32 protein-coding genes, 1 tRNA gene and 3 pseudogenes (1 of these 36 cut by a window edge) are annotated in these 42,405 nt (G+C 51.9%); 16 read left to right on the top strand and 20 right to left on the bottom strand.

Annotated features, from left to right (window positions below; genetic code table 11):
• Nucleotides 1-141: 141 nt before the first annotated feature.
• The 9 genes and pseudogenes from ACTHSQ_RS07690 to ACTHSQ_RS07650 all read right to left on the bottom strand — a co-directional run bounded on the left by ACTHSQ_RS07690 (nt 142) and on the right by ACTHSQ_RS07650 (nt 10,646).
• Complete coding sequence (locus tag ACTHSQ_RS07690; RefSeq protein WP_440375947.1) at nt 142-1,923, bottom strand: assimilatory sulfite reductase (NADPH) flavoprotein subunit; 1,782 nt, start codon at nt 1,921-1,923, stop codon at nt 142-144.
• Nucleotides 1,924-2,236: 313 nt separating this feature from the next.
• The gene (locus ACTHSQ_RS07685) at nt 2,237-3,565 is read right to left on the bottom strand and encodes a sulfate adenylyltransferase subunit 1 (protein ID WP_440371554.1); all 1,329 of its coding nucleotides are present in this window, start codon (nt 3,563-3,565) and stop codon (nt 2,237-2,239) included.
• Between the two features lie 300 nt (nt 3,566-3,865).
• Complete coding sequence (gene cysD, locus ACTHSQ_RS07680; RefSeq protein WP_440371560.1) at nt 3,866-4,831, bottom strand: sulfate adenylyltransferase subunit CysD; 966 nt, start codon at nt 4,829-4,831, stop codon at nt 3,866-3,868.
• 98 nt (nt 4,832-4,929) lie between these two features.
• Nucleotides 4,930-5,709 carry a phosphoadenylyl-sulfate reductase gene (locus ACTHSQ_RS07675; protein WP_440371553.1) on the bottom strand — a complete coding sequence of 260 codons (780 nt, stop codon included), beginning with the start codon at nt 5,707-5,709 and terminating at the stop codon, nt 4,930-4,932.
• A gap of 11 nt (nt 5,710-5,720) precedes the next feature.
• Nucleotides 5,721-7,166, bottom strand: coding sequence for a siroheme synthase CysG (gene cysG, locus ACTHSQ_RS07670; RefSeq protein ID WP_070631855.1), 1,446 nt, complete (start codon nt 7,164-7,166; stop codon nt 5,721-5,723).
• A gap of 583 nt (nt 7,167-7,749) precedes the next feature.
• Nucleotides 7,750-8,151, bottom strand: a pseudogene (locus tag ACTHSQ_RS07665) (transposase); the annotation flags it as partial.
• Nucleotides 8,152-8,256: 105 nt separating this feature from the next.
• Nucleotides 8,257-8,862: pseudogene (locus ACTHSQ_RS07660) on the bottom strand (transposase); the annotation flags it as partial.
• Between the two features lie 86 nt (nt 8,863-8,948).
• Nucleotides 8,949-10,445, bottom strand: a complete 1,497-nt coding sequence (gene serS / locus ACTHSQ_RS07655; protein WP_440371552.1) for a serine--tRNA ligase — start codon at nt 10,443-10,445, stop codon at nt 8,949-8,951.
• A gap of 125 nt (nt 10,446-10,570) precedes the next feature.
• Nucleotides 10,571-10,646 (bottom strand) — tRNA-Glu (locus ACTHSQ_RS07650).
• 133 nt (nt 10,647-10,779) lie between these two features.
• Between ACTHSQ_RS07650 and ACTHSQ_RS07645 the strand changes: the two genes are divergently transcribed.
• The 4 genes from ACTHSQ_RS07645 (at nt 10,780) to dcd (ending at nt 13,686) form a co-directional block, all read left to right on the top strand.
• Nucleotides 10,780-11,679, top strand: a complete 900-nt coding sequence (locus ACTHSQ_RS07645) for a recombination-associated protein RdgC (RefSeq protein WP_440371551.1) — start codon at nt 10,780-10,782, stop codon at nt 11,677-11,679.
• A gap of 78 nt (nt 11,680-11,757) precedes the next feature.
• A complete protein-coding gene (locus ACTHSQ_RS07640) occupies nt 11,758-12,540 on the top strand; it encodes an ADP-ribosylglycohydrolase family protein (protein WP_440371559.1) in 783 nt (260 codons plus the stop codon).
• 22 nt (nt 12,541-12,562) lie between these two features.
• On the top strand, nt 12,563-12,994 hold the full coding sequence (locus ACTHSQ_RS07635) for a hypothetical protein (protein WP_440371550.1): 432 nt from the start codon (nt 12,563-12,565) through the stop codon (nt 12,992-12,994).
• 125 nt (nt 12,995-13,119) lie between these two features.
• Nucleotides 13,120-13,686, top strand: coding sequence for a dCTP deaminase (gene dcd, locus ACTHSQ_RS07630; RefSeq protein ID WP_003680541.1), 567 nt, complete (start codon nt 13,120-13,122; stop codon nt 13,684-13,686).
• Nucleotides 13,687-13,741: 55 nt separating this feature from the next.
• On the opposite strand, the gene ppsR is transcribed toward dcd, so the two are convergent.
• A complete protein-coding gene (gene ppsR, locus ACTHSQ_RS07625) occupies nt 13,742-14,563 on the bottom strand; it encodes a posphoenolpyruvate synthetase regulatory kinase/phosphorylase PpsR (protein ID WP_004520520.1) in 822 nt (273 codons plus the stop codon).
• Nucleotides 14,564-14,980: 417 nt separating this feature from the next.
• Between ppsR and ppsA the strand changes: the two genes are divergently transcribed.
• The 5 genes from ppsA to ACTHSQ_RS07600 all read left to right on the top strand — a co-directional run bounded on the left by ppsA (nt 14,981) and on the right by ACTHSQ_RS07600 (nt 20,466).
• Complete coding sequence (gene ppsA / locus ACTHSQ_RS07620; RefSeq protein WP_440371549.1) at nt 14,981-17,365, top strand: phosphoenolpyruvate synthase; 2,385 nt, start codon at nt 14,981-14,983, stop codon at nt 17,363-17,365.
• A 270-nt stretch (nt 17,366-17,635) separates the two neighbouring features.
• Nucleotides 17,636-18,340 (top strand): peptidoglycan DD-metalloendopeptidase family protein, encoded by a 705-nt coding sequence (locus ACTHSQ_RS07615; protein WP_440371548.1) that lies wholly within the window; start codon nt 17,636-17,638, stop codon nt 18,338-18,340.
• A gap of 172 nt (nt 18,341-18,512) precedes the next feature.
• Nucleotides 18,513-18,995 carry a hypothetical protein gene (locus ACTHSQ_RS07610; RefSeq protein WP_250592157.1) on the top strand — a complete coding sequence of 161 codons (483 nt, stop codon included), beginning with the start codon at nt 18,513-18,515 and terminating at the stop codon, nt 18,993-18,995.
• 205 nt (nt 18,996-19,200) lie between these two features.
• Nucleotides 19,201-20,160: a DnaJ C-terminal domain-containing protein gene (locus ACTHSQ_RS07605; protein WP_440371547.1), complete on the top strand. Its 960-nt coding sequence runs from the start codon at nt 19,201-19,203 to the stop codon at nt 20,158-20,160.
• Between the two features lie 15 nt (nt 20,161-20,175).
• Complete coding sequence (locus ACTHSQ_RS07600) at nt 20,176-20,466, top strand: chaperone modulator CbpM (RefSeq protein WP_003685006.1); 291 nt, start codon at nt 20,176-20,178, stop codon at nt 20,464-20,466.
• 118 nt (nt 20,467-20,584) lie between these two features.
• On the opposite strand, the gene ACTHSQ_RS07595 is transcribed toward ACTHSQ_RS07600, so the two are convergent.
• Together ACTHSQ_RS07595 and ACTHSQ_RS07590 are read right to left on the bottom strand one after the other, a co-directional pair.
• On the bottom strand, nt 20,585-20,779 hold the full coding sequence (locus ACTHSQ_RS07595) for a YbdD/YjiX family protein (RefSeq protein WP_036493904.1): 195 nt from the start codon (nt 20,777-20,779) through the stop codon (nt 20,585-20,587).
• On the bottom strand, nt 20,769-22,850 hold the full coding sequence (locus ACTHSQ_RS07590) for a carbon starvation CstA family protein (RefSeq protein WP_440371546.1): 2,082 nt from the start codon (nt 22,848-22,850) through the stop codon (nt 20,769-20,771). The genes ACTHSQ_RS07595 and ACTHSQ_RS07590 overlap by 11 nt, the downstream gene beginning before the upstream one ends.
• A gap of 330 nt (nt 22,851-23,180) precedes the next feature.
• On the opposite strand from ACTHSQ_RS07590, the gene ACTHSQ_RS07585 reads away from it, so the two are divergent.
• Nucleotides 23,181-23,924, top strand: a complete 744-nt coding sequence (locus ACTHSQ_RS07585; protein ID WP_036493902.1) for a pseudouridine synthase — start codon at nt 23,181-23,183, stop codon at nt 23,922-23,924.
• A gap of 59 nt (nt 23,925-23,983) precedes the next feature.
• Here ACTHSQ_RS07585 and alr read toward each other — a convergent pair whose 3' ends face one another.
• Entirely contained in the window at nt 23,984-25,042 is a 1,059-nt protein-coding gene (gene alr / locus ACTHSQ_RS07580) for an alanine racemase (RefSeq protein ID WP_049329139.1), read from the bottom strand.
• A 216-nt stretch (nt 25,043-25,258) separates the two neighbouring features.
• Between alr and ACTHSQ_RS07575 the strand changes: the two genes are divergently transcribed.
• The gene (locus ACTHSQ_RS07575; protein WP_079453694.1) at nt 25,259-25,720 is read left to right on the top strand and encodes a winged helix-turn-helix transcriptional regulator; all 462 of its coding nucleotides are present in this window, start codon (nt 25,259-25,261) and stop codon (nt 25,718-25,720) included.
• A gap of 575 nt (nt 25,721-26,295) precedes the next feature.
• Nucleotides 26,296-27,633 carry a GTPase/DUF3482 domain-containing protein gene (locus tag ACTHSQ_RS07570; protein ID WP_440371545.1) on the top strand — a complete coding sequence of 446 codons (1,338 nt, stop codon included), beginning with the start codon at nt 26,296-26,298 and terminating at the stop codon, nt 27,631-27,633.
• 74 nt (nt 27,634-27,707) lie between these two features.
• Here the strand turns inward: ACTHSQ_RS07570 and ACTHSQ_RS07565 are convergent, their stop codons facing one another.
• The 3 genes from ACTHSQ_RS07565 to ACTHSQ_RS07555 are packed head-to-tail and all read right to left on the bottom strand — an operon-like array spanning nt 27,708 to nt 33,663.
• Nucleotides 27,708-29,114 carry an efflux transporter outer membrane subunit gene (locus ACTHSQ_RS07565; RefSeq protein WP_440371544.1) on the bottom strand — a complete coding sequence of 469 codons (1,407 nt, stop codon included), beginning with the start codon at nt 29,112-29,114 and terminating at the stop codon, nt 27,708-27,710.
• 56 nt (nt 29,115-29,170) lie between these two features.
• Nucleotides 29,171-32,383, bottom strand: a complete 3,213-nt coding sequence (locus tag ACTHSQ_RS07560; protein ID WP_440371543.1) for an efflux RND transporter permease subunit — start codon at nt 32,381-32,383, stop codon at nt 29,171-29,173.
• Between the two features lie 11 nt (nt 32,384-32,394).
• A complete protein-coding gene (locus tag ACTHSQ_RS07555; RefSeq protein WP_070813793.1) occupies nt 32,395-33,663 on the bottom strand; it encodes an efflux RND transporter periplasmic adaptor subunit in 1,269 nt (422 codons plus the stop codon).
• Nucleotides 33,664-33,889: 226 nt separating this feature from the next.
• On the opposite strand from ACTHSQ_RS07555, the gene mtrR reads away from it, so the two are divergent.
• On the top strand, nt 33,890-34,525 hold the full coding sequence (gene mtrR, locus ACTHSQ_RS07550; RefSeq protein WP_070462000.1) for a multidrug efflux system transcriptional repressor MtrR: 636 nt from the start codon (nt 33,890-33,892) through the stop codon (nt 34,523-34,525).
• Between the two features lie 65 nt (nt 34,526-34,590).
• Here mtrR and ettA read toward each other — a convergent pair whose 3' ends face one another.
• The gene (gene ettA, locus ACTHSQ_RS07545; RefSeq protein ID WP_070711984.1) at nt 34,591-36,267 is read right to left on the bottom strand and encodes an energy-dependent translational throttle protein EttA; all 1,677 of its coding nucleotides are present in this window, start codon (nt 36,265-36,267) and stop codon (nt 34,591-34,593) included.
• Nucleotides 36,268-36,608: 341 nt separating this feature from the next.
• Here ettA and ACTHSQ_RS07540 point away from each other — a divergent pair, with 341 nt between their 5' ends.
• The 3 genes from ACTHSQ_RS07540 to pgmB all read left to right on the top strand — a co-directional run bounded on the left by ACTHSQ_RS07540 (nt 36,609) and on the right by pgmB (nt 40,972).
• Nucleotides 36,609-37,961 (top strand): SLC45 family MFS transporter, encoded by a 1,353-nt coding sequence (locus ACTHSQ_RS07540; protein ID WP_440371542.1) that lies wholly within the window; start codon nt 36,609-36,611, stop codon nt 37,959-37,961.
• A 74-nt stretch (nt 37,962-38,035) separates the two neighbouring features.
• On the top strand, nt 38,036-40,294 hold the full coding sequence (locus ACTHSQ_RS07535; RefSeq protein WP_440371541.1) for a glycoside hydrolase family 65 protein: 2,259 nt from the start codon (nt 38,036-38,038) through the stop codon (nt 40,292-40,294).
• Between the two features lie 12 nt (nt 40,295-40,306).
• The gene (pgmB, locus tag ACTHSQ_RS07530) at nt 40,307-40,972 is read left to right on the top strand and encodes a beta-phosphoglucomutase (RefSeq protein WP_440371540.1); all 666 of its coding nucleotides are present in this window, start codon (nt 40,307-40,309) and stop codon (nt 40,970-40,972) included.
• 147 nt (nt 40,973-41,119) lie between these two features.
• On the opposite strand, the gene ACTHSQ_RS07525 is transcribed toward pgmB, so the two are convergent.
• The 3 genes and pseudogenes from ACTHSQ_RS07525 to murI form a co-directional block, all read right to left on the bottom strand.
• A complete protein-coding gene (locus ACTHSQ_RS07525) occupies nt 41,120-41,965 on the bottom strand; it encodes a hypothetical protein (RefSeq protein ID WP_440371539.1) in 846 nt (281 codons plus the stop codon).
• Nucleotides 41,966-42,003: 38 nt separating this feature from the next.
• Nucleotides 42,004-42,195: pseudogene (locus tag ACTHSQ_RS07520) on the bottom strand (UvrB/UvrC motif-containing protein); the annotation flags it as partial.
• Between the two features lie 11 nt (nt 42,196-42,206).
• Nucleotides 42,207-42,405, bottom strand: the 3' end of a protein-coding gene (gene murI, locus ACTHSQ_RS07515) for a glutamate racemase (RefSeq protein WP_049331752.1). Its footprint extends 611 nt past the window's final position; only the last 199 of its 810 coding nucleotides appear in the window; its start codon lies beyond the right edge, outside the window; its stop codon occupies nt 42,207-42,209.

Genomic DNA, 42,405 nt, shown 5'->3' with positions numbered 1-42,405 from the left:
GAGTTTGGCGCGGGGGTCGGGGGTGGTCATGGTTGGGTTCCTTTGGGTTTGGGTTGTTTTGGGGCTGTCTGAAAGGCGGTTTTCCATTTTCAGGTAGCCTTTTTTTGCCTGGCGGGGCTACCTGAAAAACAGCCGCTGTTTTCAATATACGTCGCGCTGGTAGCGGCCTTTCTGGCGCAGGTTGTCGAGGTATTCGTCTGCGTCGTCGGCGCTCAGGCCGCCTTGTTCGGCGATGGTGTCGAGCAGGGCCTGCTCTACGTCTTTGGCCATGCGCGAGGCGTCGCCGCACACGTAGATGTGCGCGCCCTGCTGCAGCCATTGCCACAGTTCGGCGGCTTCTTCGCGGATTTTGTGCTGCACGTAGATTTTCTCTTCCTGATCGCGCGACCAGGCGAAGTCGTATTTGTTGAGCAGGCCGTCTTTCGCCCAGCCCTGCCATTCGGTTTGGTAGAGGAAATCTTGGGTGAAGTGCTGGTTGCCGAAAATCAGCCAGTTTTTGCCACTGTCGCCGTTGGCGGCGCGCTGCTGCATGAAGGCGCGGAAGGGGGCGACGCCGGTGCCCGCGCCGATCATGATCACGGGCGTGTCGGGGTTTTCAGGTAGCCTGAAGCGGGGGTTTTCCTCCACGAACACGCGCACGCTGCCTTCTTCTTCCAAACGTTCACCCAGAAAGTCGGAGGCGGCGCCGGTACGCGAGATGCCGTTGTGTTCGTAGCGCAGCACGCCCACGGTGAGGTGCACTTCCTCGCCCACTTCTTCGGGCGCGGAGGAGATGGAGTAGAGGCGCGGGGTGAGCGGGCGCAGCAGGCCGGCGAGCTGCTCGGCGGTGAGCGTGGCGGGGTATTGCGACACGATACCGGCAATCGGGTTGGCGTCGGCGTAGGCGGAAGCGTCGGCGGCGGCCTGCTTCAGCTCGGGATTGCCGGAGATTTCGGCGTAGCCCTGCACGAACTGCGGGGTGTTCAGGCCGATTTCCCAATCGTGCAGCAGGGCTTCGCGCACGGTTTTGCCCTGCCCGCCCGCATTCACCGGCTCGTCGCCCTTGAGCGAGACGGCGGCGAGGATTTCGTCCACGACGGCGGGGTCGTTTTCAAACCATACGCCCAGCGCGTCGCCCGCGCGGTATTGCAGGCCGGAGCCGGAGAGGTCGATTTCGATGTGGCGCACGTCTTTTTCCGAATCGCGGCCGGTGATTTTCTGGCGGGCGAGCAGGGTGGCGGGGAAGGGGTTGGCTTTGTTGTAGGCAGATGCGGGCGCGGCGGGGGCGGGGCTGCCCGAAGCGTTGCCCGTACCGGTTGCAGCTGCGGCGGGCGCGGCGGCCAGACTGCCCACCAGCGGCACGATTTTGTCCAGCCAGGCGGCGGCTTCGGCCTGGTATTCCAAGTCACAGTCCTGCCGCTCCAGCAGACGTTCGCCGCCGAGTTTGGCTAACAGTTCGTCGAAACTTTTGCCCGCGCCGCAGAACATGGGGTAGCTGGAGTCGCCCAGCCCGAGCACGGCGAATTTGAGGCCGGAAAGTTGGGGGGCTTTTTTGCCGCTGAGCAGTTTGTAGAGGCTGAGCGCTTCTTCGGGCGGTTCGCCCTCGCCCTGGGTGGAGGTAACGAGCAGCACGAGTTGTTCGCCGGCGATATTTTTGGGCTTGTAGTCGGCGGCGGCGGCATGGACGGCGTTCACGCCGGCGGCGGCGAGCCTTTGCTGCAGCTCTGCGGCCACTTTGCGGGCGTTGCCGGTTTGCGAGGCGGAAATCACGGCCACGCGCAGGGGTTCGGCGGCGGGCGCGGGGGCTGCGGCGGCAGGCGCACCGATGCCGGGCTGCACGGCCTGCCCGCCGGCCTGCGACCAGCAGTAGCCGGAGAGCCAGGCCAGCTGCAGGGGGTTGAGCGCGGCGATTTGGGCGGCGAGTTCGGGGGGAAGCGGGTTCATGGCGGGTTCCTTGGGATGGTTTGTTATGGGCTGGGGCTACCTGAAAATTAAGGGGCGGATTGTTGGGTTACGGCTTGTAGCCTAACCCGACCTACTCTTGCTGCGGGCTACCTGAAATTTGGCCGTCAGGTTTTCAGGTAGCCTTCTCTCACGGGAAAAGGCGGCGGTTTCAAACGGCCTTTGTTTGTTCTGTTCGGCATTTATATCCGATCTGCAGGCTACCTGAACGTTGGTCGTCGGGTTTTCAGGTAGCCTTTGGGGTTTACGCAGGCTTTGCGGCATGCCGCCCTCTCCCACGGGAGAAGGGGCGGTTTCAGGTAGCCTGTTCTGCCTGCTGCGTTTCGCCCGCTGTTTCTCCGTCGGCCAGTATCATGCCGGCGGCGGCGGTGTGGTTAGTGGCTTCGTCTATCAGGATGAAGGCGCCGGTGGCGGGGTTGGCGGCATAAGGGGTGCAGACGACGGGTTGTGCCAGCGTGAGTTCGACTTCGCCCAGGTCGTTCATTTCCAGCGTGTTGCGCCCGGCGGAGTGGCTGAGGGTGTGCACGTCCCACACGCGGCGTACGGCGGCGATTTTGGCGGGCACGGTGCGGGTGGTGTGTTTGAGCAGGTAGCGGCGGGCGGGGTTGAGCGGGCGACTGTCGAACCAGCACAGGGTGGCGGCAAGGCGGCGCTGCGGCGCGAGGGGGCTGGCGGAGGAAAGGATGGTGTCGCCGCGCGAAATGTCGATGTCGTCGGCGAGGAGGAGGGTGGCGGGTTCGCCTGCGGTTGCCTGGTCCACGCTGCCTTTGAGGCCGATGATGCCGCGCACGCTGCTTTCGAGCCCGGCGGGTTCGACGCGGACTTTGTCGCCCACGCGCACGCTGCCGGCTTCGATGCGGCCTTGGTAGCCGCGGAAGTCGTCCTGTTTGCTGCCGTCGGCGCGCTGTACGAGCTGTACGGGGAAGTGGAAGTCTTGCGGCGCTTCGGGCACGCCTTCGCCTGCGGGCAGGCTTTCCAGCACTTGCAGCAGCGAGCCGCCTTGGTACCACGGGGTGTGGGCGCTTTCGTGCACGATGTTGTCGCCGTTGAGGGCGGAGATGGGGATGAAGCGGGTTTCAGGCAGGCCGAGGGTGTCGGCCAGTTCGCGGTAGGCGGCGGCGACGGCGTTGAATTTTTCTTGGCTGAAGCCGAGCAAGTCCATTTTGTTGACGGCCACGATGATGTGCGGGCAGCGCAGGTGGCGCAGGATGGCGGAGTGGCGCTTGGTTTGCGGCAGCAGTTGCAGCGGCTGTTGGGAAAAATCGAGCTGGGCGGCGTCGATGAGCAATACGGCGGCGTGGGCGGTGGAGGCGCCGGTTACCATGTTGCGGGTGTATTGTTCGTGGCCGGGGGTGTCGGCGATGATAAATTTGCGGCGGGCGGTGGCAAAGTAACGGTAGGCCACGTCGATGGTGATGCCTTGTTCGCGTTCGGCTTCAAGGCCGTCGGTGAGGGCGGAGAAATCGATCGCGCCTTGGCTGCGGCTGCTTTCGAGGCGGCGTACCTGGTCGCCGAGCAGGGCTTTGCTGTCGTAGAGCAGGCGGCCGATGAGGGTGGATTTGCCGTCGTCCACGCTGCCGGCCGTGATGAAGCGCAGGGGGGCTTGGCGGTGGGGGCTGGTCATGATGTCGGGCTTCCTTTGGGTGGGTTGTTGGGGTTTCAGACGGCCTGGGCGGCGGGTCTGCGCTGTTTCGGGCGCGGCTGCCTCCGTCTGCATGAGGCGGGCGAAGTGCTTTCAGGCCGCCGCTGCCGTTTTGCGGGTGCGGGCGTTCGCGTTCCAAATCCGCTTTGGCGTTGTGTCGGCCTGCGCCTGCGGCTGGCCCGGTCTGCTTTTGCCGTTTGTCTGTTGGCGGGCTGCGGCCTGCCTTGCGGCTTTTGGGGCTACCTGAAAAACGGTACAGGGCTTTTTCAGGTAGCCTTCGGGCTAGAAATAGCCTTGTTTCTTGCGCTGCTCCATGGCGGCTTCGCTCACTTGGTCGTCCATGCGGGTGGCGCTGCGTTCCGAGATGTCGGCCAGGGCGGTTTCGGCGATGATTTCGGCGGGGGTGGCGGCGCTGCTGGCCACGGGGCAGGTGCAGGAGATGTCGCCCACGGTGCGGAAGCGTACGGACAATTCTTCTATCTGTTCGCCTTCGCGCGGCGGGGTAAGTTCGGTTACGGGCACTAAGAGGCCGTTGCGGCACACCACTTGGCGGCGGTGGGCGTAGTAGATCGGCGGCAGGGCGAGCTTTTCGCGTTCGATGTATTGCCAGATGTCGAGTTCGGTCCAGTTGGATATGGGGAACACGCGCAGGTTTTCGCCGGGGTGCAGGCGGGCGTTGTAGAGCGACCAGAGTTCGGGGCGCTGGTCTTTGGGGTTCCATTGGCCGAATTCGTCGCGGAAGGAGAAGATGCGCTCTTTGGCGCGGGCTTTTTCTTCGTCGCGCCGTGCGCCGCCCATCAGTGCGCCGAAGCCGTGCTCTTCGATGGTTTCGAGCAGAGTGACGGCCTGGGCAGCGTTACGGGAGTCGGTTTCGCGCCGCAGCACCACCGTGCCTTTGGCGATGGAGTCTTCCACGCTGCCCACGATGAGCCGCGCGCCGGATTCCCGGGCGGTTTGGTCACGGAAGGCGATGACTTCGGGGTAGTTGTGGCCGGTGTCGATATGCACCAGCGGGAAGGGCAGCGGGATGCTCCGCCCGGGCACGGCGAAGGCTTTGCGGGCGAGGGCGAGCAGGACGACGGAGTCTTTGCCGCCGGAAAACAGGATGGCGGGGTTGCGGCATTCGGCCAGCACTTCACGGATGATGTGGACGGATTCGGCTTCGAGCCAGTCGAGGTGGTCGTTTTGCAGGGTGGCGCTCATGGCGGGCTTTCTGTGTCGGGTTGGTTGTTCGGGTTGCGGTTTCAGGTAGCCCGTGGCGGGCTGGGGCTACCTGAAAATATCGGGCTTGCGGCGGGCTGAAGAGTCCCTTACGTTTTTTCAGGTAGCCTTTTGGGTTGCGGCGGCTATTTGTGCAGGCCGCATTCTTTGCTGTCGCGGCTTTCCCACCACCAGCGGCCGGAGCGGATGTCTTCGCCTTCCTTCACGGGCATGGTGCAGGGTTCGCAGCCGATGCTGGGGTGGCCTTGGCGGTAGAGTTCGTTGAATGGCAGGCGCTGCTGCAGGGTGTAGGCCCACACTTCCTGTTCGCTCCAGTCGAAAATCGGGTTGTATTTGGCGATGCCGCGCGCGTTGTCGTGTTCGGCCAGGGTAAGTTCGCTGCGGGTTACCGACTGCCCGCGGCGCTGGCCGGTGAGCCAGGCATCGGCATCAGCCAGGGCGCGGTTGAGCGGCTCGACTTTGCGGATGTGGCAGCAGCGCTTGCGCAACTCCACGCTGTCGTAGAAGGCGTTCAGGCCGTGGGTTTGCACGTATTCTTCCACCGCTTTTTCTTCGGGGTAGTAGAGACGGAAGTCGAGCGCGGGGTAGCGGCGGCGCACTTCGTCGGCCAAATCGAGGGTTTCGGCGTTGAGGCGGCCGGTTTGCAGCATGAACACTTCCACGCGCAGGCCTTGCTGCGCCAGCAGGTCGGTAATCAGCATGTCTTCCACCGCCAAACTGCTGGCCAGCTTCACGCGACTGTGGCGGCGGTAGATTTCCAATAGGCGGTGGCGCAGCGCGGCGGTTTTTTCAGGTAGCCTTTGGTACACGGCGGAAATGGGGCGGGGAATCTGCCACAGCTTGGGGCGGAAGGATACGGCGGAAGCGGTTTCTTCGCGGACAACCGGGATTTCTTGAATATTCACGGTATTCCCCCTCACGCCGCCTGTCCGGCCGCTGCGGCGGGCTGCTGCACATACCGGCCGCCCTGTTCGTCTTGCCGGCCGGGCTGGGCGCCGAACCAGGCCAAATCCTGCCGCAGCGCCACGGTTTCGCCGATCACCAGCAGGGCGGGCTGGGCGGCTTGCGCGGCCAATTCGGGCAGCTCGGCCAGGCTGCCGGAAAACACCTGCTGATGCGGCAGCGTGCCGCAGCTGATGACGGCGGCGGGCGTGGAGGCGGCGCGGCCGTGCGCAATCAGCTCGCGCGAAAGTTCGGCGGCCTTAATCGTGCCCATATACACCACCAGCGTTTGCCGGTTCTGCGCCAGAGCAGGCCAGTCGGGCGCTTCGGCGTCGATTTTGCGGTGGCCGGTGATGAACATCGCGCCGTGCGCGTGGTCGCGGTGGGTGAGCGGGATGCCGGCGTAGGCGGCCGCGCCCAGTGCGGCGGTGATGCCGGGCACCACTTCAAACGGAATGCCCGCTTCGCGCAAGGCTTCCAATTCCTCGCCGCCGCGCCCGAACACGAACGGGTCGCCGCCCTTGAGCCGCACCACGCGTTTGCCCGCACGGGCATGGCGCACCAGCAGGAGGTTGGTTTCCTCCTGCGGCACGCTGCCGCCGCCGGCGCGCTTGCCCACGCAGATTTTGTCGGCATCGCGCCGCACCAAATCCAGCACCGCATCCGACACCAGCGCGTCGTACAGCACCACGTCGGCTTCCTGAATGCGCTGCAGGCCTTTGAGCGTGAGCAGCCCGGCATCGCCCGGCCCCGCGCCCACCAGCGCCACTTCGCCGCTTTGCGGCTGCTCCCCGGCCAAATGCCGCCACACCAGCTGCCCGGCCTCGCGGCTGCGGCGGCTTTCCGCCAAACGCCGGAAGGCGGCGGAAGCAAACAGCCTTTCCCAGAAGCGGCGGCGCTGCGTCGTGCTGCCGAGCCGCGCCTTCACGCGGCCGCGCCATTGCCCGGCAATCTGCGCCATTACGCCCAAACCCTGCGGTAGCAGGGCTTCCAGCCTCTCGCGCAGCAGCCGCGCCAGCACCGGTGCCTTGCCGCCGCTGGAAATGGCGATTTGGATGGGGTTGCGGTCGATAATCGAGGGGAAGATGAAGTTGCAGCGGGCGGGGTCGTCCACCGTGTTCACCAGCTGGCGGCGGCTCTGCGCGGCTTGGAACACCCGCTCGTTCAAATCGGAATCGTCGGTGGCGGCCACGGCGAGGAAGGCCGTGTCGAGCAATTCGGGCGAGAACGCGCGCGCCGCCCACTCCACCCTGCCCGCGCCGTGCAGCGCGGCCACTTTCGGGTGCAGCCTATCCGCCGCAATGCGGACAACCGCGCCGCAGCGCAGCAGCAGGCGGATTTTGCGCAAAGCCACATGACCCGCGCCTACCACCAGCACGGGGCGGCCTTTCAAATCAGCAAACAGGGGGAAGTAGTCCATTTCCGTTCTCACTCTAAAACCGTGCGCCTATCATAGGCGAAGCGGCGGGGGGAACGGAAAGACTGATTTCGCCATTAGATAGAAGAAAAAATTATATGCGCGGCAACTTATTGTTGCTAAACATTTATTCTAAGCGCGTATCTTGAACGCCGGCCGAGGCCGCCCGCCCGGTTTCGGGTTTGCGCCCGCAAAACAGGCGGGGATAGCCGTGCGGGCAACAGACTTCCTGCAAAACGGGAAATGCCGGAAGGGCAGGCTGCGGTTTGCCGCCGCGCAGGCAGGGTAAGGATGCCCGGGTTGCCGGAATCCAAATGTTTCAGCCGACCCGCCCGCCTCTTGCGACCGGTTTGGGTTTCCGCCGGGCTTTTTGCTTTCAACCCCGGTTTGGATTTTCGCAAGAAGCCCGATATACGGAACCGTTTCAAACGCCGGGCGCGGGACGGGAAATTGCGCCAAGAGACCTTTGCAAAAATCCCCCTCCACCCAACAGCCGAAGCCCAAACCCAAGCTTCCGGCTGTTTTTTGTTCCCAATTTCCCTTTTTTCTCCCCGGATACCGGATTATCAGGCATCCGGGCCGCCTTTTAGGCTGCAACAGGCACACTTAGCCTGTTAGCCGCTTTCAACAGGTTTAAACACATCGCCTTAAGATGGCTTTGCGCACTCACTTTAATCAGCCCGAAATAGGCTGCCCGGGCGTAGCGGAATTTACGGTGCAGCGTACCGAAGCTTTGTTCGACCACATAACGGGTCTTCGACAAATATCGGTTACGTTTGGTTTGCGCTTCCGTCAGCGGACGGTTGCGGCAGGCTTTGCGCATAATGCCGTCCAGCAACTGGTGTTCTTTCAGATGTTGTCGGTTTTCCTTGCTGTCGTAGCCTTTGTCGGCATAGACGGTCGTACCTTCGGCTATCCCTTCCAGCAAAGGTGACAGATGGTTGCACTCATGGGTATTGGCGGGGGTGATGTGCAATTTCTCGATATATAGTGGATTAAATTTAAACCAGTACGGCGTTGCCTCGCCTTGCCGTACTAATTGTACTGTCTACGGCTTCGTCGCCTTGTCCTGATTTAAATTTAATCCACTATAGCCTTCTTCATCGGTACGGGTATGTTGTTTGTAACCGAGTTTGTAGAGGCCGTTTTTCTTTGTCCAACGGGCATCTTTGTCCTTACTCGGTGTGGTTTGGCCGCTGACTTGTCCTTCCTCGTCGACTTCTATGGCCTGACGCTGTTTGCTGCCGGCAGTCTGAATAATGGTGGCATCAATGACGGCGGCGGATGCTTTCTCTACTTTTAGGTTTTTTTCGGTCAGTTGGCGGTTGATCAGTTCCAACAGTTCGGACAGGGTGTCGTCTTGCGCCAGCCAGTTGCGGTAGCGGCATAAGGTGCTGTAATCGGGGATGCTCAGTTCGTCGAAACGGCAAAACAGGTTGAAGTCGATGCGGGTGATGAGGCTGTGTTCGAGTTCGGGATCGGAGAGGCTGTGCCATTGTCCGAGCAGGACGGCTTTGAACATGGACAGCAGGGGATAGGCGGGACGGCCGCGGTGGTCTCTAAGGTAATGGGTTCTTTGACGATTCAGGTATTGTTCGATCGGCTGCCAATCAATCACTTGATCCAACTTCAATAGTGGGAAACGGTTGATGTGTTTGGCGATCATGGCTTGGGCGGTTTGTTGGAAGAAAGTGGTCATGGAAAATCCCCTAAATGTCTTGGTGGGAATTTAGGGGATTTTGGGGAATTTTGCAAAGGTCTCGGCCTTTTTCTTTTAAACAGCGATTATTTTATTTCCAATTTGGTCACGCCGCCCATATAAGGTTGCAACGCAGCAGGAACATTAATGCTGCCGTCGGCGTTTTGATGGTTTTCCAAAACCGCCACCAAAGTACGGCCGACAGCCAAGCCTGAGCCGTTCAAAGTATGCACCAAACGGTTTTTACCGTTTTCATCTTTGAAACGCGCTTTCATGCGACGAGCTTGGAAATCTTCGCAGTTGGAGCAGCTGGAAATTTCGCGGTAAGTATTTTGCGCAGGAACCCAAACTTCCAAGTCGTAGGTTTTGGTTGCGCCGAAACCCATATCCCCGGTACACAAAGTGATCACGCGGTATGGCAGTTCCAACGCTTTCAAAATATTTTCAGCGTGTCCAACCATTTCTTCCAGCGCTTCGTATGATTTTTCCGGATGAACGATTTGCACCATTTCCACTTTGTCGAATTGGTGTTGGCGAATCAGGCCGCGTACGTCTTTACCGTATGCACCTGCTTCGGAACGGAAACATGGGGAATGCGCAGTCAATTTCAACGGCAAATCGCTGCCGGCCACGATGCTGTCGGCAACAGTATTGGTCAGCGTCACTTCGGCGGTCGGAATCAGATATTGCGTTTTTTTGCTCTCATCGCCGCCGCGAGTAACGTGGAACAAATCTTCTGCAAATTTAGGCAGTTGGCCCGTGCCTTGCAGGGTGGTGTCGTCCACGATGTAGGGCGTGTAATGCTCGGTATAGCCGTGTTTCAGCGTGTGCGTATCGAGCATGAATTGCGCCAGCGCGCGGTGCAGGCGGGCGATTTGACCTTTCATGACGGTAAAGCGCGCGCCGGAGAGTTTCGCGCCGCCTTCGAAATCCAAGCCCAAAGGTTCGCCCAAATCGACATGGTCTTTGATTTCAAAGTCAAATTCGCGCGGTGTGCCGACTTTGCGGACTTCGACGTTTTCGGTTTCGTCTTTGCCGACGGGCACGCTCTCGTGCGGCAGGTTGGGAATGCTCAACAACCATGCGTCCAATTCTTTCTGAACGGCATCCAAATCGGCGGCGGCTTGCTCCAAATCGGTTTTTGATAAATTAACAATTGTTGTCCCATCTTTCACAAGAGCATCGATAACGCCATCCTGCTGCACAATATATTCTGGCTCATCACTGTTAAGTGCTTTGACAATTGCACTTGTTCCTGCACCGATCCCAGCACCTAGTAATGCGGCTTGAAATTTTGAACCTTCCTTTGCTGTTACTCCACCAACTAAAGCACCTATCAAGGTTAAAGCAATAGTTGGGGTATAATCGGGGGATTTTTCTAATTTTTTTTGTTCAGAACGTAATCCACCAATTTCTTTAGATACGGCATTTCTTGTTGCTTGTAGATCTTCTACCTTAATCTGCAACTGACGTCTTTTTTCTTCAAGCTCATTGAAACGCGCGATATCAAACTCGTAACCGCGGGCGGCCAAACGTTCGGCAACTGCGGCGGTATTGCTGCGGAGCAATTGGATGTCTAACATTGTTTTCTCTCGTTAAGATTCAGAATGGCATTATTGTAAACCAATTTAAAGATATTTTCACAGCGACAGGCCGTCTGAAAACAAAAAACGCCCCTGCAAAAAGCAGGAGCGTTTTTTAAGAATTTTGGCACGCCCACGGGGATTCGAACCCCGGTTGCCGCCGTGAAAGGGCAGTGTCCTAGGCCTCTAGACGATGGGCGCGTAACCGAAGCGCGAACTATACAGAAACCCTTTTCTTCTGTCAACGCCTTTACTGCATTTTTAAAGATGCTGCCGATTTCCGTATGTTATTTTCCCTGTATAATGCCGGTTTTAATAAAAAGGAAAACTCGCCATGTGGTTTAAGCAAATCAGTTTTTATCCGCTCAACAAAGACAAGTTACCCGAATTGGAAGTCCTTGCCGACAAATTGGCGCAATCCGAATTTGCCCATTGTCAGGGTTTGGACTGGTTTAGCGAAGGCTTTGCCACGCCGGTTTCCTTTTCGCCCGAGCTGGTTTTCCCTGCCGATTACACTTGGCGCATTGCACTGAAAAAAGAAGAAAAAGTCCTGCCTGCCGGCGTCATCCGCGATATTTTGGATGAAAAGGTTTTGGAAATCCAAAACAACGAAGCACGCAATGTCGGCCGTAAGGAAAAACAAGAACTGAAAGAACAGATTACTGACGACCTGCTGCCCCGTGCCTTTACGCGCAGCAGCCGCACACAGGCGATTTTCGACACGCGCCACGGGTATCTTTTGGTCAACAATGCCGCATCTGCCAAAGCGGAAAACATCCTGACCAAACTGCGCGAAGCCTTGGGCGGTTTGGAAGCCGCCCTGCCCAACACCAAACAATCGCCCTCCTCCCTGATGACCAGCTGGCTGCTGCAAGGCCACTGTGAAGGCGGTTTTGAATTGGATAGCGATTGCGAACTCAAAGGCGTAGGAGATGTTGTTCCGGTCGTCAAAGTTTCCAAACAAGACCTGACTGCCGATGAAGTGGTACAACACGTCAAAAACGGCAAAACCGTTACCCAGCTGGGCTTGGTATGGCGCGAACAAATTGCGTTCATCCTCACCCAAGACTTTACGCTCAAACGCATCCAGTATCTGGACGTATTGCAAGAAGAAGCCGAAAGCAACGGTGACGATACCGCCAGCCTCGCCTTTGCCTCGCAAATCCTGATGACCGAAGCCATCAGCACCATGTTGGAAGAACTGGTTTCTTATTTGGGCGGCTGGCAAGAGTAATTTTTCAGACGGCCTTTTCATTGGGAAATATCAAAGGCCGTCTGAAATATAAATAGAAGTATCAGAAAGGATGTCATGATGTTGGGCGCAGTCATTGGCGATATTGCCGGATCAAGATTCGAGTTTGACAACTACCGTCACACCGATTTTGACATTTTCAGCCCCGACAGCGACTTTACCGATGACACGATTTGCACTGTTGCCATTGCCGATTGGGTTTTACAAGGCTGCAACGATAATTTGGCTTCTATTTTGCAAAGCTGGTGTAGGGCATATCCCTGTCCTAAAGGCGCATATGGCGGCCGCTTCTCACAATGGATAGAATGGAAAGATCCAGAACCTTATAATAGCTGGGGCAACGGCTCGGCCATGCGTGTTTCTGCCGTTGGTTGGGCATTTGCCACATTGGAAGAAACCCTGCATTTTTCCGAACAATCCGCCATCGTAACGCACAACCACCCGGAAGGCATTAAAGGCGCGCAAGCCGTAGCCGCCGCCATCTTTTGGGCGCGTACCGGTATAGGCAAAGCGCAAATCAAAGAAAACATTACACGACAATTCGGCTACGACTTGAGCCAAAGTTGCGACCAAATCCGCCCGTATTATCATTTCAACGAAAGCTGTCAGGAAACCGTACCTCAAGCGATGACCGCCTTTCTTGAAAGCGATGATTTTGAACACGCCATCCGACTGGCAGTTTCCCTGGGTGGAGACAGTGACACCTTGGCAGCCATTACCGGCAGTATTGCCGAAGCCTACCATGGTATCCCTACGACCATGCGCGAACACGCTTTAGCCATATTGCCACGCCGTATTGCTGAAACCCTGCTGACTTTTGAATCCCAATATCAGGCCGTCTGAAACTGCCTGCAAAAAGGAATGAATGATGAAATACCTCGCCCTACTCCCTATCGCCTTCATGCTGGGTACGCCTGCTATTGCCGAAACCATCAATCCTTATCAGGAAAAAGGTTGCGCTTATGATGGCGATATCGGCAAAGACGGCAAACCATCCGGTAAAGGCACATGGAAATGCCAAGACGGCCGCAGCTATGTCGGAGCCTTTAAAGACGGCAAATTTGACGGCAAAGGCGTATATACCGTTTCCAGCAACAGCGAAACCTTTATCGAACCCTTCTCATCCAACAGCGCCAAATTACGCAATATGACGCTGGAAGGCATGTTCAAAAAAGGCAAAGCGCACGGAAACTTTACCGCCTCTCAAAACGGCACACCCGTCTTCATCATGAAATGCGAAGACGGTATGATTAAAGAAGTCAAACTGCCTAAAAAATCTGCTTCAAAAGCCAAATAAACAGCCTTTCAGACGGCCTTATCCATATTTCAGGCCGTCTGAAACATCAATTAACAAGCCTGCCTAAAGGCTGTCGTGTTGATTTTAAAGAATTTCCAAACAACCCTTACCCCAGGACAACCACCATGAGCATTAAATCCGACAAATGGATACGCCGCATGGCCGAAGAACACGGCATGATTGAGCCGTTCGAGCCCAACCAAATCAAAGAGGCCAACGGCCAACGCATCATTTCCTACGGCACATCCAGCTACGGCTACGATATCCGTTGTGCCAATGAATTCAAAATCTTCACCAATATCAACAGCACCATCGTCGACCCGAAAAATTTCGACCCGAAAAACTTCGTTACCGTCGAAGACGACTGCTGCATCATTCCGCCCAACTCCTTTGCACTGGCGCGCACAGTCGAATATTTCCGCATCCCGCGCAACGTCCTGACCGTCTGCTTAGGCAAGTCCACTTACGCTCGCTGCGGCATTATCGTCAACGTTACCCCATTCGAGCCTGAGTGGGAAGGCTACGTTACGCTTGAGTTTTCCAACACTACCCCCCTGCCTGCCAAAATCTACGCCGGCGAAGGCGTGGCCCAAGTCTTGTTCTTTGAAAGCGATGAAGTCTGCGAAACTTCATACAAAGATCGCAACGGCAAATACATGGGGCAAACCGGTGTTACCTTGCCTAAGACCTAATGTACAAAATAAAAAAAGGCCGTCTGAAGTTTCAGACGGCCTTTTATCATTTCATTTAGAAACGGCGTTTCAGCTTGCAAGCCTGCAAGATATGAACGGCTAGTTCTTCCACAGATTTATCCGTTGTATTGGTAAACGGCACTCCGTGACGTTTGAACATATTTTGCGCATCGGCAATCTCGCTGCGGCAAGTATCGATTTTGGCATAGGTCGAATTAGGACGGCGTTCCTGACGGATAGCCTGCAGACGCTCGGGCTGAATGGTCAAGCCAAACAGCTTGTCTTTGTAAGGTTTGACCATACGCGGCAAATCGGTCGATTCCAAATCATCGGGAATCAATGGATAGTTTGCGGCGCGGATACCGTATTGCAGGGCCAGATAGAGACAGGTCGGCGTTTTGCCCGAACGGGACACGCCCATCAAAATCACATCCGCTTCCTGCAGGTTTTTATCGCTGACGCCGTCATCATGATTCAGTGAAAAATTGACCGCCTCCATACGCGCATCATAGCGTTGGGTATTGCCGATACTGTGGTGCCCCTGCTGGGCGGCAACCGCCTCCGTATTGAGTTCCTTTTCCAAAAGACCGAGAAAGGTTTCAAAGAAATTAATATGGAACGCATTGGCTTTCTTGATGATTTCACGGATTTCGTCATTGACTACACTGACAAAAGCAATCGGGCGCACGCCGAATTTTTCAGCTGACTGGTTGACTTTGTCTACAACAGCACGCGCTTTTTCAGGCGTATCGATAAACGGATAGGTATGGCGTTTGAACTCAACATTGCCAAATTGGTTCAGCAAGGCTTCACCGATATTTTCAGCAGTCAGGCCGGTTCGGTCGGAAATATAGAAGACTTGGCGTGGATCAGTCATAATGAATCCTCTTGAGGGTAACGTTTCAGACGGCAATCATAGCAGTTACAGCCTTTGCAATAAAGCAATTCCCGATAGATTACACAGGATTACAACAAATTTGAACAATTTTTAAATTGGCACAAAATTTTATTTTTTGCTATTTTGTAGAATTTTATTCTAAAATTGTAAAATAAATCTTGTTTATCAAATTTATTAACTTATTTTGTTTTCCATATTTAACAAGAAGATAACACGTAAAAACATGAATCTGATATTCACATTTCAGAAGGCTACACGCCTGAAAAGCACAATATCACAGACGAATTTGTGATTTTTAAAAAGATAAAACACATGACAGCCATCAAACGAATGGCTACAATAAGCAGGCGGATTTGTTTCTTTTTTAACATTTTTTGGATTGGATTGGACACACAAATGGCCGAAAACTACGTTATTTGGTTTGAAAACCTGCGTATGACTGACGTTGAGCGAGTGGGCGGTAAAAATGCCTCTTTGGGCGAAATGATCAGCCAACTGACTGAAAAAGGCGTGCGCGTTCCCGGCGGTTTTGCAACCACAGCCGAAGCTTATCGTGCTTTCCTGGCTCACAATGGTCTGAGCGAGCGTATTTCCGAAGCCCTGAAACAGCTGGATGTTGAAGACGTTGCCGAGTTGGCGCGCGTGGGTAAAGAAATCCGTCAATGGATTTTGGATACTCCGTTCCCTGAGCAGCTGGATGCTGAAATCGAAACAGCTTGGAACAAAATGGTTGCCGATGCCGGCGGTGCGGACATTTCCGTTGCCGTACGTTCTTCCGCAACAGCAGAAGACTTGCCGGACGCTTCTTTCGCCGGCCAACAAGAAACCTTCCTGAACATCAACGGCTTGGATAACGTTAAAGAAGCAATGCGCCATGTATTCGCTTCCCTGTACAACGACCGTGCCATTTCTTACCGTGTCCACAAAGGCTTCGAACACGATATCGTTGCCCTTTCTGCCGGCGTACAACGCATGGTGCGTTCTGACAGCGGTGCTTCCGGTGTGATGTTTACCATCGATACCGAATCCGGTTACGACCAAGTCGTTTTCGTTACCTCTTCTTACGGTCTGGGCGAAAACGTCGTACAAGGTGCGGTAAACCCTGACGAATTCTATGTATTCAAACCTACTTTGAAAGCAGGCAAACCGGCTATCCTGCGCAAAACCATGGGTTCGAAACAAATCAAAATGATCTTTACCGACAAAGCCGAAGCCGGTAAATCTGTCACCAACGTTGATGTACCTGCAGAAGACCGTCAACGCTTCTCCATTACCGATGCCGAAGTAACCGAGTTGGCTCATTACGCGCTGACCATCGAAAAACACTACGGCCGCCCAATGGACATCGAATGGGGCCGCGACGGCTTGGATGGCAAACTCTACATCCTGCAAGCACGTCCTGAAACTGTGAAATCTCAAGAAGACGGTAGCCGCAACCTGCGCCGCTTCTCTATCAACGGCGAAAAAGTTGTCTTGTGCGAAGGCCGAGCCATCGGTCAAAAAGTTGGTCAAGGTAAAGTTCGCTTGGTGAAAGATGCTTCCGAGATGGATTCCGTTGAAGTAGGCGACGTACTCGTTACCGACATGACCGACCCGGATTGGGAACCGGTAATGAAACGTGCTTCCGCCATTGTGACCAACCGTGGCGGCCGTACCTGCCACGCAGCGATTATTGCGCGTGAATTGGGTATTCCGGCTGTTGTAGGTTGTGGTGACGCTACCGATCTGCTGTCTGAAGGCCAAGAAGTGACCGTATCTTGTGCCGAAGGCGATACCGGCTTCATCTACTCCAGCTTGCTGGACGTACAAATTACCGATGTTGCTTTGGACAACATGCCTAAAGCGCCTGTAAAAGTGATGATGAACGTTGGTAACCCTGAATTAGCATTCAGCTTCGCCAACCTGCCTAGCGAAGGTATCGGCTTGGCGCGTATGGAATTCATCATCAACCGTCAAATCGGTATCCACCCTAAAGCCTTGTTGGAATTTGACAAACAAGACGACGAGTTGAAAGCGGAAATTACCCGCCGCATCGCTGGCTACGCTTCTCCTGTCGACTTCTATGTCGATAAAATTGCGGAAGGCGTGGCAACTTTGGCTGCTTCGGTTTACCCACGCAAAACCATCGTCCGTATGTCTGACTTCAAATCCAACGAATACGCCAACTTGGTGGGCGGCAGCATCTACGAACCGCACGAAGAAAACCCAATGTTGGGCTTCCGTGGTGCAGCGCGTTATGTAGCCGATAACTTCAAAGACTGCTTCGCACTCGAGTGCAAAGCCTTGAAACGCGTTCGCGATGAAATGGGTTTGACCAACGTCGAAATCATGATTCCATTCGTCCGTACTTTAGGTGAAGCAGAAGCTGTTGTTAAAGCCCTGAAAGAAAACGGTTTGGAACGCGGCAAAAACGGCCTGCGCCTGATCATGATGTGCGAGTTGCCAAGCAACGCTGTATTGGCAGAACAATTCCTGCAATACTTCGACGGCTTCTCCATCGGTTCTAACGACATGACCCAGCTGACCCTCGGCCTCGACCGTGACAGCGGTTTGGTATCTGACTCCTTCGACGAGCGCAACCCTGCCGTTAAAGTGATGTTGCACCTGGCAATCTCTGCTTGCCGCAAACAAAACAAATACGTCGGTATTTGCGGTCAAGGCCCATCAGACCATCCGGACTTCGCCAAATGGCTGGTTGAAGAAGGTATCGAAAGCGTATCGCTCAACCCTGATACCGTCATTGAAACCTGGCTGTATCTGGCTAACGAATTGAATAAATAAGTTCAATGAGACAAAAATCCCCTGCCCATTTATCCCGGCAGGGGATTTTTATTGCCTTATTCAATGCCGTCTGAAAAAACTTTCACTTTCTTTTACCTTATCGAAAAAATCCTTTATCATCAAAATAATAGAAAAATATGCCGCCATATCCAAAAATTTTCAATGTTAATATACTGCCTTTCTGTATTTTATCCCGTGTCTTTTGAGTGAACCTTTTTCCACTCTTCCTATCTATCATACGCAGCATAACGATACATTTTGAAATATCCCATGAATACAAACTTTATTTCCACCTTTCAGACGGCCTTGAAACGTCTGGCACTCATCAGCACCATTGCCGTCTTAGCAGCCTGCGCCGGCAACAATACCTCTTCCAACCGCGCCGTACCTGACGGCTACTACAAAGTCCGCCCTGGCGATACCCTGACCCAAATCGCCAAACGCTACGGACAAAATGTCAACACACTGGTTGCATGGAATAACCTTCCCAACGCCTCACAAATCGAAGTCGGCCAAGTATTGCGCGTCCGCCGTCATGTTGCCTCACGCAGCACTGCAACGCAGCAACGCCAAACCACTGCCGTTACCCCGATCAACCGATTGAACCTGCAATGGCCGACCGATAACGCCTTATCCTCCATTATCCAACGCTACAACGGCACAACCAGCAAAGGCATAGATATTGCAGGCACGCAAGGCCAACAAATCCGTTCTGCCGCAGCCGGTACCGTCATCTACGTTGGCGAAGAAGTCCGTGGCTACGGCAAGCTGATTTTAATCAGCCACAACGACTACACCATTACTGCCTATGCCCACAACGACACGCTTTTGGTACAAAAAGATCAAAAAGTCCAAGCAGGACAAGTTATCGCCACCATGGGTAGCAGCGATTCAGACAGCGTCAAACTTCATTTTGAAGTACGTCTAAACGGCAAAGCAGTCGATCCCCTGCCTTATTTGACCAGAACAAATTAATACCTCAATCAAAAGGCCGTCTGAAACAAAATTATTTCAGACGGCCTTTTGATTTGTCTCACCATAACACTCATTTCAACAAAGTATTGACCAACTTAACTTATGTTGATTGAGTGAGAACGCCGTTATACAATGACAATTCTTTTTAACATTCTATTTTAGGTGCCCTACTATGTCTCCTAATCGCATCCTTGCAACCGCATTCTTATTTGCTTCTGCATTCGCCAGCGCAGATGTTCATATTGATGAAAGCATCCCTTACCGCGACAAAGAAGAAATCGATACCCGTATCGTTTCTGAATGTTTAGAAGTGGGCAGCATTATGTCCAAATCTTTGCAAGAAACTGCAGCCAAAAGTGATGTAACTGTTGTCCGTGACGGTAAAAAACAAGGCACATACGCAGATATCGCCATTACTTCCGCTATGAGCGCAGGCAATGCCTTTATCGGTCACGCCAAAGGTATGGCGGTTTCAGCCGCTTTGTATGTTGACGGCAAACAAGTTAATAAAAAAACCTTCACCCGCAACTCTTCCGGCGGCATGTTTGGCGCCTATAAAAGCTCTTGTGCGGTCTTAAATCGCACTTCTAAAGTCTTGGGTTCAGATATTGCTCAATGGATTGTTAACGAACAAAAAAATGCTCAAGACAAATAAAACCCCAATTTGATAAAGGCCGTCTGAAAAACCATATTTCAGACGGCCTTTATATTCTCTATTTCTCTAGAAACAAAGAAATAAATTACCCATTAATCATTGTCAGAAATAGAGAATTTTATTTCTAACGCCCTTGATTTTAGAATACCTACCCTCAATTATTAACACCATAAGAATTTTGTATATTAGCAGTCAAAGGAATAACATGGCAGAAAAAAACTATTATGAAATACTGGGCGTTGCCAAAGATGCGGATGAGGCCGAAATCAAAAAAGCCTACCGAAAACTGGTGCGCAAATACCACCCCGATGTCAGCAAAGAACCTGACGCAGCCGAACGTACGGTAGAAATCAACCGTGCCTACGAAACGCTTTCCGACAAAGAAAAGCGGGCTGAATACGATGAAATGTTGGCTAATCCTTACGGACGCAGCGCCGGAGGCAATCCGTTCGGTCAAGAAGGCAATCCGTTTGGCAATGGATTCAATGGTGGTGGCTTCCGCTATGAACGTCATGAAGGCGAGCCGTTCGGAGCGGGGGACTTCAATTTTGAAGATCTGTTTTCATCATTCCGCCAATCCCACACTCGTTCCGAACAACCCCGAGGCCCAATAAAAGGTGAGGATCAACATGCTGAATTGAGTATTGATATTTATGCAGCGTATGTTGGTGCAGAACGTAGCATGACTTTGAATGTGCCGACTCTAGACGAATACGGACGTGCGGTTTATCAAAATAAAACCCTCAACGTTAAAATTCCCAAAGGTATTGCAGAAGGCCAACAAATCCGTTTGGCCGGTCAAGGTTTGCCGGGATACAACGGCGGGGAAAACGGTGACTTGTACTTAAAAATCAAGTTCCACGACCAACCTGATTTATATGTCAAAAACAGGAAAGACGTATATCAAACAATAGATGTCAAACCTTGGGAAGCCGTATTGGGCGGCAAAATCATCGTCCCTACCGCTTCAGGCCGCTTACAGGTCAATCTGCCTGCCAACAGCCAAAGCGGTAAAAGCATCCGCCTTAAAGGCAAAGGTATTCCTGCAAAAGAAGCCGGAGACCTTTATCTTAATATCCGCATTAATGTTCCGCCAGTAGAGAGCGAAGCCGACCGTGCCGCATGGGAAAAATTGGCCGAACACTTTGCCGCAAAACAAGCATAAGAGAAAGGATAAATTATGATTCAGTCCTCCGATATTACCCTTACTTTTGAAGAAATCGTTGCCGCCAGCCGCTGCCGTCGCGATTGGCTGTTGGAACTTATAGCAGAAGACATCATCAGCATCGATGGTGCACCTGAAAAAAGCACCTTCAGTGGTTTTCATCTTGCCCGCATCCGTCGCGCACAACGCTTAAGCCGTGATTTTGAGGCCGGCATTCCCGCATTGGGGCTGATTATGCGGCTGTTAGACGAGGTGGAAGAACTCAGAAAAATACAGCGTCCGCTGGTACTACTCGAAGAAGAGTAAATATCGACAAGTTGTTCGATTAAATATTGATGACAAGAAAAAGTTTTTGATGTTTATTGATATTCTATAATAAAAGGCCGTCTGAAAATATTTTCAGACGGCCTTTTTAATACCTTAATTAACAACAGCGTCCGCCGTTGCCGCCGCAACGGCGTTTGCGGCAGTAGTCTTGGAATTGCAGCTCAGTCATGACCGGCGCGTTGGGATTATGTCTGCGCTGGCGGGCAACGTAGTTTTCATAATCTGGAACACCGGCCATCAAGTTTGCTGTCAGCTTGATGGTTTTCCACCAAGAGGCAAGCTTATGCTTCACTTTGAGCCTCCGGCTGTTTACCGTCGCGGTACACTGCTGGAATTTCTTTAGCAGTTGGCCAGCCGACTTTACGGGCTTTCATGGCGGTACGGAAACCGTACACGGCGACAATCACGACAACTGCCAGGAACAAAGCGGTCAGACCGGCATTGATTTGGTCGTTGAAGATGATTTGTGACATTTCGCCAATGTCTTTAGCTGGAGCAAGGACTTCGCCTGAAGCCAAGGCATCGCGATATTTGCCTGCGTGAGCCAAGAAGCTGACGCGTGGGTCGCTGTGGAACAGTTTTTGCAAACCGGCATAGCAGGTGACAAACAATACGCCGAAAGCAGGAACCAAAGTTACCCAAACATAGCGATCGCGTTTCATTTTCACCAATACAACGGTACACATAATCAACGCTACGCCTGCAAGCATTTGGTTGGCGATACCGAACAACGGCCAGAGCGAGTTGATACCACCCAGAGGGTCGGTTACGCCGGTATAGAGGAAGTAACCCCACAATGCCACGGCCAAGAATGTTGCAACCAAGTTGGCAGGGATAGAGTCGGTGTTACCAAATGGTTTGTAGAAGATACTGCCCAAGTCTTGAATCATGAAACGTGCGACGCGCGTACCGGCATCGACGGCGGTCAGGATGAACAAGGCTTCAAACAACAGGGCAAAGTGATACCAGAACGCCATCATGGCTTCACCCGGAATCAGTCGGCTCATGATGTGTGCCATACCTACTGCGAGGGTAGGCGCACCGCCCGCACGGGAAAGGATGGTGTTTTCGCCCACTTCCTTAGCGGTATGCAACAGGGTTGCGGCATCGACAGGGAAGTTCAGTTTAGTGGTGATGACTTCGGCAGCAGTGTTGGCATCAGTACCAATCAGCGCGGCTGGGCTGTTCATCGCGAAGTACACGCCTGGATCAAGCGAAGCGGCGGCAGCCAGAGCCATAATGGCCACAAAGCTTTCCATAATCATGCCGCCGTAACCGATCATGCGGACGTGGGTTTCGTTTTCCAGCATTTTTGGTGTGGTACCTGAAGAAATCAGCGCATGGAAGCCTGAAACCGCACCACAAGCAATGGTAATGAACAAGAATGGGAACAATGCACCGGAGAATACCGGGCCTGAACCATCGATAAAGTGGGTAACTGCAGGCATTTGCAGAGTCGGGTTAACAATAACGATACCCAAAGCCAAAGCTGCAATCGTACCGATTTTCAGGAAGGTAGACAGATAGTCGCGCGGAGTCAGCAAGAGCCAAACCGGCAATACGGAAGCCACGAAACCGTAAATCATAATCGCCCAAGTCAGCTGAATGCCGTCAAGGTCGAACCAGTGACCAAAGGAGCTGTGGGCAACATCTTCACCGTAAATCACGGCCAACATCAGCAAAATAAAGCCGACGATGGAAATCTCGCCAATTTTGCCCGGACGGATATAACGGGTGTAGATACCCATAAACAAGGCAATCGGCATAGTCGCTGCTATGGTGAACGTACCCCAAGGGCTGTGAACCAATGCTTTCACAACGATCAGCGCCAACACCGCCATGATGATGACCATAATCATCAAAATACCGATGGATGCAATCACGCCTGGGACGGTACCGAGTTCTTGTTTCACGATATCGCCCAAAGACTTACCGTCACGGCGCATAGAAACAAACAGTACCATCATATCCTGTACGGCACCGGCAAAAACCACGCCGAAGATAATCCACAAAGTACCGGGCAGATAACCCATTTGCGCTGCCAATACAGGACCAACCAGAGGGCCTGCGCCGGCAATAGCGGCAAAGTGGTGTCCGAACAGTACGCCTTTATGTGTAGGAACATAGTCCAAGCCGTCATTGTGGCGTTCTGCCGGAGTCAGACGGTTAGGATCAAGCTGCATCACACGGTTGGCAATGTAAAGACTGTAAAAACGGTAGGCAATGCAGTATACCGAAATGGCGGCCGTAACCATCCAAATCGCACTGACTTGCTCGCCACGGCTGAGAGCTAAAGTAGTAAAGGAGGCCAAGCCTACCAGAACCACGATGCCCCAGATCAAAAATGATTTGAGCGATTTCATTGATTTATCCTTAAAACGTGATGCACAAAGGCTTGCTTTAGCGACAAACTGCCTTAATGCGCTTCAGAAAGACCAATCATTATAGTCTTCATGATTTCATGAGTGAAATGTCATTTCAACCCAAATTTGACTGAAAACAAAATGATTAGTTCGTTCGTAAGGTTAACACAAACAGACAATATACCCTTCATTTTTTACTTCAAAACCAAATATTCCTTAACATATAGCAAACGAAAGGCCGTCTGAAAACCCAAATATTCAGTTTTCAGACGGCCTGACAAACGGTCAATGCTATAATCCGACATTCCCATTTCTCTATATTGCCATACCATGCAAAACAACGATTCCGAAACCATGCGCCTCTCCAAACGCATGGCGCAATTAGGCTTATGCTCTCGCCGCGAGGCAGACAGCTACATCGAGCAAGGCTGGGTCAAAGTCAACGGCCAAACCGCCGTACTTGGTCAAAAAGTCACCGAGCGCGACCGCATCGACCTCAACAAACAAGCCCATGAAAAACAAGCAGCGCGTGTAACCATCCTTCTGAACAAACCCGTCGGCTACGTCAGCGCGCAGGCAGAAAAAGGCTATAAATCTGCCGCAGAACTCATTACCGCCGACAACCATTGGGAAGGCGACGACAGCCGTATCCCTTTCAGCGAAAAGCACAAATTCGGCTTAGCCCCTGCCGGCCGCTTGGACATTGACTCTGTCGGATTGTTGGTACTCACTCAGGACGGCCGTATTGCCAAACAACTGATTGGCGAAAACAGCAGCAGCGAAAAAGAATACCTTGTCCGCGTCCGTGGCAAACTGGACGACAAAGGCCTCGCTCTGCTCAACCACGGCTTGAGTTTGGACGGAGAAAAATTGCGCCCCGCCAAAGTCGAATGGCAAAACGAAGACCAGTTGCGCTTTATTTTGCGACAAGGCAAAAAACGCCAAATCCGCCGCATGTGCGAACTGGTCGGCCTGCGCGTCGTCGGTTTGAAACGCATCCGCATGGGAAAAGTCAAACTCGGCAGACTGCCGCCGGGCAAATGGCGTTATTTACGCGCTGACGAATCGTTTTAATTGCAGATAACAAAAAGGCCGTCTGAACACACATTTCAGACGGCCTGATCTTTTACTGCTTACTCAATATACGTAAACTTCGCACGTTTGATATTGCATAGGATTTCGTATGGAATCATACCGGCAACTTCGGAAACTTCATTGATATTAATCACATCACCCCAAAGCTCGACTTCCGCGCCCAAGCCCTCTTTCGAGGCTTCCAGTTCAACCGTAATCATATCCATAGATACCCTGCCGATAATACGGCTACGCTTACCATCCACGGCCACAGGGGAATTAGTAGAAGCGCGACGCGGATAACCGTCGGCATAGCCGCAGGCAATCAAACCGACACGGGTAGATTTGCTGGTGTAGAACGTTGCGCCGTAGCCAATCGGAGAATGCGGCTGCAACACGCGCTCGCCGAAAACGCGAGAAGTCAGGCGCATAACCGGTTTCAAACGCTCATCCACGCCGCCGAAAGGCGAAATACCATATAAGGCCAGACCGGCACGTCCCCAATCGCGGCGTGCTTCAGGCACGTTCAAGATCGCGGCGGAATTGGCCAAGCTCTCCTCGCCTTCCAAACCCTCACACGCCAAATCAAACGCTTCAAGCTGCATTTCGGTCATGCCGTTTTCCGGTTCGTCCGCGCAGGCAAAATGGCTGAATTTCACAATATTTCCAACCGATTCGGATTGTTTCAATGCAGTATAGGCAGCGGCATAGTTGTGTGGAAAGAAACCGGCACGGTGCATACCTGAGTCCATTTTCAGCCATACGGTTGTCGGGCTTTGCCACTCATGATGCGCAAACGCCTCCAGCTGCCATTGGCTACCGATTGCCGGCCACAAATCATAACGGTCAACATCCGCATACTCCGCATCCTCAAATACGCCTTCCAACAAAACAATCGGATTTTTAATGCCGTTTTGACGCAACTCCACGCCTTCATCTACCGTTGCCACCGCAAAGCCGTCGGCAATATCCGCCAACGCGTGTGCACATCTGACCGCACCATGCCCGTAAGCATCGGCCTTAATCACAGCCAACAATTTATTGCCGTGCAACTCTTTGAGAAAACGATAATTTTGACGTAAATTATCCAAACGGATTTGCGCATTGAGCGGACGCATAATGTATTCCTCTTATCGGCATTTCGTTTCAGACGGCCTGCCCTATTACTTTGAAGTAAATATTATAGGTCAAAAACCACACAGGATTCCATGAAATACACAAGAATAATCTATTCATAATTTAGACCTCATGCTCTCCTTCAGGCATTTATGCTTCTTCTCAAGCTGTTTTAAGGTTATGATTCAATCCAAATGAAAACGACAGACATCAAGGCCATGAAAGAACTCGACAAAACCGACTTAAAAATTCTCAAGCTCTTACAACAAAATGCACGCATCCCCATGACCGAATTGGCTGAAAAAGTCGGTCTCTCCACCACGCCGGTAACCGAACGCGTCCGCCGCTTGGAACGCGACAACCTTATTACCGGCTATCATGCCCATCTGAATCCTCATGCTTTAGGTCAAAGCCTCTTGGTCTTTGTCGAACTGAAACTGCGCTCCAAATCCGGAAATATTTTTGAAGACTTCAAACGCGAAGTGCTGAAGATTCCTCAAATTCTAGAATGCCACTTGGTCTCCGGCGAATACGACTACCTTATTAAAGTCCGCCTGCCCAATATGTCCGCCTATCGCGATATGCTCGGCAATATCCTGCTGCAACTGCCGGCTGCATCCGAAAGCCGCAGCTATGTTGTCATGGAAGAAGTCAAAGAAGAAGTGGTATTAGACATCTAATTCTATTCAACAAACAAAGGCCGTCCGAAAGATTACAACATTCAGACGGCCTTTATTTTAAATAGGCAAAAAAAAACGCACACATCCGACAGAATGTGTGCCAAGTCTACAAAGGAGAAATAGAGGAGAAACTATTAACTGACTACTCGAACCAGCTAACGAGACGAATTATGCAACAAGAGATTCAACCGTGCAAGTATTTTTCTTGTAAAATTTCTTAATTATTCGATTTACAAATTTTAAATGTAATTATATTTCAATGCGGATAAAAAAATGCGCATACCGTTTCGATATGCGCCAAGTCTACAAAGGAGAAATAGAGGAGAAAAATCAAGCTGCATCAAGCAACTCAACGGCGCGAATTATCCTAGCCTTCTACCCGCCTGTCAACCGTTTTCCTATCTATTTTCAAGTATTTTGCTAAAAAACAACAAATCCGCTATTCCCCTCTTTTTCTTGCTATTTTTGCCCATATATAAAAAGAATTTAGGGCCGTCTGAAACTTATATTGCCACTAAATATAAACGGCTCCATACTCACACATTCATCGTCCATATCAACCCGACCCAAAGACCATGACCACCCCTCTCTCCCTTGCCGTTGTCGGCCATACCAACACAGGCAAAACCTCGCTCTTACGTACGCTTTTGCGCGACAGCACCTTCGGCGAAGTAAAAAACGCGCCATCCACCACGCGCCATGTCGAAGAAGCCCTTATCAACGATGGCGACGACAGCTTGGTTTACCTCTACGACACCCCCGGCCTTGAAGATGCAGGTGGCGTGTTGGACTGGCTGGAAACCCACACATCCGCACGCGATGACGGTATTGAGCGCATTCAGCAATTCCTCAGCAATCATGAAGCACATCACGAATTCAACCAAGAGGCCAAAGTGCTGCGCCAAGTCATGCAAAGCGATATGGCCATGTACGTCATCGATGCGCGGGAACCCGTCCTTGACAAATACAAAGACGAGCTGACCATTTTGTCTTGGTGCGCCAAGCCCATCATGCCCGTGTTCAACTTTACCCAAAATCAAGACCTGACCGCTTGGACCAATATGCTCGCCCGCAGAAACCTGCATGTTTACGCCGGTTTCGATACCGTTGCCTTCGACTTTGAAGGCGAAATCCGATTGTGGGACAACCTCGCCACCATGTTACCTAAGCGCGGCATCCTCGACCGCCTCATCAATATGCGCCGTCGCGAGTGGCAACGGCTGGATACGGAAGCGCGCCGTGAAATTGCCGATTTTCTACTGGATGCCGCCGCATTTACCCAAGAAATTGCCGAAAACGACGACCCTGCACCGACTTTGGAAGTCATGCAATCGGAAATCCGACAACTTGAGCGGCAAATGCAACAACGCCTGTTCACACTTTACCGCTTCTATCACGACGAAGTCGGCAGCGACAGCACATGGATGCCCAAAGCCTTCAAACAAGATCCGTTTGACAGCGAATTGCTCAAACATTACGGCATCCGTACCGGTACCGGCGCAACTGCAGGCGCACTCATCGGATTAGGCTTGGATATTGCCACGCTTGGCGGCTCACTTGGTTTGGGTACCGCCATCGGCGGACTATTGGGCGGTATTTTGCCCAATGCCCAAGACATCACCGACAAAATCAACGGCCGACAAACCCTGCATATCGATCCGGAAACTCTTACCCTACTCGCCGCACGCGCACTGGATTTGTTGCACGTCTTACAAACGCGCGGCCATGCGGCTCAATCGCATATCGAGCTAAAAGAACGCAAAGCGCCCTGGAATGCGGCCAAATTGCCAAGCGAACTCAACAAAGCGCGCAGCAACCGCAAATGGTCTTCGCTCAACACACACCAGCCCGAAGCCAGCCGTAACGAACGCGCAGCCTATGTCGCCACTTTAAGCGAGAAATTAAAAGCTTAGAATTGCCGCATAACAAAAAGGCCGTCTGAAACCCAAATGTTTCAGACGGCCTTTTAATCTTAGCAGGCAAATACTTATTCGGCAGCTTTGGTTTCGCGTTTCAAACCGCCGCCAAGTGCTTTATACAAGTCGGCAAGATTTTCCAGACGGGTCAGCTGATTAGCCAAAAGAGCAGTTTCTGCGCCGTAACTGCTGCGCTCTGCATCCAGCAAATCCAATGCGCTGGATACGCCATGTTTGTAGCGCAGGCTGATGAGGCGCAGGCTGTCGTTGTAGGCGCGGCTTTGTTTGCTCAAAGCGTCATAGCTTTTATCCAGCTGTTCGCGTGCAACCAACGCATTGGAAACGTCTTTGAATGCAGATTGAACAGCGGCTTCATAAGCAACGATTTGTGCTTGTTGGCGCAGTTTGGCTACGTCAAGATTGGCTTTGTTTGTGCCCCAGTCAAAGATAGGCAGGGTGATGGATGGTGCAAAAGCCCAAATACCCGTGCCGCTCTTAAACAGGCCGCTCAACTCGCCGGAAGCGGTACCGACAGAACCGGTCAGGCTGATGCGCGGGAAAAACGCCGCACGTGCCGCACCGATATTGGCATTGGCTTGTTTGAGCGCGTGTTCGGCCGCACGGATATCCGGACGGTTGAGCAACACGTCCGAACTCAAACCGGCAGGCAGTTTGGTCATTTTGAACTGTTTGTTCAAAGGCAAACCGGCAGGCAAGTCTTCAGGCAAAGGTTGATTAATCAACATAGCCAAAGCATTACGCGCTTGCTCGCGGTTCTTTACCGCGGATGCGTAATCAGCTTTGGCCGATTCGATCAGCGCTTCCTGTTGGCGCAAATCAACAGCGGAAATTACGCCGGCCTTATGGCGTAATTGCGAGAGCTTGTAAGTCGCTTCACGGGTTTGCAATACGCGTTGTGCCAATGCCATAGATTCCTCAGCGTAGCGTTCGTTAAAGTAGGCTTTGGCAACGGTAGAAATCAAGGTCAGATGGGCAGCATCGCGGTTGGCGGCCACATTGAAATAACCTTGCAACGCAGCTTCACTGGTGCTGCGAACACGGCCGAAAAGGTCAAGTTCATAAGAGGTTGCGCCCAAACCCACTTTGTATTGACTGCTGACGCTGCCGCCACTCAAACTGCCTTGACGCGAACCTGTACCGCTGGCATTGACGGTTGGCAACAAATTATTACGCGCAATCATGTATTGCTTGCGGTAGATTTCCGCATTCAGCGCGGCTGTACGCAAATCGGTATTGCGTTCCAATGCGATGTCGATCAGGCGGTGAAGGCGAGGATCGGCAAAGTAATCTTGCCAACCCAATTCGGCTGCACGGATACCGTCGTCAACAGTGTCGTATTTAAACGTATCGGCCACGGCAACTTGAGGCTGCTCATATTTCGGCATCATGGTACAGGCCGACAAAGCCACGGCGGCGGCAACGGCGGTCAGTACAGGTTTGAATGTAATCTTCTTCATTTTAGAATCCTTTAGCATTTTGAGGCCGTCTGAAAATTTTTCAGACGGCCTTTGCTTTAGTGCTTGTCTGAATCGTGTTTACCGTCTTCAATCATGCCGGCTTCAGCGGCGTGTTTGGCGGCCATCTCATGCTCGTGTGCGGTTTCTTTAAAGAATTTGCGCACAACCACATAGAACAAAGGCACAAGGAACACAGACAGAATCGTACCGATCAACATACCCCAGACCACGGTCGTACCAATCGCACGTTGGCTGGCGGAGCTGGCACCGCTGGCAACATAAAGCGGTACCACGCCCAAGATGAAGGCAAACGAAGTCATGATAATCGGACGGAAACGCAAGTGTGCGGCGGCAAGCGCAGCTTCAAGCGCGCTCTTGCCTTGCGCTTGCAGGTCTTTGGCAAACTCGATAATCAAAATCGCGTTTTTCGCACTCAAACCCATCACCGTAACGAAACCGACTTGGAAGTAGATATCGTTGGCGTATGCCGGAATACTGCCCAGCAGCGCTTCAAACATGTTGCGGCCGGTCACGCCCAATGCCGCGCCAATCAAGCCCAACGGAATCACAAGGATAACCGCCAACGGGATAGACCAGCTTTCGTACAAAGCAGCCAATACCAAGAATACAGCGGCAGCGGCCAATGCGTACAACACGACAGTTTGCGAGCTGCCTTTAGCCTCTTCACGAGACTGACCGCCCCATTCCAGACTGTAACCGCCGCCCATTTCATCAACCATTTGCTGCACCGCAGCCATGGCTTGACCGGAAGATACGCCATTAACAGGAGAGCCGGAAAGCTCCATTGCCGGATAACCATTGAAGCGGACGCTTTGTTCCATACCGGTTTCCCAAGAAACAGTAGCAATGGTAGAAAGCGGTACGGCAACGCCGGATTTGTTCGGTACAGTCAGGTTCAGAATATCGGCAGGCTGCATACGGGCACTCGCATCAGCTTGTACCATCACGCGTTGCAGACGGCCTTGATTCGGGAAGTCGTTTACATAAGACGAACCCAAAGAAGAAGCCAAAGCAGTACGGATATCAGAGAACGAAATACCTTGTGCGGCTGCTGCGGCACGGTTGATGTCGATTTTCAACTGCGGCGCATCTTCCAAACCGCTCGCACGAACGGTACTTGGGTTAAACAAACCGCTTTTGCGCATTTTGTCAATCAACTCATTGCGCTTGGCCAACAATGCAGCATGGCCGCTGTTGTTACGGTCTTGCAGGTAAATCGTCAAGCCGGAGCCTGTACCCAATTCCATAATGGCAGGAGGCACAATCGCTAAACCGAAACCGTCTTTCAGCGTAGCCATCATCATACCGGTCAACTTACCGGAAATAGAAGTCGCATCGCTGCCCGGGGCAGTACGTTCGCTCCAGTCTTTCAGAATGACAAAGCCCAAAGCCATGTTTTGACCGGAACCTGAAAAACTGAAGCCGGAAACGGTAATGATGTTCTCAATCTCAGGTATAGATTTTGCCAGCTGAGTGATTTGAGCCAAAGTTGCATCGGTACGCTCTTTGGTCGCGCCGGCAGGCAGCTGTACGCTCAACATCAAGTTACCTTGGTCTTCAGTCGGCAAGAAGGAAGTCGGCAGACGCATAAACAGGAATACGCCCACAACAGTCAAACCAATATAGACAACCATCATGCGCAAAGTCTTGCGCAAGACTTTGGCAACCCAGCCTTCGTAGCCGTGTGTCCAGCTGTCGAATTTTTTGTTAAACCAACCGAAGAAACCTTTTTTCTCTTCGTGATGACCCTTCTGAATCGGTTTGAGCATGGTGGCACATAATGCCGGCGTCAGCGTCAAGGCAAGGAATGCGGAGAATGCAATCGATGCCGCCATGGTCAAGGCAAACTGTTTGTAAATGTTACCTGTTGCACCGCTAAACATTGCCAGCGGAACAAATACGGACATCAACACGGCAGTAATACCAATCACCGCGCCGGAAATCCGACCCATCGCTTTTTTGGTTGCAGCCTTAGGCGACAGACCTTCACTCGCCATAATACGCTCAACGTTTTCAACGACCACAATCGCGTCATCGACCACAATACCGATCACCAATACCATCGCAAACATGGTCAATACGTTAATCGACATACCCATGTATGAGATAAAGGCAAAACCGCCCAACAGGGAAATCGGTACAACAATGGTCGGAATCAGCGTATAGCGGATGTTTTGCAGGAAGAGATACATCACTAAGAATACCAATACGATGGCTTCCAAAAGCGTATGGATCACTTTCTCAATCGAAATTTCCACAAATTTGGAAGTATCGTAAGGAACTTTCCAGCTCATGCCGTCTGGAAAATACTTCTGCAAAACTGCCATTTTTTCTTTCACGGCAGTCGCCGTTGCCAAAGCGTTACCGCTGTTAGACAGCATCACTGCCATACCGGTGGTATTCACGCCGTTCAAACGAGTGGAAGTAGAATAGTCCTGCATACCCAAGCTGACTTTGGCAACGTCTTTCAGATAGACATTAGAACCATCGGTATTGGATACCAAAATGATGTTGCCAAACTCTTCAGCAGTGCTCAGCTGACCTTGCGCCGTCACAGTTGCTGAAATAGTCTGACCTGCAGCCGCCGGCAAAGAACCGATAGAGCCTGCAGAAATTTGGATATTTTGTGTCGCAAGCGCATTGGTTACCGTTGCAAAAGACAGGTTGTAGTTTTGCAGTTTTTTCGGGTCAACCCAAATACGCATGGCGCGTTGCGCACCAAACAATTGTACCTGCCCTACCCCGTCAATACGCTGCAGTTCAGGAATGATATTGCGCTGGGCGTAATCGTTCATTTCCTCAATGGATTGCTTTTCAGAAGAAAGCATGACCACTTGCAAGAAGTTGGAACGCGCTTTAGATACGGTTACACCATATTGCTGTACGGTAGAGGGCAATGTGGACAACACTTCCGACAATTTGTTCTGCACGTCTACCTGCGCCAAATCTTCATTGGTTTCCGGTGCAAACGTCAGACTGACGCTGCCGCTGCCACTGGAATTGGCAGAAGTCGTCATATAGTCCAAACCTTCCACACCGTACATATTACGTTCGATAACGGCCAGTACGCTGTCTTCCATTACCTGAGCCGAAGCGCCCGGATAAGTAGCGCGCAAAGTAATAGTCGGTGCAGCAACGGACGGATATTGGGAAATCGGCAGTTTTTGAATGCCGAAAATACCCGCTGCGATGATAAAAATCGCAATAACCCATGCAAAGATGGGGCGGTCAATAAAAAACTTAGACATTCACGCGTTCCTTATTTGGCTTCAGATGCAGCTTTAGCTTCAGGCTTGGCCTCGGATGCAGCTTGGCCGTCTGAAACTGCCGGTGTTGCTGCCGCAGCGCTTGCAGGCGGCGTCCATTCTTTCGGCGTTACCTGTTTAGCACCCGACATAGCGGCAATGCTGATGCCTTCAACAATCACTTTGTCGCCGTCTTTAAGGCCGTCTGTAATAACCCAATTGCTACCTTGCTGTTGGGCAATGGTCACGACACGCGCTTCCATTTCGCTCTTGTCATTCACTACCATCACAGTATCTTGCGAACCGCGGGTAACTGCTTGTTGCGGCACCACAAATGCATTATCCACTGCCACTTGTTCCATCAACACGCGTACATACAAGCCCGGCATCAAGATATTTCTGTCGTTAGGAATGGCGGCGCGCAAGGTAATTTGACCAGTCGTTTCGTTGACAGTCGGATCTGCAAACAGCAGACGGCCTTTTTCAGGGTAAACCGTACCATCGTCAAATTTGATGTCCACTGCAATCGCGCCGTTTGCCGCCAACAATTTGCCTTCGGCAACCTGTTGACGCAGTTTCATGACCTCACTGGCAGACTGGGTAACATTGACATACATCGGATTGGTTTGTTGGATGGTGGCCAAAACAGTGGTATCGCCGGAATTCAGCAGCGTACCTTCAGAAACTTTAGATTGACCGATAAAGCCGGAAATCGGCGCAGTAATGCGGGAGCGGTTCAGGCTGATACCGGCAGATTTGATGGCTGCTTGTGCAGATTTGACGCCTGCCTCTGCTGAACGCTTGGCCGTTACGGCCGCATCATATTCTTGTTGGCTGATGGCATCGGCGGCAACCAGCGGTTTGTAGCGGGCCAAGTCGGCATTCGCTTTAGCCAAAGTCGCTTGCGCACTCGCCAACTGGGCGCGTGCGCTTTCTAAGTTTGCTTCATAAGTTGAGCTGTCGATTTGGTACAAAGGCTGACCGGCTTGCACATAGCTGCCTTCTTGGAACAGGCGTTTTTGCAAAATACCGCCGACTTGGGCGCGAACTTCGGCAGTACGCAACGATTCCAGACGGCCCGGCAACTCGGTTGTCAATGCAACGGTTTCCGGATGCACGGTAACCACGCGGACTTCAGGCGCAGGTTGATTTTGCTGTTGCTGACTGCCTTGCGCCTGTTGGCCGGCTGCCTTCTCATCGCCTTTGCCGCAAGCAGAAAGCGCCAATGCAGTAGCCGCCGCAATCGCCGCGACACGCATCATTTTAGAAGCATAAAGAGCCATAATTTTCCTATCTCTATGATAAATAAGGGTTTGACTAATTAAAAATTGATTACTTTAATTTCATATTTCATAAGCAGAAATTGCCTGTTTTCATGAAAAACAGGCTGATTATATAGTGTTGAGAAACACTATATAATATTAAATTGAATTATACATACATTCTTGCATGTTCAGAAGTAATTTTTTATAATCCGAACCATAAATTTACATTTCCTACAAAACAACTATGAGAAGAACCAAAACCGAAGCCTTAAAAACCAAAGAATATCTCATGCTTGCCACATTGGATACGTTTTATCAGAAAGGCATTGCCCGCACCTCGCTTAACGAAATTGCCCAAGCCGCAGGCGTAACGCGCGGCGCGCTGTATTGGCATTTCAAAAACAAAGAAGATTTGTTTGACGCCTTGTTCCAACGGATTTGCGACGACATCGAAAGCTGCATAAAAGAAGACTCGAACAACAATAACGAACAGGCTTGGTCAAGCTTCCGACTGACCCTGACCCGTTTTTTCGAGCGCCTGCAACACAACGAGCTTCACTATAAATTCCACAGCATTTTGTTTTTAAAATGCGAACACACCGAGCAAAACGAGGCGGTCATTGCCATCGCTAAAAAACACCAATCACTATGGCGTGAAAAAATCGTTGCTGTCCTGACTGATGCGGTACAACAAAAAGCGTTGGCGGATAATTTGGATATCGATATGGCAGTCATCTTCATCAAGTCTTCATTAGACGGCTTTATTTGGCGCTGGCTTTCTTCAGGTCAAGGCTTCGATTTAGCTCAAACTGCCCCACGCATGATTGAAATCATCATTGATACATTGGAAAACCATCCGCAATTAAGAAAACAATCATAAACATCAAAAATAAAAGGCCGTCTGAAACATTAAAAGTTTCAGACGGCCTTTTGGTTCAAACCTGCTTAACGTGTTACCGGTTTGTAACGGATACGTTTCGGTTTCGCGCCCTCTTCGCCCAAACGGCGTTTCTTGTCGGCTTCGTATTCCTGATAGTTACCGTCGAAGAACACCCATTTAGAGTCGCCTTCACAAGCCAAGATATGCGTAGCGATACGGTCGAGGAACCAGCGGTCGTGCGAAATCACCATCACGCTGCCGGCAAATTCCAACAATGCGTCTTCCAGCGCGCGCAGGGTTTCTACGTCGAGGTCGTTGGACGGTTCGTCCAGCAGTAAGACATTACCGCCGCTCAACAAAGTTTTTGCCAAGTGCAGACGGCCGCGTTCGCCGCCGGAAAGTTGCCCCGCAATTTTGCTTTGGTCGCTGCCTTTGAAGTTAAAGCGTCCCAAATATTGGCGGGCTGGAATTTCAAACTGACCAACCTGCAAAATATCGCGGCCTTCGGCGATGTTGTCGAACACGGTTTTGTCGTTTTGCAAACCTTCGCGGCTTTGGTCGATCAAGCTCATTTTCACGGTTTGACCGATTTTCACTTCGCCGGAATCAGGCTGCTCTTTGCCTGAAATCATTTTAAACAGCGTAGATTTACCCGCGCCGTTCGGACCGATGATGCCGACAATCGCGCCCGCAGGTACTTTAAAGCTCAAATCGTCAATCAGCACTTTATCGCCGAACGATTTGGAAACGTTCACAAATTCAATTACTTCGTTACCCAAACGTTCGGCAACAGGGATAAAGATTTCCTGAGTTTCGTTGCGTTTTTGGTATTCGTAGTTGCTCATTTCTTCAAAACGCGCCAGACGCGCTTTGGACTTGGCTTGGCGGCCTTTGGCATTCTGGCGCACCCATTCCAATTCCTGCTTCATCGCTTTCACGCGCGCGGCTTCGGATTTTGCCTCGTTTTCCAAGCGTTTTTCTTTCTGCTCCAGCCAAGACGAGTAATTGCCTTTCCACGGGATACCGTGGCCGCGGTCAAGTTCCAAAATCCATTCGGCGGCGTTGTCGAGGAAGTAACGGTCGTGCGTTACCGCAACCACGGTACCTGGGAAGCGTACCAAGAATTGCTCCAGCCATTCGACAGATTCTGCGTCCAAGTGGTTGGTCGGCTCATCAAGCAAAAGCATATCGGGCTTGCTCAACAAAAGTTTGCACAAAGCAACGCGACGTTTTTCACCGCCGGACAAATTGCCGATTTGGGCATCCCAATCAGGCAGGCGCAGCGCGTCGGCAGCGATTTCCAATTCGTGCTCTGCACCGCCGCCGGTAGACGAACCCGCCGCAATAATCGCTTCCAAGCGGCCTTGTTCTTCCGCCAACGCATCAAAATCCGCATCGGGATTGGCGTACTCGGCATACACTTCTTCCAAGCGTTTCTGCGCGGCAGCCACTTCGCCCAAACCGCTTTCCACTTCCTCGCGCACAGTTTTCTCAGGATCAAGCTCGGGCTCTTGCGGCAGGTAGCCGATTTTAATGCCGCCCATTGGCACGGCTTCGCCCTCAAATTCCTTATCCACACCCGCCATAATCCGCAGTACAGTAGATTTACCCGCACCGTTCAAACCGAGCAAACCGATTTTTGCACCGGGGAAAAATGAAAGGGAAATGTCTTTAATAATGGTTTTTTGCGGCGGTACAACCTTGCTCACGCGCAGCATAGAATAGACGTATTGTTGGGACATAGTTTTCTCGTTTCCGTCAAACAAATTTCAGACGGCCCATTTTAACCTATTGCCCCAATACTTGCTTGTTCAAATGCCGTCTGAAAATAGAAATAAGCATCAAAATATACACCGCACCGAACCGATACCCTTATTGCCCGACGGTATCAATGCCAAACCACAAAAAATTTGATTTAAGCCAGTTTATCCTTGAACTGGCATTGCCAATATCCGGCGCGCTTCATAAAATGCACCTAATATCCTTGAAAGTACGCACACAAACAATAACGACAGAGAACACCACACCAAGGAACCTTTCAGATTTCTCAATAAAAATACTTTTTAAAAAAAGGATTTACCTCATGTCGGAAAATACGCAAAAAACAGCAAAACAAGGTTTGCCGTCACTGGCAAAAAGTACGATTTGGATGCTGAGCTTCGGCTATCTCGGCGTTCAGACGGCCTTTACCCTGCAAAGCTCACAAATGAGCCGAATTTTTCAAACTTTAGGCGCCGACCCGCATAATTTGGGCTGGTTTTTCATTCTGCCGCCATTGGCCGGTATGTTGGTTCAACCGATTGTGGGCTACTACTCAGACCGCACTTGGATGCCGCGCCTGGGCGGTCGTCGTCTGCCCTATCTGCTTTACGGCACACTGATTGCGGTCATCGTGATGATTCTGATGCCGAACTCGGGCAGCTTCGGTTTTGGCTACGCTTCTTTGGCGGCTTTGTCGTTTGGCGCGCTGATGATTGCGCTGTTGGACGTATCCTCCAATATGGCAATGCAGCCGTTTAAAATGATGGTCGGCGACATGGTCAACGAGGAGCAGAAAAGCTACGCCTACGGGATTCAGAGCTTCTTGGCGAATACGGGTGCGGTTGTGGCGGCGATTCTGCCGTTTGTGTTCGCGTATATCGGTTTGGCGAACACTGCCGAGAAAGGCGTCGTGCCGCAAACCGTGGTCGTAGCATTCTATGTGGGCGCAGCCTTACTGATTATTACCAGTGCGTTCACCATCTTCAAAGTCAAAGAATATGATCCGGAAACCTACGCCCGTTACCACGGTATCGACGTGGCTGCAAATCAGGAAAAAGCTAACTGGTTCGAACTCTTAAAAACCGCACCTAAAGCGTTTTGGACAGTCACTTTGGTGCAATTCTTCTGCTGGTTCGCCTTCCAATATATGTGGACTTACTCGGCAGGCGCGATTGCAGAAAACGTTTGGCAGACAACCGATGCCTCTTCCGTAGGCTATCAGGAAGCGGGCAACTGGTACGGCGTTTTGGCGGCGGTACAATCCATTGCTGCCGTTATCTGCTCGTTTATTCTGGCAAAAGTACCGAATCAATACCATAAAGTTGGTTATTTCGGTTGCTTAGCTTTAGGCGCGCTCGGTTTCTTCTCTATCTTCTTCATCCACGATCAATACGCACTGATCCTGTCTTATACCTTAATCGGCATCGCGTGGGCAGGTATCATTACCTATCCTTTGACGATTGTAACCAATGCCCTCTCCGGCAAACACATGGGTACTTATTTGGGTCTGTTTAATGGCTCTATCTGTATGCCTCAAATCGTCGCCTCCCTGCTGAGCTTTATCCTCTTCCCTATGCTGGGCAGCCATCAGGCAACCATGTTCTTGGTTGCAGGCGCAGTCTTGCTGCTGGGAGCCTTCTCAGTATGTCTGATTAAAGAGACCCACCGCGAATAATCCATCCATACCATCGGCAAAGGCCGTCTGAAACCTTTGCCGAACTTACAATTTTAATAACAGGAGCTTCATAAATGTATACAAGAATCATGGAAATCAGCCCTTGGACGCTGCGTTCGGCAAAACTGGAAAAAGAACACAAACGGCTGCAAGAGAGCCTGACCAGTTTGGGCAACGGCTATATGGGTATGCGCGGCAGCTTTGAGGAAACCTACTCCGCCGACAGCCACTTGGGCACCTACATCGCGGGCGTGTGGTTCCCCGACAAAACCCGCGTCGGCTGGTGGAAAAACGGCTATCCTAAATATTTCGGCAAAGCCATCAACGCACTTAATTTCAGCAAAGTCAAAATCTTTGTTGACGGACAGGAAGTGGACTTGGCGAAAAACGACGTTACCAACTTCTCCGTCGAACTCGATATGCAGCACGGCGTGTTGCGCCGCTCGTTCACCGTATTCGGCGTGCGTTTCGATGTGTGCAAATTCCTGTCCGTCGCGCAAAAAGAGCTGGCGGTTATCCGCTGGGAAGCCGTATCTGTTGACGGCAAAACCCACCAAGTCCGCATCGATTCCATCATCGACGCCGACGTGAAAAACGAAGACTCCAACTACGAAGAAAAATTCTGGCAGGTATTAGACAAAGGCGTTTCAGACGGCCTCTCCTACATTGCCACCCAAACCGTCGCCAACCCTTTCGGCGTGGAACAATTTATCGTTAACGCCGAGCAAACCTTCGCCGGCAGCTTTAAAGCCCTCTGCGGCAGCCAAACCGATTGGCAGGTCTCCAATTCTTTTGAAGCCGAAGTCGGCGGCACGCCTGAAACCTTTGAAAAACGCGTGATTGTTACCACCAGCCGCGATTATCAAGGCTTGGAAGCGGTGAAAGCCGCAGGCCGCGCCTTGTCGGAAAAAGTCGCAGGCGTTGCGTTTGAAACCTTGCTGGAGGCACACAAAGCAGGCTGGCTGCGCCGTTGGGAAATCGCCGACGTGGTCATTGAAGGCAGCGACGAAGCGCAGCAGGGCATCCGCTTCAACCTGTTCCAACTGTTCTCCACCTACTACGGCGAAGACGCACGCCTGAACATCGGCCCCAAAGGCTTTACCGGCGAAAAATACGGCGGCGCGACCTATTGGGACACCGAAGCCTACGCCGTGCCGCTCTACCTCGCACTGGCGGAACCCGAAGTTACCCGCAACCTGCTGCAATACCGCCGCAACCAACTGCCGCAGGCGCAACACAACGCGCGCGAACAGGGCTTGGCAGGCGCGCTCTATCCGATGGTAACGTTTACGGGCATCGAGTGCCACAACGAATGGGAAATCACCTTCGAGGAAATCCACCGCAACGGCGCGATTCCTTACGCCATTTACAATTACACCAACTACACCGGCGACGAAAGCTATCTTGCAAAAGAAGGCTTGGAAGTCTTGGTCGAAGTGTCCCGCTTTTGGGAGGACCGCGTCCACTTCTCCAAACGCAACGGCAAATACATGATTCACGGCGTAACCGGCCCGAACGAATACGAAAACAACATCAACAACAACTGGTACACCAACACCCTCGCCGCATGGGTATTGGACTACACCCGCGAAGCCTTGGCGAAATACCCGCGTCCGGATTTGAACGTGAGTGCCGCCGAGTTGGAAAAATGGGCGGACATCAGCGCGAATATGTACCGTCCGCATGACGAAGAACTCGGCGTATTCGTCCAACACGACGGCTTCCTCGACAAAGACATCCGCCCCGTGTCCGCGCTTTCGCCCGACGATTTGCCGCTCAACCAGAAATGGTCGTGGGACAAAATCCTGCGTTCACCCTTCATCAAACAGGCGGACGTCTTGCAAGGCATCTACTTCTTCGGCGACCGTTTCAACATGGACGAAAAACGCCGCAACTTCGACTTCTACGAACCAATGACCGTGCATGAAAGCTCGCTTTCGCCCTGTATCCACGCCATCCTTGCCGCCGAACTGGGCAAAGAAGAAAAAGCCGTGGAAATGTACCAGCGCACCGCCCGCCTGGACTTGGACAATTACAACAACGACACCGAAGACGGCCTGCACATCACCTCCATGACCGGCTCGTGGCTCGCCATCGTCCAAGGTTTCGCCCAAATGAAAACCTGGGGCGGAAAACTCAGCTTCGCCCCGTTCCTGCCGAGTGCGTGGACAGGCTACGCCTTCCACATCAACTACCGCGGCCGTCTGATTAAAGTCGCCGTTGGCAAAGAAAACGTGGTCTTCACCCTGCTCAAAGGCGAGCCGCTCGAATTGCAGGTGTACGGCAAAAACATCACGCTCAACGGCAGCCACACCGTTGCGTTGGAAAAATAAGGAGGATGCAAAATGACTTTCACCGCAGTGCTTTTTGACCTCGACGGCGTCATCACTGACACTGCCGAATACCACTACTGCGCATGGAAAAAGCTCGCCGAAGAACTGGGCATCAGCATCGACCGCAAGTTTAACGAGCAGCTCAAAGGCGTGTCGCGCGACGATTCGCTCAAACGCATCCTCGCGCACGGCGGCAAAACCGTCAGCGAAGCCGAGTTCGCCGAACTGACCCGCCGCAAAAACGACAACTACGTCGAGATGATTCAGGCAGTCAAACCCGAAGACGTGTACCCCGGCATTTTGCCGCTGCTGGAAGCATTGAGGGCAAACGGCAAAAAAATCGCCCTCGCGTCCGCCAGTAAAAACGGCCCGTTCCTGCTGGAACGCATGGGGCTGACCCACTTCTTCGATGCCGTCGCCGACCCTGCCGCCGTCGCGCATTCCAAACCCGCCCCCGACATCTTCCTCGCCGCCGCCGAGGGCGTGGGCACAGACATCCGCCGCTGCATCGGCATCGAAGACGCCGCCGCCGGCGTAGCTGCCATCAAAGCCGCCGGCGCCTTGCCTATCGGCGTGGGCAAAGCCGAAGACTTGGGCAGCGACATCGCGCTGGTCTCCGGCACCGCCGAGCTGACCTACGCCTACCTGCAAAACGTGTGGGAACAGTCGGGCAGGTAAAATACTAAGAAAGTAAAAAGGCCGTCTGAAAACTGGATTTCAGACGGCCTTTATTCTAAAAGTTTCCAGACGACGTTTGAGGTCTTCTGAAAGTTTGAAACAGTGGTGAGAACGACAGACAACGCGTGCGTGCGTACCGCACACACCCTACACCTTGGTTTTAAAGTTTGTGCCATCCGCAGGTGGGGTGTGTGGCACAGCCACGCACGCGGTTGGTGGAGATGCAGGCTGTGGCTTTTTCTTGCTACTATTCCTACGGTCGGCACCTGCTTTTAACTCCCCTTTTTCCCATAATCTAAAAGTTTTACCATCTGGGGTTTTGTATGCATTGTTAAACGCTGTTTTAACAGTGTTACCTTTAAGGATGTGGAAAGCTAAAAAAGTCTGTACAAACTGAGATGCTGCCGCTCCATGTATGCTATGAAATGGTGCAATAAAATGACTACATACATCAATAATTTTCGAAAAATTACCCCCCATATTTTGATAACCGGTTTGACAACAAAGAGAAATAAAAATTTTCTGCGTATTGCTATTCGTTAAATGATCAGAAAATTGATCCGGATGAATAATTTCTTGATTCATAAATAAAATGCCATCTTTTCTACCATGGCCTATTAATACAATATGAGAGTATATATCTTTCTCCTTCTGCCAAATAATTGATAATTCATTAAGAGAACGAATTTTATAAGATCTTACATAATCATCTGGTAGAAGCAGGCGACAATATTGAAGCACTGATTTTGCCAAAGGGTCTAATAAGCTAGTTTCTGTTTCTAAGTCGCCAATTTCCAAGACAAGAATCCCAATATTTTTCTGTACTAGGCTAGAAGCAATCCATTGTTCCTTCCCTTCAGGTAAAGAAATTTTTACTGTTCTATCGGTAATTTCTAAAACTCGTGTTTCATAAAGAGCGGAATGATAATTTTCCATCCCTTCTATTTTTGAAACGGGAACAAATGCTTTATCATTTTGATTAAATTTAGACATATTATCACCTTACAATAAGACGAATTAATAACCAGTGACTACTCAACTCCAAACAACAACCCTTCTTTAATCCCCCGAATCCTATCCCTTAACACCGCCGCCTCTTCAAACTGTAAATCCCTAGCCGCCTGCTGCATGGCTTTTTCCAGTTTGGCGATTTCTTTAATCGCATCTTCTTCGTTGTGAATCTCGCCAACTTTAACCTTGTTTTTACCTTTCAGACGGCCTTTAATATTTCCAATCAACCCAACGTTACCATCTCAATCTGTTCCATACTCCTACCCAAGAAGCGTTCGCCGATGGTGCGGAAGCGCAGGGGGATGTCGCTGACGTAGAAGCGGTAATCCGGATTGTCGTTTTCTGTATTCAGCAAACCTGCTTGTGCCAAGGCTTTGGCGGTGGCTTCGGCGGTAGTGATGGCGGAATCGACCAAGGTAACG

The organism is Neisseria sp. P0009.S008 (assembly GCF_051958615.1).
Classification (GTDB): domain Bacteria; phylum Pseudomonadota; class Gammaproteobacteria; order Burkholderiales; family Neisseriaceae; genus Neisseria; species Neisseria subflava.
The sequence above is the reverse complement of the archived record's forward strand: the minus strand, read 5'-3'. Positions and strand labels throughout refer to the sequence as shown.

What these genes read in the sequence shown, in the direction of transcription:
- ACTHSQ_RS07690 (WP_440375947.1), bottom strand. Translation starts at nt 1,923, where the DNA reads ATGAACCCGCTTCCCCCCGAACTCGCCGCCCAAATCGCCGCGCTCAAC.
- ACTHSQ_RS07685 (WP_440371554.1), bottom strand. Translation starts at nt 3,565, where the DNA reads ATGACCAGCCCCCACCGCCAAGCCCCCCTGCGCTTCATCACGGCCGGC.
- cysG (WP_070631855.1), bottom strand. Translation starts at nt 7,166, where the DNA reads ATGGACTACTTCCCCCTGTTTGCTGATTTGAAAGGCCGCCCCGTGCTG.
- serS (WP_440371552.1), bottom strand. Translation starts at nt 10,445, where the DNA reads ATGTTAGACATCCAATTGCTCCGCAGCAATACCGCCGCAGTTGCCGAA.
- ACTHSQ_RS07645 (WP_440371551.1), top strand. Translation starts at nt 10,780, where the DNA reads ATGTGGTTTAAGCAAATCAGTTTTTATCCGCTCAACAAAGACAAGTTA.
- ACTHSQ_RS07640 (WP_440371559.1), top strand. Translation starts at nt 11,758, where the DNA reads ATGTTGGGCGCAGTCATTGGCGATATTGCCGGATCAAGATTCGAGTTT.
- ACTHSQ_RS07635 (WP_440371550.1), top strand. Translation starts at nt 12,563, where the DNA reads ATGATGAAATACCTCGCCCTACTCCCTATCGCCTTCATGCTGGGTACG.
- dcd (WP_003680541.1), top strand. Translation starts at nt 13,120, where the DNA reads ATGAGCATTAAATCCGACAAATGGATACGCCGCATGGCCGAAGAACAC.
- ppsR (WP_004520520.1), bottom strand. Translation starts at nt 14,563, where the DNA reads ATGACTGATCCACGCCAAGTCTTCTATATTTCCGACCGAACCGGCCTG.
- ppsA (WP_440371549.1), top strand. Translation starts at nt 14,981, where the DNA reads ATGGCCGAAAACTACGTTATTTGGTTTGAAAACCTGCGTATGACTGAC.
- ACTHSQ_RS07615 (WP_440371548.1), top strand. Translation starts at nt 17,636, where the DNA reads ATGAATACAAACTTTATTTCCACCTTTCAGACGGCCTTGAAACGTCTG.
- ACTHSQ_RS07610 (WP_250592157.1), top strand. Translation starts at nt 18,513, where the DNA reads ATGTCTCCTAATCGCATCCTTGCAACCGCATTCTTATTTGCTTCTGCA.
- ACTHSQ_RS07605 (WP_440371547.1), top strand. Translation starts at nt 19,201, where the DNA reads ATGGCAGAAAAAAACTATTATGAAATACTGGGCGTTGCCAAAGATGCG.
- ACTHSQ_RS07600 (WP_003685006.1), top strand. Translation starts at nt 20,176, where the DNA reads ATGATTCAGTCCTCCGATATTACCCTTACTTTTGAAGAAATCGTTGCC.
- ACTHSQ_RS07590 (WP_440371546.1), bottom strand. Translation starts at nt 22,850, where the DNA reads ATGAAATCGCTCAAATCATTTTTGATCTGGGGCATCGTGGTTCTGGTA.
- ACTHSQ_RS07585 (WP_036493902.1), top strand. Translation starts at nt 23,181, where the DNA reads ATGCAAAACAACGATTCCGAAACCATGCGCCTCTCCAAACGCATGGCG.
- alr (WP_049329139.1), bottom strand. Translation starts at nt 25,042, where the DNA reads ATGCGTCCGCTCAATGCGCAAATCCGTTTGGATAATTTACGTCAAAAT.
- ACTHSQ_RS07575 (WP_079453694.1), top strand. Translation starts at nt 25,259, where the DNA reads ATGAAAGAACTCGACAAAACCGACTTAAAAATTCTCAAGCTCTTACAA.
- ACTHSQ_RS07570 (WP_440371545.1), top strand. Translation starts at nt 26,296, where the DNA reads ATGACCACCCCTCTCTCCCTTGCCGTTGTCGGCCATACCAACACAGGC.
- ACTHSQ_RS07565 (WP_440371544.1), bottom strand. Translation starts at nt 29,114, where the DNA reads ATGAAGAAGATTACATTCAAACCTGTACTGACCGCCGTTGCCGCCGCC.
- ACTHSQ_RS07560 (WP_440371543.1), bottom strand. Translation starts at nt 32,383, where the DNA reads ATGTCTAAGTTTTTTATTGACCGCCCCATCTTTGCATGGGTTATTGCG.
- ACTHSQ_RS07555 (WP_070813793.1), bottom strand. Translation starts at nt 33,663, where the DNA reads ATGGCTCTTTATGCTTCTAAAATGATGCGTGTCGCGGCGATTGCGGCG.
- mtrR (WP_070462000.1), top strand. Translation starts at nt 33,890, where the DNA reads ATGAGAAGAACCAAAACCGAAGCCTTAAAAACCAAAGAATATCTCATG.
- ettA (WP_070711984.1), bottom strand. Translation starts at nt 36,267, where the DNA reads ATGTCCCAACAATACGTCTATTCTATGCTGCGCGTGAGCAAGGTTGTA.
- ACTHSQ_RS07540 (WP_440371542.1), top strand. Translation starts at nt 36,609, where the DNA reads ATGTCGGAAAATACGCAAAAAACAGCAAAACAAGGTTTGCCGTCACTG.
- ACTHSQ_RS07535 (WP_440371541.1), top strand. Translation starts at nt 38,036, where the DNA reads ATGTATACAAGAATCATGGAAATCAGCCCTTGGACGCTGCGTTCGGCA.
- pgmB (WP_440371540.1), top strand. Translation starts at nt 40,307, where the DNA reads ATGACTTTCACCGCAGTGCTTTTTGACCTCGACGGCGTCATCACTGAC.
- ACTHSQ_RS07525 (WP_440371539.1), bottom strand. Translation starts at nt 41,965, where the DNA reads ATGTCTAAATTTAATCAAAATGATAAAGCATTTGTTCCCGTTTCAAAA.